Genomic DNA, 55,844 nt, shown 5'->3' with positions numbered 1-55,844 from the left:
CATGAACGTCATTCCGCTTCGCAAGTTGGAAGAACCACAGGACTTCAGCAGGACGGTTCGCGCGCACCAAGACATCGTCGATGCTCTACAGAACAATGACCTGAAGAAGTATCAAGAGTCTGTACTCAGGCATTACGAGCCTCTGCTGACTTCGCTGTGACAATCCGCGTCAGCTATTGAAGCTCCGCGTAATCCAGGCAGGATCTGTGATGGCAGTGCCAATGATGATTGCATCGGCGCCAGCGCGCTTTCCTGCAGCCACATCATCGCGCGAGGCAAACCTGCCTTCGCCTATCAAAAAAGCATCTTCACCACAGAGCCGTCGCCCCTCTGCCAAGCATTCAAGATCCGGACCTTCAGTCTTGCTCCGGAATTCTGTATAGCCGGCCAGCGTCGTTGAAATGATATCCGCCCCCGTGTGGTGCGCCTGCTGCATTTCTTCCGGGGTTGAACAATCGGCCATTGACAAGACATTAAGCCGGTGACACTCTGCGACAAGATCAGAAAAGCTTGAGCCATCAGGCCTAGGGCGATCCGTGGCATCTGCACAGATAACAGCTGCCCCTGCCTCAGCCAATCGACGGACGGACTCTACAGTTGGCGTGATATAAACCCCCTCACTCCCCTCCTTTGTAAGGCCGAACACTGGTACATCTACTGCAGCTGCGATTGCCTCGACATCCTCGATGCCGCCATACCCGCCACACCGGATTGCACGGCTTCCTCCCTCAACGCACGCACGAGCGACATGCGTCAAGGTATGGGTATCGCGCATTGGGTGACCATCTGGCGCTTGCACCGAGACAATCACCGAGTTTCGAATTAACCCTTGGACTTCTTCTCGGCGTTCCGCCAGTTCACTACTCTTAAACCTAAACATATACCTGAGCCTTCTTCTGGATATATCGCAGATAAACGGTGCTAAAAAGCGTTATCTCGAGCAAAAGCCGCTGCACCCACTAACGGTGCTGTCGCCGGAGATTCAGTAACCCGAATTGCAACGGAGCGATTCGGCTTCAATGCGAAATCCTCTATGGCCTGACGGAATGGTTCTTCCACAGCGGCACCAATCTGACACACACCGCCGCCCAAGACAACGGCATCAAGATCAAGAGCCGAAACAAGACCAGCCACCGCACGGCCAAGGCCATAAGAATTCCCTCGAATAATCCGGGAAGCGAGTTCATCTCCCTGGTTCATTCTTTCCACGACCTTTTCGAGGGGAAGCACTAACTGGGCCCGTTCCTTCCACTGCACCCGCTCGCTCGCCGGGTTCGTAGAAAACTCTTCATAATACGCAGCCAAGCTATTGCCGCTCATAATGTTTTCGGCGCGGTCCGCAAAGCCCCGGAAATCAGCGCACAAGAGCTCCGAAAACTCTCCGGCCGATCCGGTAGGTCCGCTGAGCAGACTCCCGTTATCGCTTACCGCACCACCGACACCAGTTCCCAACGAAAGGTACAGGACTCTGCCGGACTGGAACTCCCTCGCGGCTCCGAGCATCAGCTCTCCGTACGCCCAGACTCTCACATCATTGTGAACAGCACACGGAAGGTCAACAACCTCTTTCGCGACCTCACGAAGATTGGTACCAGACCAGTTCTTAATGGTGTCCCCGTTGTAGGTGACGAGTCCCTCAGGTGCCTGAATCACTCCTGGCGAACCAATGCCGATTCGCGCCGGGGCAATGCCCGATCCTTCCAACGCCAGCTGAACGGCTTTCTTAATCTGCTCCTGTGGCGAAGCACCGGCCGGCTGGGTAGGAATCTTTCCCAACGCAACTGCCTGCGTTGGGTCTTCATCAGACACGAAGCCCCAACCAATCTTTGTTGCACCGACATCAAGCGCAAGGGTACTAGTCACTCTTCACTCGTTTCGTCGTAGTTCAGCGAAATTAGGGCTCGATCACCTGAGCGGCATCGACGATCTCATGAATCTTAGCCAGCTCCTCATCATTCAGAGCGACGTGCGGACGGGACATCAGCCCCGACGGAAAGACGCCCAGGTGGTGAAGCGCTGCCTTGAAGCTGCCGAGACCTTGCGAGCTTCCGCCCATGCGGGTCCCATCGCCCACACCAACGATGGTGAAAAGGTCACAAATCTTAGACTGCAATTCCGCGGCCTCGGCATACGCCCCGTCCACCAGTAGCTCATGCAACTTCACGTAGGAAACCGGGTCCACGTTGCCCAGACCAGGTACCACGCCATCGGCACCTGCCAGGTAAGCAAAGTCGACCGTAGTTTCCGAGCCAGTTAAAACCACAAAGTTTTTCACCCCAGCCTTGTCGCGGGCGCTAATCAGAGCACGCGTGTATCCATCATTGCCGCCAGAATCTTTAACGCCAGCGAGCACACCTTCCTTGGCGAGAGAAATAAGGGTAGAAATATCCAGTACCGAGTGAACACTGACCGGAATGTTGTACGCGTAGATGGGAGTCTCTGGCGCGGCTTCGTGAAGAAGTCGGAAGTGCTCAGCAATTTCTACATCGTGAGTACGAACATAAAAAGGGGCAGTGGCAACTAGACCCTGGACCCCGAGCGCGACGGCATCTTCAATATGCTCAATGACTCGCGGAGTCGTCATGTCAATCACGCCTGCAACTACCGGAACTCGCCCGCGAGCCTGTTCCGCCACCGTTGCAATGACTTCCTTACGCTGCTCTCGTGTAAGGAAAGCCACCTCACCTGAAGAACCGAGAACGAACAGACCATGAACACCAGCCTTAATCAGCCGTTCGGCCTGACGCTTGAGGGTATCGATGTCGACGGAGTAGTCCTCGTTAAACGGAGTCAGAAGCGGCGGTACAACGCCGTGCAGGAGCTGTGTGCTTGCAGTCATGTCTTGAACCCTTCCTATTCACCTTTTCACTTGAGTCATAAGACATCATACGTCTCCTGCGATTGTGATGCAGCTCCTTCCAGCGAAAGGAAGCAAAGGAAGAGAACTGACTAACCTAACCTGGCAACAGCTCGGAGGCCTCCCCACCACGCTCACTACGAGCACATCGCGGGCGCGCGAGGCTGCTACGTAGAGCAACGCCCGCTCGCGCTGCAGCGCCTCGCGGCTTACATCAAGCAAGATGACGTGCGTGAATTCTAAGCCCTTGGCGTTGTGCATCGTCATCACCGCCATCGGGCGCTCCCGGGACGTGCGCCGCCCAGTGCTCACGGCCACGCCCAGCTCGCCCAACTGCGTGGCGATCTCATCCTTGCGCGCATTAGTCCGGGTCAGCACACCGATGGAGACATCGTCATCCCCGAAGGTCCAGTCCCGGATACGCGCGGCCAAGGCCTCAGCTTCCTCCGCCTTGCTCGCAGAATTCAAGACAACCGGCGCAGGACCCTGGCGCAACGAACGATAACCATGCAGATCGTCGATATTCTCTTCCGAATCCACCCACTCGGCACCGTCCAGAATCGCCGTGGCATAGCCCAGGTTCTGCCGGGTCGTGCGGTAATTCACGCGCAGCTTCGTCGTGGCACGCCCTCGCGTTTCAATCCCGTAATCACGCAGCACCAACCGCTGCCCATAGATGCGCTGGTGCGCGCGACGTTGCTGACCAGCCAGTGCTCATCACAGCAGGAGATGGGTACATCGAGGGCGAGCTGGGAGTAGTCGGAAAGGCTCATGGAGTCCAAGGCATCAGCGGGGCTGGACCTTTTGGGAGGATTGCGGCTCAGGAGTTCGAGAACATTTCACCTGGCTAAGCCCAACACCAAACGCAGCCTTTTGCTGAAATAAATCTCCAGAGTTCTCCTCCCCTTTGCCCCTTTTAAGGCATGCTGGAGAAGACTATTCGCTACAGAGGAGGCTCCGGTGGGTTTCAACACCAACATGCACCAACTATCGGCGCTGATGCGCAATACCGAGAACGGAGAGATTCAGCTCCCCGATTTTCAGCGAAAGTACAAGTGGGAGGACGAGCGCGTCCGCCAGCTCCTCATAACCATCTTCCGTGGGCATCCGTTGGGCATCATCATGTTGCTGGAAACCGGCAATTCTTCTGTCAGGTTCAAGCCACGGCCCATCGAAAGCACCGAGGCGACTGCTACCTCCGAGCCCAAGTTCTTGCTTCTCGACGGCCAGCAACGACTGACATCGCTTACCCAAGCCCTCAAGGGTGATGGTGTTGTTCACACCAAAGACTCACGCGGCAAGCGCCTCGACCGCAGGTACTTCATCAATATCCAGAAGTCTATTGAGGATCCCTTCGAGCTGGATGAAGCAGTGATCTCGGTACCGGCTGATGGAGTTATTCGAACCAACTTTAACCGCGACATCGTTCTCGATCTCAGCAGCCTGGAGAAGCAACACGAAGCGGGTTATATCCCCGTTTCGCTACTGCTTGATCAGATGGGGCTTTTCGAATGGTTCGGCAAGCTAGGTGACACCGAGCTCATGACCGCATTCAGCGATGGGATCATCCGTCAGGTCAACGAATACAAGATTCCCGCAATTGAGCTCGACAAGCAGACGGACAAGGCAGCGGTGGCCACTGTCTTCGAAAAGGTCAATGTCGGTGGGCTCCCACTAAACGTTTTTGAGCTCCTCACAGCAGTGTTTGCAGGCGATGCCGAGTACTACGACAGGTACCAGCACGATTTCCGCCTCAACGACGACTGGGTGGAGACTAAGGAACTGTGGAAAGAACATGATGTCCTCCACAAGGTGGAGAACACTGACTTCCTCCAAGCAATCACGATGCTGACGACTCTTGAGCGAAGCAAGCATTCTTCGGGAGGCCGCAAAGTCGGTCTGTCTGCCAAGAGGGAAGACGTTTTAAGGCTTGAGTTGAACGACTACCTCACCTGGCGCGACGCCCTACGTCAAGGATTCATCTGGGTAGCAGGCTTCCTAGCGGATCTGCATATTTACCGATTCAGGGATGTCCCCTACCCGAAGCAATTAGTTCCGCTAGCTGCCATCGCCGTTGTTCTTGGCAAGGAAGCAGACAAGCACCACGTCAAAGAGAAGATTACGCAGTGGTTCTGGAGTGGAGTCTTGGGCGAGCTTTATGGCTCTGCCATTGAGACGCGCTTCGTGCGTGACCTTGAAGGGGTGCCTGCTTGGGCGATGGGTGAAGAGACTACCGCCCCACGCACCGTGCAGGACGCTACCTTTGCGGAATCCCGCCTTCATTCCTTGCGCACCCGCAATGCCGCGGCATACAAGGGCATTGCTGCACTGATCATGGCACAGGGCTCTACGGACTGGGTCGAAGGGAAGCAATTCGGCGCTTTCCAGTACAGGGACATGGCCGTAGACATCCACCATATTTTCCCTAAGGACTGGTGCAAAAAGAACGGAATTGATGATGAACGCCGCGAGTCTATCGTCAACAAAACGACGCTGAGCGCACGTACGAACCGTGTCATCGGTGGCGTCGCACCGTCGGCATACTTGACCAAAGTTGAGAGCGAATCAGGCTTTGATGCCAACGGCGTAGACGACGTTCTCCGCGGACACCTCATTTCGCCCGAAGCACTGCGCAGCGATAACTTTGATGCTTTCTTCGAGCGTCGAAGGGAATCACTCTGCGCACTCATTGAGGGCGCTCTGAAGAAGACGGTTCAGCGCGATGTCAGCGAAGGAAACGCTGTGGAAGACTCGTCATTCTTCGAGGAAGAAGCGCTTGAGGAGCCTGTCCAAACGGGAGTCGACCCCCTATCGGAGGCCTAAGGCAAAGTTGTTTCCTCTCTGACCGGCGCAGCCGGGCAACTTTCGACCAAGAGTGACGGCACTACGTGTGTGCAGATTAGGCAACCTGGCCGAACGCCGCTCTCAACCTCAGGACTCACAATGAATGATATTCATACTCTTCGCACTTCCCGACTCAATCTTTCGGCACCGACAGATGCCGACGTTGACGCCATCTTTGCCATCCACTCGGACGCCCGCACTTACGAGCACCGCCCTGAACTGGTCATGAAGACCAGGGAGGAAGCCACGGACCTGGCACGCGCGTGGCAGGCCAACTGGCACGAGAATCATCTGGGATACTACGTGGTATCCACGCTCGATGGCACTACCATAGGATTTACTGGCGTGCGCCATAGCGAAGAAGCCGGTGAAGAAGTGCTCAACCTCTACTACCGCTTCGCGCCTGAATCGCAGGGCAAAGGCTACGCCAAGGAGGCCGCAGCCGCTGCAATTGCCAGCGCGCGTGAGCGTTTCCCGCAGCTCCCAGTCGTTGCGATAATCGACCCCACTAATGAAGCGTCGATTGCCCTAGCCTTGAAGCTCGGACTTCAGCACGTCCCCGGCGCAGGAGTGCAGGATGACTATGAGGTCTACCGACTGGGCTGATAAAAATATCTCGACACTCGCAGCTCAGCCACTCTTTTGAAACGTGGGAATGACTCCGTAGAACTGAAATGCCCTGGTTATTGATGCAGTCCCTGCAAGGGGAAGCGATCCGAAGGAAGATTTAGTTGCCACGAGCCCGGCAAGAAGGTCTTCAGGTAGCGAACAATCCCCTCCAGTACGGGCTTGGGAGTAAACGCGACGAAAGCACCCGCCAGTGCGGCAATCACCCCGATAGCAACGGCTGCTCCTCGCGAAGATCCAATCGATGATTCTTCTGCCTTCCCACCGTTTGCTGGACCGTTTGACTTATCGGGAGTCTTCAAAGGTAAGAGCTCACCATGCCGCTTGATGAACTCGGAGAAGACATCGACGTCGATTGCCGTGCCTGTAGAAGTAACACGCGCATCGCTGAATGAATCGATCTTGTCGCCACCATTTACCACGTAGTTGCTAACGGCTAGTGAATAGGTGGCATTCATGCCCATTGACGTGCCATCATCGAGCTTTATCGCCGTGACACGCTCGCCAAATGGCGCAGATGCGTCGAAATCAAACGTGAATCCGGCAGTTCGTGGGAAGCCGTTTCCACCGTCCGGGTTGGATTCAATACCCTTTTCCAGCGCATCTTTAATCTGTGCGCCTGTCGCTTGAATCGCGATTGGTGAGTTTCCAAAAGGAAGCACCGATTGCGCATCGCGACGGGTCAAGGTCCCTTCTTTCATGTCGGCACGCTGACCGCCACCGTTCTGCCATCCGAGCTGGGTATCGAAATGTTCGCGGTATGCATCCGCTACCAACGGACCTAGTTCTGCTTTTGATAAAGTCTGCGTCGCAGTACCAAGTTGCTCTCCCAGTTGGCGGTCTAGTTCACCATAGAGTTTTTCGCTGCGTGCCTTCCACTCTTCGTTAGCGTTAAGCGATGGATTGACCGGATGGTTCACTACTTTCACCGTGGTCTTCTGCGTGGACCGGTCAACGGTGATGTCGAGGTGAACCAACGTTCCATAATCAGCGCGCGGTGCGACAATCGGCCGACCATCTGCGGTGTAGGTTACTTCTTCCGGTGATTGCGCCTCGTTTTCTTCACGCAGCGCTGCTGCAAGCTCGGGAATCTCTTCCATTACCCGAGTGGTGTCTTCTTTTGAAATCTGGCTCAGCAAAACGATTGCATCGACGCCTTCTTCTTGGAGCTTGTTAACCCCGGCGCGTGCGGATTCAGCGAAGTCCCCCATCACGACGTCCTTGGCAGCTACCGTTCGATCAAGGTCGGCAGTAAGAGAAACAAACCCGACGGTGAGTTCACCGGATTTAGCAGTGAAGGTGGTCCCGTCATCACTGATCGGCTCGCCATTCTGGGTAGTCAGGTTGCTGGAAATCCACGGAAACTCGGCCTTTTCGATAAGGCTACGAGTATGGTCCACGCCGTAATCAAAGTCGTGGTTGCCAAAGTTGCCGACGTCCACACCGAGTTCGTTAAAAGCCTCTACGAATGGCTCACCGCGAAAGACTGAGCCGAATAGGCTGCCGGCAGCGAGTTCTCCACCAAAGGCGACAATAGGGTCGCCTTCTTCTTGGCGGGTTTTCTCGAGGGCAGTTGCTAAGTAGGCGATGCCACCTTGGTGGCTACCGTCATCCCAGGCTCGGGGCTCAAATTCCTTCATGTCCTGGAAGTAGACAACGTCTCCGGTCGCTACTGCCGCCTGACCTGGGTCCGATTCAGCAGCGACAGCGTTAGATGCGTTGAGAGAAAGAAGAGCAGTCCAAGCAAGAATAGTGTGACGATTGCGCATAGAGGAATCTTGCCTAACGCTGTTGGAGGGGTCCCAACCTTGAAGCAAAATTTAGATGAACATTCATCGTCCACATGTTTACCGCTGGGCCCAAGCTACGAATACGCCTAGCTCGCGGGCATGCCCCTTCAGGAATCCCACGGCTCCAATGCCTTAACCGGGTACCGTCCTTCAACAGCAAAGCGCTGGCACACCACCTGGGTATCGTCGTCGATTTCTAGCTCTCCGATGTACTCAACGAATTCGGGTGAGCGCCAGAATTCTTCATGTCCGGCGCGCCATTCGCTGGCATCGGCGTAGCCTTCGCCCTCGGCGATGGCGTGCTCGTCGCTGACGTCGGCGAGTCTGCAGACCTGGACCTCGATGGTGCGGATGGCGCACACCACGTTGTCATGTGAGTCGAGGACGGCCTCAAGAGTGCCCACGTCCTCGCGCGGGTCGTGGTCGCGCGGGTGCTCGGCCAACAAGGACGTCGTAGTGGTTTTGGTTCCGTCCAGGATGGCGGTGACGAGGGCGTCGCGAAGCGGGCCAGGGAAGGCGAACTCACCGCGGGGCAGTTCCGCTATAGGTTTCAAAGCGTCCTGAGTCATACGTTCACAGTACGTGGCCAGTTAAATGTTGCTGAGTGAGTACGTGCTCGCTTTCTGTTCCGACCGGCCGGATGCTCGCTCCCCCAAACTCGCTTCATCCACGACGATGTCCGGGCGCATCCCTTGCGCCAAAGATGCTCCTTAAAGGGCTGGTAAATCAGCTTTCCCAATCACGCCGTGACCGTGCCGCCACTTCCTATTGATAGCGGCGCGGCCCCTCTTTCAAATTTCAAAGCTCTTCATAAACTTCAAAAAATTCACAAAATTCATAAACTTCACAAGACTTCAAAAGCGCCGTGGGTTAACGTGAGTTCCATGAAGCCGAAGAACACCAATCCTTTTAGGGCTACCTTCGGCGCCGCTCCCCCACTGTTGGTTGGCCGCAGCGATGCCATTCGTGATTTCGGTTTTGCACTCGATGAAGGCCCTGGTGCCCATGAGAGGATCTCACTCATCATCGGACCACGCGGCATCGGCAAGACAGTCCTTCTTAATGCCTTCGAAGACGAAGCGCTCGAGCGCGGTTGGCTCACGCTCAGTGACACTGCAACGACCGGTTTTGTTGAGCGACTGCGTAGCAGCATTATTCAGCTTCTGGCTAAGGAGAGGAAACAGCTCAAAGGCCTCAACGTCTCTATCCTCGGCATTGGAGGCGGGCTCAATTGGGATACCCGAGCTATCGCAGAGTCCACGTACTCGCTCCGCAATGCGCTCAAGGATTTACTGGCCTATAAACGTGAGCTCGACCGGAAATCCCGCCAGGAGCCCGGTGGGGTTCTTGTAACACTGGATGAAATGCACCATCAACGCAGCCAGGAGCTCATAGAGTTCGGCGCCACGATTCAACATTTAGTTCGCGAGGGTGAGGACATTTCCGTTGTCATGGCAGGCATCCCGTCCTCAATTAGACCTTTGCTTTCCGGGAAGCTGAACAGTCGTGGCGACACCAATCCAGTTACCTTTCTTCGACGCGCTAACCGCATTGAGCTGGGCAGGGTCTCCGATTCGGATGTACGTGAAGCACTGGAGGAACCCCTTCACAGCGCCGCCACCTCATGGTCACAGGACGCTTTGGAAACCGCGGTTGAGGCGTGCCATGGATATCCATTCATGATCCAGCTCGTCGGCCAGTGCTCATTCAGGGAAAAGGAACGTACCGCTGACGGAGGTACCGAGATTTCTATCGACGCTGCCCGGCGCGGAGTCGCAACAGCACAGCGCAAGCTCGGCCAACTTGTTCATGAGCCAGCGCTGTCGGACCTCTCCCCCGTCGACCGAAGCTTTTTGGTCTACATGGCTCAAAGCGATGGCCCTTCCAAGATGGCGGACATCAAGGCACGCTTCAATAAGACTGATTCTTATGTAGGCAACTATCGCCGCCGGCTTCTCGACGCCGAAATGATCACCACCACGGGCCACGGCGAAGTCGATTTCGCCTTGCCGTACTTACGCGACTACCTCCGCGAGCACGCGGCAAGTCTCATAGCCGAGGACTTCGACGCCCAGTAGCGAGGCCTCCCTCGCCCTCGGACTGCACGCCACACCTACCCCCGCGCGTTTACATCTCTACTATTCGCGCAGAGTTTCCATTCCTCTCAAAGTTATTCATCCGGCTCGCCGGGAAATGCAGCACCTGCCAGCGTAGGTGTTGTCGCAGTGGCGGAGGAAGAGGCGTCGACAAGCGCGGCGTGGAACCTCACTATGTGCGCGCCGGAGCCGTGTGAATAAACGCGGATAATAGTATGCGTCCAGTCGCAAAACCTGCACCTACATGGGGTTTCTTCGGCTTCCGGTAGCTTGAAAAAGCTCGAACTTTTCTTAGAATTGTCGTCTAGTTCACATATCACCACCCCGGGTGCCGCTGCTCACCACGCAACTGGATGGCACAGCACACCCGCGCCGAGAAAGGTTCACGCACATGACAACTCCCCCGCTGGGCGTTTGGTCCGAGGTTGGCAAGCTCCACCAGGTCATGGTGTGCGCGCCGGGGCTCGCGCACGAGCGGCTGACCCCCAGCAATTGTGGGGAGCTGCTTTTCGACGACGTCCTCTGGGTCGACGAAGCCAAGAAGCATCACGCGGAGTTCGTCGCCAAGCTGCGCAGCTACGGCGTCGAGGTGCTGGAGATGCACACACTCCTGGAGGAAACCCTGGCCACCCCGGGCGGGCGTGATTTCATCCTGGATTTTAAGCTGCTGGATAAGAACGTTGGTGTCGGCATCGGCGGCGAGCTGCGCCACTGGTTCGAGGACATGTCTAATAAACGCCTGGCGGAGCTCCTCATCGGCGGGCTACCCTTCGCCGAAATTCCGAAGGGCTTAGGCCACGGAACTATCGACGCCATGCGAGAGGTCTACGGGCCTTCCGCGTTTGCGCTGCGCCCGCTGCCCAACACCCAGTACTCGCGGGATAACTCGGCGTGGATTTATGGCGGGGTCTCGCTCAACCCCATGCGCATGCCGGCGCGCCACCAGGAAACGCTGCTGACCAGAGCGATTTATAACTACCACCCACGGTTTGCGCAGGCGGATTTTCAGTTCTGGTACGGAAATACCGATGAGGAGCCAGGCCTGGCTTCCTTGGAGGGCGGGGACATCATGCCGATCGGAAAGGGCATCGTCCTCGTCGGCATGGGTGAGCGCACCACCTGGCAGGGAGTAAGCCAGCTGGCCATGCGCCTATTCCAGGAAGGCGCGGCCGAGAAGATCATCATCGCCGCCATGGCCGCCGACCGCGCCTCGATGCACCTCGACACCGTGCTCACCTTCCTGGATGCAGATAAGGTCACCGCCTACCCCAAGGTCGTGAACACCATCCGACCCATCGTCTTGCATCCCTCCACGAGCACGGCGCCTTTCGACGTCGAACTGCCCACCCAGTCTTTCCTCGAGGTCGTCGCCAAGGCGCTTGGCGTCGGGAGTCTGCAGGTGGTGGAAACCGGTGGGGACACCTATGCCGCTGCCCGCGAGCAGTGGGATGACGCCAATAACGTCGTGGCCATTGAACCGGGCGTGGTGGTGGCTTATGACCGCAACAAGCACACCAATAAGAAGCTGCGCGCCGCCGGGATTGAGGTTGTAGAGATTGGCTCGGCGGAGTTGGGCCGCGGGCGCGGGGGCGGGCACTGCATGACCTGCCCTATTGTGCGTGATGCGGTGGACTACTAGAAGGTTTTCCGGCTTCCAACCACCAGTGCGCGTATCCCATAAAGTCAAGAGACCGGGTCTGCACTAACCCACCCACACGGGGTTATACAGAAGTTTGTGTACGAAAGATCAATGGGCTGGCCAGCAAATACTTAACGCCACTAACTTTCTTCAAGCGTCGTAAGCCGTTTTCTATATCCATTGTCTACCCCCTGCATGCCTCCTAAAATAATTGCGGATTCTACAGATCTCTCACTTTTCACTTAATAAAATATAAGGACGGTACACAGGTGCTCCCTAAGGGACTGCGCGCGCTTGCACCACTGGTGGCAACCGCGGCATTAATTACCCCCTCGGCACAGGCGGCCAACATTCCGCCCATGCCACAGGCCTACCCCATCACCAACCTCTACAAGAGCTGCAGCGCAGCAGGTGAAGACAACGCCACGCCCGAGTGGCACTTCGCAGAGACCGGCCGCCGCTACTTGAGCGACGGCACCCTGCAGTTTAAGAACACCACGAACCAGGAGGTGCCATACACCGCCTCCGTGGAAACGGGCACCAACCACAAGATTGAGGCCAACTCCAAGGCCGCTATGCCTTCCGGGTGGGACACCACCGCCAAGTCCGACATCGGACTGAAGCTGAGCAACGGCTGGCAGGAGAAGGAAACCTTCGGCCCCGTCACCCTGAAGCCGGGCGAATCCTTCCGCGTGGAATACGGCGTAGTGGAAAAGGACTTCATCTCCATGTTCGTCGGCTGCAACGATGACCGCCTGGAAAACATGCCCGGCGCCAACGTCATCCGCGGCAAGGGCCCGGCTGAGCGCTATGCCTTTGCCTACATCATCAAGGCGGATGGTTCGATTTCGGACCTCGCCATGGAAATTCCTTCCCGCTCCCCGGGCGCGAACTCCAAGCCCATCGAGGGCAACTACACCTCCGTGTCCGGCCCCAGCCTGGAGAAGATCGCGGACCCAAAGAAGGATGAAATCATGCAGCCTTCCGAGGACCTGCAGCGCGACCCATCCTGGCCCAAGGAAGGCGAGACCTGCGAAGGCCGCGATAGCTCCTGGTACCCGCTGGACATCACTGCGGTGAAGCCGACCTTCCGCAAGCCGGGCTACTCCACAGACTTCCTCAACTGGTCCAAGGGTGACTATGAGTACGCGCCGGTCACCGATTTCGTCGTCGGCGCCGAGCACGCGCCGTACACCAACTGGCAGGGCAACCGCGGCGATATCCCGAAGGGCTGGCTGGAATCCGTTGGCGCGGTCAAGCGCGCCTACATGCCGGTGGGAACCGAGCTGCAGCACATCGACCTGGCCCCTGGTGAGCGCGTCCGCGTGGAGTACGGCACCACCATGACCCGCATCAACTACCGCGAAATCCACTGCGGTAAGGACGGAAAGTACAGCCTGACCTCCAACTACAAGCAGACCACCGCTCCCAGCGGTTTCTGGGCGGAGGCCACCATCACGGGCAAGGACGGTTCCACCCGCACCGAGGACGTCACCCCGGACGAGTACCGCGAACTCCCAGTCCCAACCCAGACCATCTACTAATCCCCCTTTACTTCCCAAGGAGAATCCACCATGTTCAAGACCAAGATTGCTTCCACCACCGCCGCCGTGGCCATTGCCTGCGGCCTGATCGCTACCCCGGCTGCGAACGCCCTCCCGGCACGTGACCTGGGCCCGGCCAACCCGACCACCATCGGTGAGCACTGCACCAACCCGGGTGACACCGGCCAGACCGTTAAGATCAAGCGCACCTACTTCGACGGCTCCGCTGGCTCCTGGACCGTGTCCAACTACAACGACGAGCCGCTGCCGGTCACCCGCTCCATCAAGGAAACCAAGACCAAGACCTGGAACGTTTCCGCCGGCGTTGACTTCAAGCTGCTGGATCTGATCAACTTCACCTTCTCCTCCAGCTACACCGACTCCCAGTCCTACGAGGTGGGCGAGCAGGTCGGCCCGTACAACATTGCTCCGGGCAAGACCGCCGTCATGCGCGCCGGCTGGGTTGTCTCCGACTTCGAGGGTCAGAAGACCATCTGCGGTTCCGATAACACCTGGCAGGCCAACGGCGGCACCTTCACCGCTACCCTGCCGAAGGAGCGCCACGTGGAGGTCTCCACTCGCGACAACAACGATTGGGGCTAAGACGTGCTGAAGAAGTCCATCGCGAGCGCCTTCGCCGCGCTCAGCCTATTGGCGGCCGCTCCTGTGGCCCACGCCGCTGACTTCGGCGGGGACTTCGAGCTGCCGCAGCGCTGGAATGATGATTTCAAGCCGGGCACGCACTGCTCGACGCCCGGTGAGAACGGCACTTACGTCACCGCCACCCGCCGGTGGTTCAAGCAGACTGATGCCGCTAGTGTGGCCAACCGCAATGATGAGCCCGTGCCGGTCAGCCACACCGTGACCCAGGCCCGCACGCAGACCATCGAGGTCTCCGGTTCCATCAAGGGCGAGGGCGAGCTGGCCAAGGTTCTGACCCAGACCTACGGATTCAACTACGTGCACGAGCAGCACTGGAAGCTGAACCAGAAGGTTGGCCCGTACACACTGCCAGCGAACTCCCAGGGCAAGCTGGTGTGGGGCTTTACCATGCTCGACACCGACGGCCAGGACGTGCGTTGCAACACCAACCAGGAATGGGAGGCCGTGGGCAAGCCCTACTCCGCCACCGTTCCGGAGGCGCGCTATTCCGAGCTGCAGCTTGGCGACGCCCCCGTCTGGGACTAGCTCACCTCCCCAGGCCGCACAGAAGAGGGCACCCCAAGCCGTTTCACGACGGCTGCGGGTGCCCTCTTTTTGGCGTTCCACAGCGTGATCAAACGGCAGCGCGAGCATTGCAGAACGGCAATGAGAACCTTGCAGAACCGCAACGAGAGCATTGCAGAACCGCAATGAACATCTTGCAGAACCGCAACACCGCAGGTAGATTGACGGCCATGACTCATTCTTTTCTGCATAGAAACGCACTAGAACTGGCGGAAGAAGTTCTGTCAGATACACCTGTGCTGACTATTTCCGGCGCACGCCAAGTAGGAAAGAGCACCCTTGTCCATCAATTACTCGAAGGTAGGGAACATAGATTCATTAACCTTGATGAGAGCGCTTCGCTGGTATCTGCGAAAGCAGATCCAGACGGCTTTGTCAGACAGCTCCCCGAAGGGACACTAGCCATAGATGAAATTCAGCGCGCACCAGAGCTGTTTCGCGCGATTAAAGGCGCACTCGAAGAAGATCGACGGCCGGGTCGTTTTATCCTTACCGGATCATCCAACCTCCTCAGTCTCACAGGAGCTGAAGAATCTCTCGCTGGCCGCGCAGAAACTATTCGCCTTCACGGCCTCAGCGTGGGCGAACGTTTAGGTATCCACGAAGACTTTGCAGGCCGAATGTGGTCATTAAAAGATGCAAGCGTACAACCCGCATCCGCCCTTTCCCGGGCTGACTACTTCCAGCTCTTCTGCACGCCGAGTTTTCCAGGACTTAGGGATTCTAGTCGGCGACGGCAACACCGGTGGTTCGATGCTTATATTGAGCGAGTCTTGTCAAAAGACGCTGCCGAGCTCTACGGCATTCAATTCCCTGACCGCTTACACAATCTTCTCGCCAAGTTTGCTGCACAAGGCACCGCGGAACTTGTAGCGGCGCACATTGGGCGTGCACTCGACATTCCCGAACGCTCAGTCCCTACCTATGTAGCTGCTCTGAATGATGTCTTCTTGATTAACCAATTACCATCATGGGGAACAAATCTTGAGAAGCGAGCTATCTCTAAGCCTAAGGTCTTCCTCTCGGATACCGCACTGGCCACAAGTCTGGCAGGCCTCGAGCCAGAGGCATTGGAGATGAACATTTCCAGCACGCTTAGCGGCGGCATCTGCGAAGCCTTTGTTGCCAACGAGCTTCTGAAGCAGAAAGCATGGTCATCAGTTGATTATCGCCTCTTCCACTTTCGGACTTCTACTGGCAAAGAGGTTGACCTTGTGCTGGAATCACGATCCCGGGACGTTGTTGGCGTGGAGGTCAAAGCCGCAATGTCGATCCAGCCGAAGGACTTTGCTGGCCTGCGCTATCTTCAGCAGGTAGCTGGTGATTCTTTCCGCGCAGGAATTGTCTTGTACACAGGCAAGGACGTCTTGCCGATGGGTGAAAACCTCTGGGCAATGCCAATCTCGACGCTCTGGCACGGCTAAACCGCGACAACGAACGGCCGCCGCGCGCCATGAGGCCCACCGATATACTGCGCCCATGTCTCACCGCATCTTTTCCGTTCCCTTCGCCGATATTTATCCGCACTACGTTAAGAAGGTAGAGCGCAAAGGCAGGACTGTCAGCGAGCTTCACGAAGTCATCACTTGGCTTACCGGCTACTCGGTTGAGGAGCTGGAACGGGTCCGGAAGCAAAAGGTCACCCTCGAGGACTTCTTCGAGCAGGCCCCGCACCTGAACCCATCCCGCTCCCTCATCACCGGCAGCATCTGCGGGCACCGTGTCCAGGACATCGAGGACCCGCTGATGCAAAATATTCGGTACATGGACAAGCTCGTTGACGAGCTAGCCAAAGGAAAAGCCATGGAGAAAATCCTTCGCGGCTAGCCTTCGCTAACTACGCTATTCAAAGCTTCAAGCTTTAAGCCACAAAGGGATACGGCGGCGCGGTCTTCTCACGGAAGAAGTAGCGCGCGTGCGTGTGTCGAACGGACTCTAGGCTTTCAGCGCCAATGGCAACGAGCTCAACGTCTGGGTCATCGTTGATTTGATCGAGGTCGTGACGGGCAAGAGTTGCCGCAGTTAGGGATTCAAACTCCGTGACATTCAGTGCACCCGTCGGACGGTGATACTTAATAAGAAAAGCCGGCATACTATTTACTCCCTTCCGACTCGTTTTCTGTCCGTCTCCGGTCGAGCTCACTAATTAGCCTATCCAACATCCTAGAAGTCCTTTGCCGCAATGGCCGGGCTTCACGCAACTCCACCGTTTCCACTGGGCGCTCGGCAAACGGAGAAGAGAGCACATCGAAGTATTTTTCTACTCTATGCACCACTTCTGAAAGCTCATGCAACGAGCGAACCTGGGTCTCAAATTGCAACGGTACGTGCTCTCCGAGCTCAAGGTATCGGATGCCGCGACCGTACAAGTCACCAGCAAGTTCATAAAGGTTGGCCCATCGTGACTGGAGCGCCGTCCGAAGCTGAAACTCAGCCCGGCCTGCCGGAGAGTAAATATGTAAATGGATCGCCCTATACCCAGAGTGCGGCTTTTCTCTCATGTCCTGAATTTTGACGCGGTCGGCTCCCCTTTCTTCGAAGTCCTGGGCGAGTAGCTCCGCCAGCCTTGATTGTTCAGAGAGCGCCACATCAAAGTCCATTCGCACTCCTGAAAGATCTTGGATGCTCTCTAGCGGGAAGCTCGGCATTCTCCGCAGTTTCTCAACGAGCACCTGCCGAGTCTTGACCCGCGAACCTATAAGGAATCGTTTCGAGTCCGGTTCCACAACGGAATCTGTCGAGCGCTCCAGCGGCACGCTCAGTTCATTCAGTGTCGACGCTGCCAAGGACTCAAGATGGTCACAAAGAGCAGACTGATGTATGAGTATGCGCCGATATAGCTCTTCATCGATCTCTTGCCCAGTGCGCAACGCACTACCTATTCGATGTACTTGTCTCTTACTAAACGTCGTCGGCCTGTTTTCCAAGAACTGCACAGTTCCCCCTTCTTCGATAGTGGCAACCCCCAAAGACGAAGAGCATTGCCAGCATTTTCAGACACCCACACATCCCCCACCCCTTGGATGCCTGCCCTAAAGACTACGAGGGCGACCGGACACCAACACCACATTTTCGGATATATGTTCGACGTTTGCGCTGAAACGCACATCCCACCTTCAGCTTTGCCATACTTGACGCATGACCACGCTAGAAACTTGTGCCAGCGCCTGGGCGAAAGCAATTATGGCCGCACCCGAGCGCGAATTCCCCGCCGCGATGCACCACACGAGCGCTTCCACAGAAGACTGCGACGTGCGCCCGCGCGAGCTGCACCCCAGTTTTTACGGTTGTTTCGACTGGCACTCCAGCGTCCACATGCAGTACTCAGGCGCGCTACTAAACAAGATTCTCGGGCCCGAGTCTCCCAAAGAACTTGCCGCGCTTCTCGACGATCGCCTCAGCGCAGAAGCCCTCACCACGGAATACAACTACCTCCTCGCCCGCCCCGGATATGAAATGCCCTATGGGCGCGCCTGGCTGCTGCAGCTCGCCTCCGTTCGGCCTGGCGAAGCGATGGACAAGCTCGTAGAGCTAACCGCACAGCACTGCCGCGACTGGCTTGAATCACTCAACCAACCGGTGCGCCACGGCATGCATTCCAATACAGCCTTCAACCTTTTCCTCATCCACGAGGCCGCGGAGAAACTCGGGCTGGATTCACTGGCGAGCTCGGTGCGCGAGGCTGCTGTCCGCCTTTTCGGCGAAGACCGCGACTACCCGCTCAAATGGGAGCTGTCCGGACATGATTTCCTATCCAACGGGCTATCGGAGGCTCTACTCATGTCGCGCGTGCTACCGGACTTCCCACACTGGTTCGACGGCTTTCTTCCCCACCACAACGAAGCGCTGGACTTTTTCACACAAATCCCAGAGGTGCTTGACCCAACCGATGGCCGCCTGGCCCACCTCTACGGCCTGGCGCTGACCAGAGCATGGATGCTCGTTGAACTCGCTGAGCATTTCGACGCCTCCGTCCTGCCCCGCACCCATGCACTCGCCGCCAGTGCGCAAACGCAGCTTGTCGACGGCCACTTCATGTCCACCCACTGGCTCATCACCTACGCGCTGCGCTTTCAGCTCGCTGCCGACGGAAGGCATTAGCCAACGGCTTCCCTCATCGCCAGCCATCCAGGCCGAGAGTTCAGGCCGGCATTTTATGCCCGCTCCTGCCGCCATAGTGAGCGCATACGGAATAGTTACTTAGCGAGTAGTACTGTAACTTTCTAATTATCGTTCTCTTCAGGAGCTCACTATGGATTCTCGCTACTCGGCGCAGCGCGATAACTACCGCCTGCCAGAAGAAGGAATCCGTATTGATCTGCGCGCCGAGCGTGCCCGCCAGAGAGGCTCTACTCACGACCGCGAGAGCACTGCCCCTGAGCGCCCTTCCTACCGCCCGCGACGCCGCCCCAGCCACGATCGCCCAGCTTCGTCCCCGTCGACAACTTCCCCTTCCCGTCGATCCGCTTCAACGTCGGCGCCTGCCCAACAAACGCCATCCCAACAAGCGCCGACCCGAACCGCGCCGAAGAAGACGACAGCCCCTGCGCCACGGCGGAAATCACCGCGCCCTCGCACGCCCATCAGCCGTCGCGGGTTGGGAGTCCTCCTTATTTTGGCACTGGTTCTCGTCGGCATCGTCGCCGCACTCCAGTTCAATAAGGAGCCAGACGCGCCCGCGCCGCAACCAACCGATGTGGTTACGGAACCCGCCGCCGTCATCGAGCCCTCCCCAGCGGTGGAGATGTACATCCCGACAATTGATGTGCGTGCAGAGTTTGAAGAAGGCTCCTGTCGGATCAAAGACAACAAGATCAACCCCGACTCGATGAATAGGGCCTGCACCTACACCGCAGACGATAAACCCTATTCGCTCCCCGGTACGGATGCGCAGGACGTCGTGGTGGTCGCCGGGCATACCGGTGCAGGAGTACCAGCGGTGTTCAATAACCTCTACGACGGTAGCGCCGACGAGCACAAAGCCTCTGTGGGCGACAAGTTGTACCTGCGCACGCAGAACTCCGGCGAGCAATGGCTGGTATACACCGCAACAGATCTGCACGATCCGTCGAAGGATGGCCTTGAGCAGGATGAGAGCATCTGGGGCACCGATGCCCAGCCCGGTCGCCTTCTCACTATCAGCTGCATCCAGCCGGCCAACCCTTTGGCTGCTGCGGTGCGCAATGCCGTGGTGGGATGGCAGTTTGAGGGCGTAACCGAAGCTCCTGACCCCGCCGCAGAACAGAGCTAAGCCCCATGCAGCATCCCCCGTTCAGGGGGATTTCCGCCACTACGCGCAGTTATCGAACATTTTCGCAGCTCAACAGACAACACCGTTCTTATCCTTGCAGGTTAACACGCCTTGTAGCGCCGCCCGTGAGGACCTCAACCCACCGAACATGCCACCCGTTTGGCACGAAAAGCATCCGCCATGTTACGGAGCGAAATTTCGAAACCCTTGTGATTAATGTGAAAGTTGTGGCTATTGTGGTTCACGTCGGGTTGAATCCCTCTCACATACCTCACAAACCCCGCAAGGAGAAGCTTATGAAGCGCATCAACCGCACCCTGACCGCAGCCGTTCTGGCTGGCTCCCTCGCACTGGGTGGCACCGCCGTTGCCTCTGCCCAGATCCCGGCTCCGGAATCGATCGAGGTCGATGGCCTGACCTACGTGAAGCAGGCAGACGGCAGCTACATCCACAAGAACGAGCTTGGCGACACCAAGCTCACCAAGGAGGAAGCGCAGTTCGTTTGGGAGCAGCAGCAGGCTCAGGCGGCTGACGCCGAAGCACCCGAGGAAGACGCGCCGACCACCACCAGCGTGATGGCCCCGGACATGGACATGGCAGCCACCGGCGAGGCTACCGCACCGTCTTCCGTTGACTACCCGATCAACGGCGAGTCCGAGGCTGAGCCGACCAGCACCGAGTTCGACAAGAAGCAGCTGGCCTGGCTGGCCCTGCCGGCCGCCCTCATCATCGGTGGCGTGACCTGGTACCTGGCCAAGGACGGCAAGACCTACGTGAAGTCCGAAGAGGCAGCTCAGAAGGACGCTCCTTCCGCTGAGGAGAAGGCCGCTTCCGAGAAGATGCTGCAGGAGAACAAGGACGAGGTCATCGCCCAGGGCGGCAAGGTTGCTGAAGGCACCGCCGCACAGACCCCAGCACAGTCCCGCGGTATCTCCGCTGAGACTGGTTCCAACACCGTTGCCCGCGGCCTCGCCGCACTGGCAATCGCAGCGATGATCGCCGCTGGCGCTGTCGTTGCTCGCCGCAAGCTCTTCATCTAAGAGGTTTAAGGCCTAGAGCCAACAGGCAACTCATCCGCGTCTCTTCCTTTCCCTACCGGGGTGGAGAGACGCGGCTTTTGCAGTTTTATACGCCCGTTGGGCCACCACTTTTCCGGCCGCACCCCTTGGAGGGAGTTAAAAGATTCAATGGATGAACTAGCACGCAAGCAAGCCTCAAAACCCGAACCACGCAGGAAGTTTCATCCCACCACCACAAGGGCCGGCACCACCCGACGAGCCAGCGCACCCTGACACAACCATGAAAATTTGCGTGGAGTAGCTTAAAAATTGGAAATAGTTTGACCTACCTCACTAATTTTCGGTTAGTATGTGGGAAGTCGACATCAGTTAACGGTGACAACATCGTCTGATACGGCGTTGACCAAACTTTCCCGATCTAACCCCAGGAGTAAGAAACATGAAGCGCATTTCCCGCAACCTCACCGCCGCAGCCCTGGCCGGCGCCCTCGCACTCGCAGGCGTCACCGCCGCCAACGCTGAAGACACCACCGGCCAGAGCACCAACGCCACCTCCAGCACCGGCACCGAAGGCGATAACGGCAGCAGCAACCAGGGCGGCGACGCCGGCAGCAGCGACGAAGGCAAGGGCGACCAGAGCAGCGAGGATCAGAGCTCTTCTGACGACATCAAGGGCAAGCTCTCCTCCGAGGACGGCAAGCCTTCCGGGCTGGGCATCGCCATCATCGTCCTCGGCGTCGTAGGCGCACTGGCCGCAGCTGCACCGGCCGCAGCACAGGCACTGGGAGTCAACCTCCCGTTCTAATCTGAATCCTGCACCATCGAGCTTCAAACGCGAAGCTCTTAGCAGCGCCGGCCCACCAGCGCGAGGCAGCCGCACCCCCATCGCCGTCGTGATGGGGGTGTTTTCACGTCCCACCTATCCACAGATACGGGACACACTTCACAAACCTACGTGATGCGGGCTACACTAGGCACCCATAGATTGTTCAACAATTTGGGAACTACAGAAGAGGTGTCCTCCTAATATGAGCGCGCTGCACATAGACCTCAACGCTGACCTCGGCGAAACCACCGCCGGCAACCCCGTTGCCGATGACGCCGCGATGCTCCAGCTCGTCTCCTCCGCCAACGTCGCCACCGGCTTCCACGCCGGCGACCCGCACTCCATCGCGGGCACCCTCAAGGCGGCCGCAGAAGCAGGCGTCACCGTCGGCGCACACGTGGGCTATAACGACCCGGCAGCCTTCGGGCGCCGCTTCATCGATTACGCACCTGCCGAGCTTGCCGACGAAGTCACTTACCAAATCGGTGCCCTCCAAGCCCTGGCCCAGGCCAACGGAACCCGCGTGGCCTATGTCAAGCCGCACGGCGCGATGTACAACACCATCGTCCACCACGAGGCCCAGGCCCACGCCGTCATCGACGGCATCAAAGCCTTCGGCGATCTACCCGTCATGCTGCTGCCAGGCGGCGTTGCTGTCGACATCGCGGAGAAGAAGGGGCTCACCGTCATCCGCGAGGCCTTCGCCGACCGCAACTACAACCCCGATGGCACGCTCGTCTCGCGGCGAGAGGCGAATGCGGTGATGGGTGATGAGGGGGACGTCGTCAAGCGCGTGCTCGAGGTCGCCGAAACCGGATCCATCACGGCCATCGATGGCTCCGTGCTCAACGTGGATGCCCAGTCGGTGTGCACGCACGGTGATTCGCCCGGCGCGGTGCAACTGCTGCGCGGTGTGGTCGCCGAGCTGCAGGAGCGCGGAATCGAGATTCGGAGCGCCATCTGATGCAGATTCACCCCGTAGGAACGCGCGCGCTGCTCGTGGAACTGGAGGACTTATCCCAGGTCATGGCGTGGCACGCGGCCCTCGACGCCAATCCGCTCAAGGACCAAGTCGACGCCATTGCTGCAGCCACCACCTTGTTGCTGACCTTCGCCACCCCGAACTCCGCGGCCGCAGCCGCCGAGAAGCTGCAGGACTTCCACCCCACCGCGCAGGCGGGCGAGGATCCGCGCTTTGTGGAGATCGACGTTCTCTATGACGGCGAGGACCTCGACGAGGCCGCCGAGTTGATGGGTATGTCGCGCGAAGGCCTCATTGACTGGCACACGTCCACCGAGTGGCTCGCTGCCTTTGGCGGCTTCGCGCCCGGCTTTACCTATTGCACCCCGGCTGACCCGGCGCAGAACTTCAACATCGAGCGCCGCGCCACCCCGCGCACCGCAGTGCCGGCGGGTGCCGTCGGAATCGCCGGCGGTTTCTCCGCTATCTACCCGCGCGTCTCCCCCGGCGGCTGGCAGCTGCTGGGCACCACCTCGACCCCGATGTGGGAATCCGATGCCCACCCACCAGCGCTGGTGCAGCCCGGTGACCGCGTGCGCTACCGCGCGGTGAGCTCGCTGCCGGATGTTGTGTCGACCACGCCTTTTGGCCGCCGCACCCCGGCGCGCCTGCCGCGCATGGAGGTCCTCGATGCCGGGCTGCTCACACTCTTCCAAGACCAGGGGCGCCCTGGCCGCGGCAACTTGGGTGTCACGCCCTCGGGTGCGGCGGACCTGGCGGCGGCTGCCACGGCCAACGTCGCGGTGGGCAACCCCCGCGGGGCCACCGTGCTGGAGAACATCGGCGGCATCCGCCTGCGCGCGCTGACCGACGCCGTCATGTGCGTCACCGGCGCCCAATCCCGCGTCCTGCTCGACGATATGCCGGTACACCTCGCACGCCCGGTGCTCGTCACCGCTGGTTCGACGGTGACCGTGGATCCCGCGACGGTGGGCCTGCGCAACTACATCGCCATCCGCGGCGGCATCGTGGCGGATGCAGAGCTGGGCTCTGCCTCGACGGACGTGCTCTCTGGGCTAGGGCCGCAGCCGGTGCGGCTTGGCGACGTCATCGGCGTCCTCCCCCGCTCCACCGCAATGACCGATGCCCAGCTGAGCAACCCGATGCGCGTTCGCGAAGGCGCGCACGGACAGACCGAGGGCGTGCTGCGCTGCGTGCTCGGCCCGCGCGATGACTGGTTCACGCCAGAGAGCCTGGAGGCCTTCCTGGCCACCGAGTGGACTGTGACCGCGCAGTCCAACCGCGTGGGCGTGCGCCTGCTGGGCCCGGAGGGCTCCGTGGAACTGAGCCGTGCCCGCGAGGGCGAGCTGCCCTCGGAGGGCATGGTCGCCGGCTCCGTCCAGGTTCCGCCGAGTGGTGAGCCGGTGATTTTCCTCCGCGATCACGCCGTGACCGGTGGTTACCCGGTCATCGCCACGGTCCTCGAAGAAGATATTGATATTGCCGCGCAGCTCCCGCCGGGGGCAACAGTCCGCTTTGAACTCGCTTAAACACTGATTAAGGAACAACCACACATGATTTCTGCAGTCCTTATTGCTAACCGCGGCGAGATCGCCGTCCGTATCGCCCGCACCGCGCGCGACATGGGCATCCGCTCCATCGCCATTTACTCCGAGGCCGATGCCGGCGCCCTGCACACCCAGGTGGCTGATGAAGCCTACGCCCTGCCCGGCAACTCCGCGGCGGATACCTATATGAACGTCCCCGCGCTCCTCGATATCGCCGTGCGCGCCGGCGCGGATGCGATCCACCCCGGCTACGGCTTCCTCTCGGAGAACGCCGACTTTGCCCGTGCCGTGGCCGAGGCCGGCCTGACATGGATTGGCCCGTCGCCGGAGTCCATCGAGCTGCTCGGTGACAAGATTGCCGCACGCCGTGTGGCCGAGGAGGTTGGCGCCCCGCTGGCACCGGGTACCTCCGATCCCATCGATGACTGGCAGGAAGCCCGCGCCTTCGCCGAGGAGCACGGCCTGCCCATCGCCATCAAGGCCGCTTATGGCGGCGGCGGACGCGGCCTGAAGGTGGTGGAAAACCTCGAAGACATCGAGGCTGCCTTCAACTCCGCCGGCCGCGAAGCCAAGGAGGCCTTCGGCCGCGCGGAGTGCTACGTGGAGAAGTTCCTGACCCACCCGCGCCACGTAGAGGCGCAGATTCTGGCTGATACGCACGGCAACGTCGCCGTGCTGGGCACCCGCGATTGCTCTACGCAGCGCCGCTTCCAGAAGCTCATCGAGGAGGCCCCAGCGCCTGCGCTTTCCGACGAGCAGCGCACCGGCATCCACGAGGGTGCCCGCGCCATCTGCGCGAAGGTGGGCTACACCGGTGCCGGCACGGTGGAGTACATCGTCTCCGAGGATGGCACGATTTCCTTCCTCGAGGTCAACACCCGCGTGCAGGTGGAGCACCCCGTGACTGAAATGGTCACGGGCGTGGACATCATTGCGGAGCAATTCCGCATCGCCTCCGGGGAACCCCTCTCCTTCGCGTCCGATTCCGCTTCCCCGTCTGATTCCTCTTCCTCGTCTGAAGCGCAAGCTTCAGACCCCGTGTCCGACGGCCACGCCTTCGAGTTCCGCATCAATGCCGAGGATATCCTCAACGGCTTCGCGCCGTGCCCGGGCACCATCGTGCGCTTCGAGCCGCCGACAGGCCCTGGCATCCGCGTGGACTCCGGCGTGCGCTCCGGTTCCATCGTGCCGCCTTATTACGACTCGCTCGTGGCCAAGCTCTTGGTCTGGGGTCCGACCCGCGAGATCGCACTGAAGCGTGCACAGCAGGCCCTCCAGGAATTCGACATCGAAGGTGTTCGCACCGTGCTGCCCTTCCACCGCGATATGGTCTCCTCCCAGGTCCTCGTGGATCACGGCGACGCCGATGCCGCAGCCGGTATCTACACCGACTGGCTCGACCACAACTACCGCCCCTCCGCGGAAGCCACGAGCGCTACCGTCCCTGTCGAGGCCATCTACGCGCAGCGCACCCGCGTTGCGCTGGAGATCGACGGCAAGCTTGTCAGCGTGGGCTTCCCCACCGATATGCTGTCGCAGGGGCAGGTGAAGGGGGCGTCGGCAAGCGCGGCCTCCGGTGCCAGCGCCAGCGGCAACGAGGTGACCTGTCCTTATGAGGCCAACCTCGTGGCGTGGAACGTGGCGGACGGCGAAACGGTCGAGGAAGGCCAGGCCATCGCCACGATTGAGGCCATGAAGATGGAATCCGCGGTCAAGGCTCCGTCCGCGGGCACGCTGAGCCGTGTTGCGAAGGAAGGCTCGAGGTTGGAACCGGGCGCGGTAATCGCCACGATTTCCTAAGCGGCGGGCTACTGTAAGTCGCATGCTTGCTGATTCCGTCGCGTCCGCGCTCCGCGCCGCCATCTCCGAGGGCGAGTACATGCCCGGACACCAGCTCAGCGAGGTCCGCGCGGCCGAGCGCTTCGAATGCTCCCGCAACACGCTGCGGGAGTCCTTCGCCATGCTCGCCTCCGAGCGCATCGTGGAGCGCATCCCGCACAGGGGTGTGTTCATCGCCACCCCTGACGGCGATTTCGTGCGCGATCTCTACTTGGCGCGCGCAGCCATCGAGCCGGCCGCGGCGCGCTATGCCACCTTCGAGGACCCAGGCGAGCTGGTGCGGCTGACCGAATCCGCAGTGCTTAACGACGCTCCCCGCCCCCTCATCAACCAGCGCTTCCACAAGCAGCTGGTCGCCGGTTTGGGCTCGCCGACGCTGGACCGCTCCATGTCGCACCTGCTGGCGCGCATGCGCTTGACCTTCTTGTTGACGCTGGAGCGCTACCCGCAGATTCACGATAACCACGTGCAAGCCAACATCGACTTGGCTCACCTCATTGCGCAAGGCGAGCGCGAGGCGGCCGCCGATGCCTGCCGCGCGGACTTGATGCGCGCGATGGAATCGATTCTCCGGGTCCTTTAGCTTCCTTTAGTTTCCGAGTCCCCCACTATGGCCTTCGCTCCTGTTAGCCGGTTCCACCCGCGCAAAACTAACCGGCACCACATGGTTCGAGTGAGATGGTTCGGGTCAAAAGGTTCGTTTACCCCCAAGTGAACCATCTATGCACTCAAAGAAGGTTTGTTTGCCCCCAAACAAACCTTCTGACCAGAACCATCTGAGTAGAACCATGTATCGGCGCACTGAGGGCTTGGGGTGGTAGCACCACCGCACAGAAATTAAGGGATGAGGAAGTCGCGATCCGGGATGTCGGTGACGAGCATCTTGCCCGGGGCATGCGTAATGGCCAGGCTGGGACGCGAGTTCATCACGATGGCCTGCGGGGTCACGCCGCACGCCCAGAAGACCGGGATGGTGCCCTCAGGGATGTCGACGGCTTCGCCGAAATCGGGCTGCGACAAGTCCTCGATGCCGATGGCAGCAGGGTCGCCCACGTGAACCGGGGCACCATGGACGCCCGGGTAGCGGGAGGTGATGCGGACGGCATCGGCAACCTGGCTCGCGGGGATGGGGCGCATGGAGACAACCATCGGCCCAGAGAAGACTCCAGCCGGCGCGCAGGGAATCGAGGTGCGATACATCGGCACGTTGCGGCCCTGATCAATGTGGGCGATGGAAATGCCGTTCTCCACGAGCGCATTCTCAAAGGTGAAGGAACAACCGATGAGGAAGGAGACGATGTCGGCGGAGTAGAAGGGGGAAGCGTCGTCAAGCGTCTGCGTAAGCTGGCCGTCCTCATAGATGTTGTAGGCCGGGATGTCCGTGCGGATGTCTCCGCCCGGGATGAGCTCGGAGGTGAACTGCCCGGCCTCCAGCACACCGACGATGGGGCACGGCTTGGGGTTGCGCTGTGCAAAGAGGAGGAAGTCGAAGGCGTACTCGCGCGGCAGCGCGATGAGGTTAGCCTGCATGAAGCCGCGGGCGTGGCCGGCGGTGGTGGTCATGTCGTGCGCGCGGGCGAAGGCGCGCACCTCCGCAGGAGTCTGCATTATGCCCATAGTTCAACGATTCCGGAAAGGGACTTGATGCCGATGAAGATTTCCAGCACGAGCGCTAGGACGCCGGCGATGAGCAGCCACATCGGCTGCTTAACACCGTGGGTGAGGTCATGACGCTTGAAGGCCACCCACATGATCATGGCGAAAGCGATGGGCAGGATGATGCCATTGAAGGCGCCGGCGAAGATGAGCAGCTTCTGCGGTGCGGAGTTGAGGATAGCGAAGAGGATGGCACAGACAACGATGAAACCGACGGTGAGGAAGTTACGGGTCCGCGGGCTGACCTTCTGGGTGGTCACGAAGGTGATGGAGGTGTAGGACGCGCCGATAACGGAGGACAGGCCGGCCGCGAAAAGGACGACGCCGAAGGCGCGAAGGCCGAACTCACCGGCGGCTTGGCGGAAGGCATCGGCGGCCGTGTTGTCCTCGGAGAGCGCAACGCCCGTGGCGACGACGCCCAGGACCGCGAGGAAGAGCAGCACGCGCATGATGCCGGTGACGATGATGCCGAGCACGGAGGTCTTCGTAATCGCGCCGACGTTCTCCGGGCCGGACAGGCCCGAGTCGATGAGGCGATGTGCGCCGGCAAACGTAATGTAGCCGCCCACCGTGCCACCGATGAGGGTGGTGATGACGAAGAAGTCAATGCTTTCCGGCATGACGGTATTCTTCAGGGCCTCACCCACCGGCGGCTGGGAGACAATCGCCACGTAAAGCATGAGCAGAATCATGATGGCGCCCAGCGCGGCGACGATGCGGTCAAGCGCGACGCCCGCCCGCTTGGACAGGAAGATGAAGATGGCGATGGCCGAGGCGATGAGGCCACCGATGCGTGCATCGATGCCGATCATGGCGTTTAGGCCCAGGCCCGAGCCGGCGATGTTGCCGATGTTGAAAACAACGCCGCCGATGAAAACTAGGACAGCGAGGAACCAACCCAGGCCCGGCAGCACAGTGTTACCCAGCTCGTTGGCGCGCATGCCGGAGACAGCGAGGATGCGCCAGACGTTGAGCTGGATGGCGATGTCCACAATGATCGACAGCGCAATAGCGAAGGCGAAAGCCGCGCCCATCTGCACGGTGAAGACGGAGGTTTGGGTCAAGAAGCCCGGGCCGATGGCAGAGGTGGCCATGAGGAACATGGCACCGGCCATGGCGCCGATGCCCTTGGGGGCTTGCGCTTCTTTCGGCGCGTCCTGTGTAGTTCCCTGGGCTGCTTCCTGGGAAGCTGCGGAGGAATTGGTTGATTCCAAGCTCATTGTTGGGCACCTTTCGTGACGAAGGTCGCATTTAACGATGGTGAAAGCATAAGGGTTGTTGAACAATCTGTAAACAACGCGGGGGTGGCGCACGTTACACCCACGCCATAACTACAGCCCCTCACACACCCTCCAGTGAAGCTCCGTTGCGCGCGGCGAAAAAGTGACCTAGGATACCGAGTTAACTAATGGTGATTCGTTAAATCTACGGAGGAACTCATGCCCCAAGACATTTACATCGCAGGCGCCGCACGCCTGCCCATCGGAAAATTCGGCGGTAGCCTGGCCCGTCTTTCCCTTACCGAACTCGGTTCGCTTGCCGCCGAAGCGGCTATTGAGCGTTCGGGCCTTACCGGAGCAGACCTCGATACCGCCGTGGCCTCCAACGTCATGCCCGTCGTGCCGAAGGACCTCTACCTCTCACGCGCCATTGCCAAGAACGTCGGCATGCCAGACTCCTCCACTGCGATGGGCGTCAACCGCCTGTGCGGCTCCGGAGTCCAGGCCGTCATCAGCGCGGCCCAGCTCCTGCAAACTGGCGACGGCTCCCTGGCACTCGCCGTCGGCGCGGAATCCATGAGCAACGCGCCCTACTCCGTCGAAGGCGCACGCTTTGGCAAGCGCATGGGCGACGGCAAGCTTTATGACTGGCTTACCGGCGCGCTCTCCTGCCCCTTCGGCACCGGCCACATGGGCGTGACCGCAGAAAACGTCGCCGCCGATAACAACATCTCCCGCGAGCGCCAGGACGAGTTCGCCGCCGAGTCCCAGGAGCGGGCCGCCCAGGCCCGCGCGGAGGGCGTCCACGCGGAAGAAATCGTCCCCGTCGGCGAGCTGGACTTTGATGAGGCGGTGCGAGAGACGGACGTCGAGAAGCTGGCGAAGCTCAAGCCGGTCTTTGTTAAGGACGGAACCGTCACTGCCGGCAACGCCTCCGGCATCAACGATGGCGCGGCGGCCGCTGTGCTCGCCACCGCGGAGGAAGTGACCAAGCGTGGCCTGAACCCGCTGGCGAAGATTGTGTCCTGGTCCATCGCGGGCGTGGACCCGACGCGTATGGGCATCGGCCCTATCGCTGCCGTCCCGAAGGCGCTGGAGAAGGCCGGGCTGAAACTGGAGGACATCGACCTCATCGAATCCAACGAGGCCTTCGCTGCCCAGGCCATCGCCGTGCAGGACCAGCTGGGCTTCGACCCGGCGAAGACGAACGTCTACGGCGGCGCCGTTGCACACGGCCACCCGGTTGGCGCCACGGGCGTCATCCTGCTCACCAAGCTGGCTTATGCGCTGCGCCGCCAGGGCAAGCGCTATGGCCTGGTCACCATGTGCATCGGCGGCGGTCAGGGAATCGCCATGATTATTGAGAATGGAGCGAAGTAAATGAGCATCACCAAGGTAGCCGTCATCGGCGCAGGTTCTATGGGTTCGGGCATCGCCGCGCTGTGTGCGTCGGCGGGCATGGACGTCGTGCTGCTGGACCAGAATGCGGAGGGCGCCCAAAAGGGCGTCGAGATCCAGCTCAAGCGCAAGGGCTTCCACCTGCCGGAGTTCGCCGAGCGCGTGCGCGCCAGCGATGACTACGCCCTGCTGGAGGACCGCGAGTGGGTCATCGAGGCCATCTTCGAGGACTTGGGCGCCAAGCACTCTCTCTACCAAGCCATCGAGCCTCATTTGCCCGCGGACGCTCTGTTGAGCTCGAATACCTCAACCCTGCCGCTAGCCTCTCTTCTTGAGGGCGTTCCGGAGGCCCGCCGCGATAAGTTCGCCATCACGCACTTCTTCAACCCGCCGAAGATCATGCGCCTTGTGGAGCTCATCGCCTCCGGCCCCACGGAGGCGGCACTGCGCACAACCATCGAGCAAACCCTGGGCAAGATTGCGCTCGAATGCCGCGACACCCCGGGCTTTATTGCCAACCGCGTGGGCTGCTACTGGATGGCCGCCGGCGTGGCCCGCGCCCGCGAGTTCGATGTGAGCTACGAGCTTGCGGACGCCGCCTTTGGCCGCGCCTTCGGCATTCCCCGTACCGGCATTTTCGGGCTGCTCGATTACATCGGCCTCCAGCTTGTCAAGCCGATCTGGAAGTCCCTGGAGACAGCCCTGCCGGCGGGCGATCCGCTTCTTGATGTTCCCCTCGGCGATGATCCCTTCATCGAAGGCCTCGTGTCTCGAGGGCTGACCGGCCGCACCGGTGACGGCGGCTTCTACCGCGGCCGAAACGAGGTCATTTCTGAGTCCTACGAGTACGTACCCCGCTCGACGTTGTCGGATCCCGTCGTGGGGCTCAAGGACCCCCGCGAGGTCATGGACACCGACTCCCCCGGCGGCCGCTTCGCCCACGCGGTCTTCCTCGACACGCTGGCCTATTGCTGCGAGGTCGCCCCTGACATCGCTGACCATGTGGGGCTCATCGACGAGGGCTTGACCTTGGGCTTCGGCTGGAAGAAGGGCATCTTCGCGCTTGCCGACGCCATCGGAATCGACCACGTCGCCTCCGTTTACGGCCCAGACGTTCCGGCATTGGTCTCCGCTGCTGCTCAAGCGGGCGGCTTTTATGGCGAGGGCTCGGTGCTCTCCTCTACCGGTTCGCGCCAGGAGCTCGCACCACGCGAGGGCGTCGTGACCTTGGCTTCTCTTGAGAAGGAGACCATCGTGTCTCTGGACGCGGGCGCGGTCCACGCGGTGTCCACGTCTGCTGGGCGCATTGGCATCATCGACCTGCACACGCCGATGAACTCGCTGCCGACCCCGGCTCTCGAAGTTATTCGTGCTGCTCTCGACGCTGTATCCTCCTCCAACCTTGTCGCGCTGGTTATCAGCAACGACAAGCCGGTCTTCTGCGCGGGTGCGGACCTGGCTTCTATTGCGGCTGCGGGCGAATCGGGTTCTGCTTCGCGCGTCGAATCTTTGATTGCGGATGGCTCGAAGACCCTGCGTGCACTCAAGTTCGCTCCGGTCCCCGTGGTGGCAGCTGTGCGTGGCGTGGCCTTGGGCGGTGGCTTTGAAACTGCGCTGGCCTGCGACCGCATTGTTGCTCATGCCGATACGCGCCTCGGCTTCCCGGAGCGCACCGTGGGCTTGTACCCCGGCTGGACGGGAACCATCTCTTCGCTGGAGCGCCTCAAGGCGGCCGGTGTCGAAGACTATCACCAGAAGGCCTTCGACTTCATCGCCTCGGCCCGCAACTTCTCCTCGGCTTTCGAAGCGCAAAAGGCTGGCTTTCTCTCCTCCGATGACGTCGTACTCATGTCCTTCGACCACGTCCTCGCCCGCGCTTTGTGCGAAGCTGCCGATCTGGCTGCCTCCTACACCCCGCCCGCCGATGAGCAGATTGAGATGTACTCCGGCTCCCCCGCCTTGGACCGTGACTGGCCCATCGACGGCACCACCGAGAACGACCACGTTATCGTGGCCAAGCTCGCCGAGATGTACACCGCTCCTAGCTCCACCTCCGCTGCTCCCGACTCCAATACAGCCCCGGTTTCGCTGAGCTTCACCGAGTTCTGCGAGCGCGAAGTGGAGTTCGACGTGCCGCTGGTCTTACTCCCGGCCAACGTGGAGCGCGCCAAGCACATGGCAGCCACCCGCAAGCCCCTCAACAACTAGCCTCGGCCGCTTCCATTTCCCAACCCCGCTCCTATCTTCGGAGCGGGGCTTCTCCTTGTTCGTTGCGACCTAGACCGGCAATTGACAGGCAGGTTTGAGCTGGTCACTTGCAAGTTTGAGCTGGGCATTCTCTTTACAGCTTCTAGCCTTGCGCATGGTTCCACTCAAAAGGCATTAGTCACATGGTTTACTTGCCCCCAAGTAAACCATCTAGGCGTTTACAAACGGTTCGTTTGCCCAAACAAACCTTCTCACTAATGCCTTCTGAATGAAACCATCTGGCGGCGCCTTCGCGCTGGCAAGGAGGCTCGCTAGGCTGAACGAGGTTGCACGGTGTTTAACGCACCGCGCACCTCGTTAAGAACCCGTTCTCGGTTCTGGAGAAGATCCCGTGGTGAGTAACGCAACACGATGTATCCGAGATTCTGAAGGTATTTCTCTCTTTGCCGCTCAGCCCGTATCACCGCTTCGGTAGATTTTCCGTAGGTCGCTCCGTCGTACTTCACAGCGCCGTCTATTTCCATGATGATTTTGCCGTTGATAAGCAAGTCCGGCCGATACCCACCCTGAAGCTCTGGCTGAACCACGAGTTTCTTTCCCAGGCCTTCCACAATCAACATGCCGCGAGCAAAGGACTCATAGGGAGATTCGGCGAGGGTGGTGGCATGCGAAACTACTCTCCTAGCTTGAGCTGCACCTTTTACACGGCCCATTGCCGTGATCATTGACCGTAGTTCGTCAACGCTAACGAGTCGTTTGCGCAAAGCGGAGTCGACAGCCATCAACCCTTCCTCAAACGTCGCAAGCCGTGCGACGTCGATGCAGGTGCGCGCAACCGACGTGCACCGAAGCCCGAAGCGCTCCATAATGTCTGAGGTTGGCAGCCACATTTTTCGGTACATCACCTTACTATCCCATTGCCGTCGCGGCGGAACTGTTTTGGATTGCCGTGCTAGAACAACCTGTGCGTCCCGAGACGACAGCGTCCACAAGCCCAACAGTTTGGCCGCAGATCTTTCCACGAGAACTGACCGATGCGCGCTACGTCCGAAGGCAACGATGTCAAAGAGATGGCGTTGATAGTAAGGAAGAGTTGAATAGTACTCGCTGTTTATAGCGTAACGCGAGGTGAGGCGAATAAGTTCACCTGAAGCAATCTGTTTCCACACGGGGTGGTTGTTCGAAAGGGGTCGTAGGTAAATGAGGTGTGAATCGTCAATCATGCTTCCATCATCGTGGCTTCCAGCCCTCAAAAGCTACGGCCGATTCCCCGCCTGTGGATAACTTCAACTCATCCATCGAATTGGCTGATCCTTCAACAAAGTAATCCACAAGGTTCCACTCACAAGGCTTCACTCAGAAGTCTCTAGTCAAAAGGCTCGTTTGCACCCAAGTAAACCTTCTAACAGCACAAAGAAGGTTCGTTTGCCCCCAAACAAACCTTCTCGCTAATGCCTTATGAGCAGAACCATCTGCGACCGCTCACGGCGGTTCCAGCAGTAGCCTCCCCATTAGGACTCGAACCTAGAGGGGCCGCGATAGTGGGGAAAAGATGGGCACGGTGAAATAGGGGCCACTTCGAATCGCTACTTGTAGGCCGAGAAGCCCGTAATCTTCTTGCCCATAATGAGGGACTGCACTGTATCCGTGCCCTCGTAGGTGTGCATGGCCTCGATGTCCGCGAAGTGGCGCGCGATGTCGTTCTCCAGCAAAATGCCAACCCCGCCAAGCATGTCACGAGCATCGGAGGCGATACGGCGAGCAGCACGCGTGTTGTGGAGCTTCGCCGCCGAGGCCTGCTCCGGCAGCAACGTACCTGCGGTTTCTCGTAATGAGACCTCACGGCAGGTCAGCATCATCTGGCTCAAATCGAGGACCATGTTGGCCAAGCGCTGCTGAATGATCTGCGCCTTCGCCAGCTCGCGGCCAAACTGGACGCGCTCGAGCACATACGAGCGGGCAATCTCATAACAGGCCACCGCCGAACCCAGCGCCATCCAGGACACACCAATGCGTGTAGCAGTCAGCACGCGGGAAACATCCTTGAAGCTGCGACAACCCGGCAATTGGTTGGCGGCGGGGATACGACAGTCGGTCAACGTAATGTGCGCCTGGTGGATGGCCCGCAGAGAGAGCTTGCCCTCAATCACGGATGCCGAATAACCGGGGGCCTCCTGCGGAACGATGAAACCGCCAACGTTGCCATCCTCCATGCGCGCATAGATGATCGTGATGCCACCGGAAGCACCATTACCAATCCACTTCTTCTCGCCGTTCAGGACCCACTCATCGCCATCGCGCACCGCGGTGGTCTCCAGGGCAATCGAATCCGAACCGTGGGCCGGCTCCGTCAACCCAAAAGCCCCAAGCAGCGAGCACGAAGCCATCCGCGGCAAGTACTCAGCCCGCTGCTCCGGAGAACCCAGCATAGAAATAGAGCGCATAGCCAGCCCCGCCTGCACCGCAATCACCGTGCCCATCGAGGCATCCGCGCGTGTGACCTCCATGAGCGCCAAGCCAGCACCGAGCGTGGACATCTCTTCATAGCCTTCAACCGCTAGGCCATCAGTCATCACGTCCAGCTCCCCCAAACGCTGAACCAAGTCCAGCGGGTATTCGGCAGCCTGCCAATGCTGGTTAATCACCGGAGCAGAGTACTCGCGGAAACGAGCAGCTCGCTTCCACCCCGCAGCATCGGCCTCAGAGAGGTTGTCAAAAACGCCCAGGAAGTCAGTGGTGGGCTCGAAGAGGTTGTGGGACATGGTCAATCCTCCAACAAACAGGCAATACGAATGACGATTAGCGTCAATTGTGACCTGACTCTCTCCCTCTGTCAAGTCTGCCAAGAGCAACCACACTGTCCGAAAGCACACGTTCTCCCCCCACCCCACAGCACCAGGTATACTAACCGCCATTAGCTCAATGAGGAGGACGCCCACCATGGCCAACCAGAGACGCCGCGACCAAATCGCCGCCGCCGCACTCGACCTCTTTGACCAGCGCGGCTACCACGCCACCGGCATGGAGGACATCGCCAAAGCCGTCGGCATGCGCGCCTCCAGCCTGTACAACCACTTCTCCTCCAAACAGGAGCTCCTCGCCGAAGTCACCATCACCGCCATGGAGGACCTCCTTCGCGCCAACGCCGCTTGCCTCGCCGGGCTGAAAGACCCCCGCGACAAGCTCGTCGCCACCATGAAAGCCCACGTCATTTACCACGCCACCCACGCCCGGCGCGTCCGCGTGGTCAACAACGAGCTCACCAACCTCGAAGAGCCCCACAAATCCGTCGTCCTGCAACTGCGCCGCGATTATGTCGCCCGCTGGATGGCCGTGGTCAACGAGGGCAACTTCCACGCCGAAAACCTCAAAATCGCCTGCTGGGCGCTCATCGACATGGGCATCGGCGTCGCCCAATGGTTTAGCCCCGACGGTGACTACACCGCCGAGGCTTTGGGTGATATGTACGGCCAGTTCGCCCTGCGCCAACTTACCTAAGAACTTACCTAGGGCGCGCAGCCAATCTGCTGCTCTTCCTCACGCCCATCCGGGTACTGCACTCGCACGCGGGAGTAAACCTCGGCGTGGTAACCGCACGCCACGCGCTTGTCGACGACCACCTTCACCCGATCCTCATTGAACGTGCCTTCCGCGCAATTGGGGTCACAGTCATTCTCGACGGCCACGCCGTCTGCCTCCGCGGAATCGTCTCCCCAGCGCTGCCAGTCCAACTCGTTGACCAGGTAGTTATTATCCGCACAGGCCAGCGAGATACGGTCCGGGCCCTCCAGCCCCGTCACGGACACGCAGTCCAAGATGGCGGTGGCGTCGATGGTGGTTTCCACGTCCGGCCCTACCAGGCCGACTACGCGCACGAGCTGGCCGGTGGCGGGCAGGACGGAGAAGGAGACGCGGTCAGAATCGCGAATCACGGTCACCAGCTGGTCCTCGCCTTCGCCCTCGACGGTGCCGACCTCGTTGCCGTCGGCTTCCGCCAGCATGTCATAGGCAATCTTCTGCTGCTCACTGCTCAAGCCCGGCTGGAGCAGCAGCTCCAGCGCGCCCAGCGCGCGGTTCGGGAAGGAATCCGCCAGCTTCTCCAGCCCGGCGCGGTCGGACGCGATGACGAGGTCCTCCGGGTTGATGGAAGGTTGCGGGTCAAAGCCCGGAACCTCTCCTTGCGAGGAGACCTCCACGGCTCCCCCAGCATCCACCGCATATTCGGTGATTGCCGTGGCATCGCCGAGGGTATCGACGCGCTTCATGTATTCTTTCGCGGTCACGCCCTTATCCACGGCATCGGGCTGGGTTGCGGCTGCCTCGCCGGCCTGGGTCAGAATCTCCGCGGCCGAGGCCACGGGTTCCGAGTTATTGAGCAGCGGGAAGGCACCACCGATGAGCGCAAGCACCGCGACGGAAGCCGCCGCTATTGTCCACGTGGGCCGGCCCTTCGTTATCTTTGCGAGGGTCTCTTCGGAGCGGGCGAGGGAGGCGTCGTCAAGCGCTGTGTCAGGAACGGGGTTGGCGGCGCGGAGCATATCGAGAGAGCTAGGCATCGGTTTCTCCTGTGAGTTCGGAAAGGTGGGTACGCGCGCGGTGCAGGCGAACGCGCACGTTATTGCGGGAAATGCCGAGGACCTCGGCGATATCGGGGTGGTCGAGTCCCTCCCAGGCGTGGAGCGTGAGAATCTCGCGCTCCGCGTGCGGAAGCTGCATCAGCGCGCGAGTGATGTCGAGGTTGGCATCGACGGCGTCATAGCCGGCATAGGATTCCAGCTCATGATCATCGAGGTTCTCCGTCTCCCGCCGGGTGCGGTAAAACTCGCGCATCACGTTGCGGGCGATGCCATAGAGCCACGGCAGCGGCATGCCGCGCAAGGAGTCGAAGCCGGACCAGGCCCGCTCGAAGACGTCGGCAGCCAGCTCTTCGGCGTGGCTCGGTGGGACGCGGCGGCGCAGATACGCCAGCACCGCCGGGTAATGCTCGCGAAACAGGCGGGAAAACTCCCGCTTGCGCGAACCAGGCAAGGTAAGGACAGACACTAATAAAACTCCAGAATGCTAATGGGCTCACTGAGTATGTTGCACTAGACGCCCGAGCGTTACAGGGAAGCGGTGAAATGGTTTACTAAAGGGGATGGAACCACTCGAGCTCTCCGCCCTGACGGGCACGCAATCGCGCACCTACGGCACGCGCAAGATCACCAAAGACATGATCTCAGCACCCGTGCATGTGGCTATTGCGCTGTGGGATGAGCGCTGGGATTCCGCCGAAAACGGTACTGTCGACGGCTGGGTCATCGCCGTCAACACCAAGAAGACGCGCTTCGTGCGCAAGGGCCAGATTAAAAAGGGCGACATCGTTGAGGTGGCCGTCCGCGAATTCGAAAAGGCCACCAAGGGGCTCCGAGGACGCAGGTGGATCGTCACCGGGCGCCGGCAGGCGGGGTTGCGGGCCGCGCTGGAAAAGCGTGGCTATGCCGTAACAGGGAGTTTTGCGGAGGAGAATAGGGCGTCGAAAAGCGCCAGCTCCGTGCGGCGCAAGCAGGCCGGAATCACCGCGCGCCGCGCCAAGAAGGAAGGCGAGGCCCCGCGCAAGAAGCAAGTAGTAAAGGTGGACACACCGAAGGCGCACTGGTGGCCGAACTTCTCGACGGCCTCCTCCTGGCCCGAGGGGGCCACCGTGCGCATCGCCACGGACGCCTCCTCGGACACGGTGTTCAAGGGCTCCATGTGCTTCGTGGCCAGCAACGGCGACTACCGGTTGCGCACGCGCGAGACGACGGCCAGCACCGATGAGCTCGAGCTCGAATCCCTCACCTTGGCGCTGAAATACCTGCTCAAGGTCGGTGCAACCAAGGCGATCATCGAGTCGGACTCAGTAGCTGCTCTGGAAGCGGTGGAGCAGATTCGGAAGAAGGGCTCGAAGGCGATGCGCTCGCGCGGGGTGTGGCGCGGGCTGTCCTCGGGCTCGCGCTCGCGCTTCCAGCAGGCGTGGCATGACGTGGAAGGAGTCTGCGAGGTGACCATCCGCCGCGTGTTGGGGCATGCGGGCGACCCGCTGAACCGGGCTGCGGATCAGATTGCGTACATGGGCCTGCGGGCGATTGCGCATCCAATGAAGCAATCGCAGGCAACGCTCAAGGAAGGAATCACGAAGGCGTTGGCCAAGCTCTAATTCGGGCTTTGGTTCACTGGTGACATAGGCTAAGCCACATGAGCAATCCCTTTGACTCCAACCCTTTTGAGGAGCCGGACAAGCCTCTCCCCGGCCGTGGGTCTAATCCTTTCGCGGAACCCGCGCGCGAGTCAGACGCGAAGTCTTCGGCGAACCCTTTCGTTGACTCGTATGAGGCGCCGAGTGTGGAGCCCTTTGCCGAACCTATCGCAGAGCCCTTTGCCGAGCCGGAGCGCGCCTACACCCCAGCTCCGCTGCCTGACCATGCCCCTGCCCAGCAGCCAATGGAAGGCACGATCCACAGCTTCTCCTTTTTCAAGGGGCTTTTGAGTCTGTTCTCGCTCCTCGTAGGCTTCACCGGAATTACTGACGGCGATGTGGCAATGGGCATCGGCTTCGCGCTGCCCGGAGCGTGGTACTTCCTCAAGACGCTGCAGCAGAAGGCCAACCCGACCACGCCGCAAAAGCGCCACTGGTTTGTCATTTGGTTCATCGCCATCGTGCTCATGTTCTTCGGCGCCTAGTCCATAGGCCACTGCGCGACGACCCGCCGCCACACAATGCGCAGCAGCGAATGCGGAGTCGCCACCACCTCGCGCAGGTAATTCCATGGGCGGTCTTTCCGCGGGGTGCCAACACCATGCATGCGAACCCGAATCCCCAGGTGCCAGGCCCACAGGCGGGTGCGCAGCACGTGAAAGTCATTGGTTACGACGCGGAAATAGTCATAGTCCGGGCACAGCGCGTGGGCGCGCTCAAGGTTTTCGTTAGTGCTGGTAGCCAGCGGCTCCACACGGATCCGCTCCGAGTCCACGCCCCGCTCGATGAGGTAGCGCGCCATCGGCTCCGCCTCCCCGTAACCGGACACGATGATCGGCTCCTCCGGCAGCACGCGCGCCAGCACCACCGCGCGGTCCAAGCGGCTGCGCAGCAGCGAGCCGGGCTCGCCGCCCTCCACGCGCGCGCCCAACACCAGAAGCGGAAACTGCATGCCCGCTAGCTTAGCGTGCATACTAGTCAGCATGAGCATGTGCGTAGTCGGTTCCATCAACGCTGACCTCGTGGTCCACACCGCGCGGCACCCGCAGCCGGGCGAGACTCTGCTGGGCAGCGGCGGCACCATCACCGCGGGCGGCAAGGGAGCGAACCAGGCGGTCGCTGCCGCCCGTCTGGGTGCTCAGGTCAGCTTCGTCGGCGCGGTGGGCAGCGATGCCTACGCCACGCCCGCGATGCACTACTTGCAGGCCAGCGGCGTGGACCTCACGCACGTCGAAGCCAGCGAGGAGGTGACGGGCTTGGCGGTCATCACCGTGGATAAGCAGGGAGAAAACACCATCATCGTGGTGCCGGGGGCCAATGCGCTTGTCGACGCTCCCTTCGTCACCACCCACTCCTCCCCCATCACCGAATCGGAACTCATTCTGCTCCAAGGCGAGGTTCCGGCGGAGGGTTGTGCCAAGGCCATAGAGCTGGCGAAGGGGCGCGTCGTGGTCAACCTCGCACCGGTCATCGAGATTGAAAAGGAAGCGCTCCTGCGCGCCGATCCATTGCTAGCCAACGAGCACGAAGCCGGGCTCATCCTGGAGCAGTTGGGATTGAGCAGCGAGGGCGCGCCGGAGGAGCTGGCGCGGCGCCTGACGGAGGCCGGCTTTGCCTCGGTCGTCCTCACGCTGGGCGCGCGGGGAGCGCTCGTGGCCGAAGGGGCTGAGCTTGTCGACGTCCCCTCCCCGCAGGTCACCGCCGTCGACACGACGGGCGCGGGCGATGCCTTCGCCGGCGCGCTGTGCGCCCGGTTGCTCCACGGCGACGGCCTCGTGGAGGCCGCCACCTTTGCCGCTCGAGTTGGGGCTTACGCCGTCACCGGAGAAGGTGCGCAGGCCTCCTACCCCGATCTCAAGAGCAAGCTTCCCAGCTAATTACTCCCCGAGGAGCTGGGAGCGCAGGTTCTCGTCCTTCTTCTCCACCTCGGCGGCCATGTTTTCTTGGTAGGCCACCATCTTGTCCACCAGTGTCGGGTCACCCGCGGAGAGGATGCGCACGGCAAGCAGGCCGGCATTCTTCGCTCCGCCGATGGAGACGGTGGCTACCGGCACGCCGCCCGGCATCTGCACGATGGAGAGCAGCGAATCGAGTCCATCAAGATCCTTCAACGCGCGCGGGATGCCAATCACCGGAAGCGGCGTGGCCGCGGCGACCATGCCCGGCAGGTGAGCCGCACCACCGGCGCAGGCAATGATGGCCTTGAGGCCGCGCTCGTGCGCGGACTTGGCATAAGCCAGCATCTTTTCCGGGGTGCGGTGCGCGCTGACAACGCCTACCTCGAAGGGCACACCGAACTCGGCGAGCACCTCTGCGGCGGGCTTGACGGTGGGCCAATCGGAATCAGAGCCCATAATCAGGCCGACGAGTGGTTCCATAAGACTCTCCTTATTAAATAGGTTTCAAGCTCGCTGCGGGATTAAGCCCACTGCGCGTGGACGAGGAAGTGGGCGGCATCGTGGGCGATGCGGCGGGTTTCCGCCACATCCTCACCGACAACGTTGACGTGGCCAATCTTGCGGCCCGGCTTGTGGTCCTTTCCATAGAGGTGGATCTTCGCCTCTGGGTAGCGCTCCATCACTTCGCGAACGCGCTGCGGCATGGGCATCTGCGGATCTTCTTCGGCGCCCAGCACATTAGCCATCACCGTGACCGGAGCCAGGGCTGCGGTAGAGCCCAGCGGCAGGTCCAGCACGGCGCGCAGGTGCTGCTCGAACTGCGAGGTCACGCAGCCATCCTGAGTCCAGTGGCCGGTATTGTGCGGGCGCATGGCCAGCTCGTTGACGGCGATGTCCTCCTCAACAACCGCGCCCGGCGCGCCGGAGGCGGAAGCAATGATGGAGCCGGCGTCTTGCTGCGTGGCGAAGGCAAAGAGCTCCACCGCCAGCACGCCGGTAACGCCAAGTTCGGTGGCCACCTTGATGCCCACCTGCATGGCGCGCTCGGTCAACTCCGGCGAAAGGTTCGGGGCGGGAGCAAAAGCCTCGGCACAGATGCCGTCCCGCTGCACGGACTCGGTGACCGGCCAGACCTTCACCTCGCCGGAGGGGCGGCGGGCGACGAGCACGGACAGCTCGCGGGTGAGGTTGACCTTTTCTTCGGCCATGAGCGGGGTATTGGCCGCAAGCAGCTTGGCGACGAGCGGCTCCAGCTCCTCCGTGGACGGGAACCACACGCCATGGCCGTCGTAGCCGCCGCGGCGGGCTTTGAGGCACACGGAACCGTCGACAAGCGCGGCGAAATTCCGTGCATCCTCCACCGACTCGATGGCGGCAAAGCGCGGCACTGGGGCGCCCAGCTCGGCCAGTTTCTGGCGCATGAGCAGCTTGTCCTGCGCGTAGAGGAGGGCGGAAGGCTGGGGCTGGACGTTGAGGCCGTCGGCGATGAGCGCCTGCACGTGCTCGGTGGGAACGTGCTCGTGCTCAAAGGTGATTGCATCCGCGCCGTCTGCGGCGACGGTGAGCACGTCGAGATCGTGATAGTCACCGAGAACGACGTCCGGAATCACCTGGGCGGCGGACTTATCCGGCGCGGAGGCTAGCACGCGCAGGTGGATGTCGAGCTCGGCGGCGGCTGGCTGCATCATGCGTGCAAGCTGGCCGTCTCCATAAACAGTAACGAGGGGTTTGTGTTGTTCACTCACTCTTCCAATACTAGCCTTGGGGCCATGATCGTCCGGCATACCATCTTTCAGAACTCCCTCATGACCGCCCTGTTGGATGGCATTTACGACAGCGAAATGACCATCGGTGAGCTCTTGGGCAAGGGCAATTTCGGTATTGGAACCTTCGATGCGCTGGACGGAGAGATGATCATCCTCGACGGGGTGTGCTACCAGCTGCGCGGCGATGGCACCGCGACGGTGGCTGACTTGGACCAGGGCACGCCGTTTGCGGTGGCGACGAACTTCGTCCCCCGTATTAAGGTGGCCGCACCCAAGGGTCTGAGGCGCGAGGAGCTTTCGGCATTCATCGATGAGGTGGAGCCTTCCGCTAACTTCATGTACGCGGTGCGCATCTCTGGGCGGTTCAGCAACGTGGTGACCCGCACGGTGGTCAAGCAGAGCAAGCCCTACCCGCCGATGGCGCAGGCGGTGGGCGGTGACAAGGAGCTGCGCTTTGACGACGTCGAGGGCGTCATCGGCGGTTTCCGCACGCCGGTCTTTGAGAAGGGAATCTCCGTTCCCGGATGCCACGTGCACTTCATCGACGCTGCGCGCACCTCCGGCGGGCATGTGCTGGACTACACGGTGGATGAGGCCACGATTGAGCTCTGCCCCGGCACGGACCTCGATCTGCGCTTGCCGCTGACCCACGAGTTCCGCTCCGCCAACTTGGCGCCGGAGGACCTAGACCAGCAGCTGCATACGACGGAGATTAAGGACTAACCCCAGACCGGTTGCTCGTTGAGGATGTCCTCGACTCGTTTGGCCTTGGGGATGGAGGGGAAATACATCGGCTTGTCATAGCCATGAAGTGCCAGCGAGATCCCACCGCGGCGGCGGCGCGCACCGCGGATATCGGTGAGTGGGATCGAATCAACGCGTTTGCCTTCGCGGGCGATGACGCGCAGGTTGGTCACGATGAAGCGCTTGCGGCGGGCTTTGATGAGGGGAAGGACAAAGCGCCAGACGGCAAGCAAGGCCCATATAGCTACTAAGCCATTGCGAAGCGCTAGGTCAATGCCGTTGTAGTCACACCAGCCGATGGCGATCCAGCACACCCCAGTAATCACGACGAGCTCTAGAAAAGGAAAGAGCAGCGTGCGAAACGGGGCGGTCATGTCCGCGCGAACAACCTCGCCGCGGCCCATCTGCATGAGGTTCATGGGGCACATGGTACCTCCCGTCCACGTACACTCCATTCCTCCCCTGTTCACGGCTGGCTCTGGGTTATTTTGGCAAAGAACACCGCAAATGGCATCTCACAGAAGGCATTAGTCAAAAGGCGTCTTTGGGGCCAAAGACACCTTTTGCGGGTCTGTAGATGGCGTTTTCAGGGGCAAAGACGCCTTTTGACTAATGCCATTTGATAGATGCCTTTTGACAGACGCCATGTGGAAAGCACCGTAACTGAGTGCCCTGGATGAGTGCCCTAGTTGTGCCCTGGTTGAGTACCTCGCCACTTGGCTCCGCTAGGAGGAGCCGTGGAAAAGACGCGCGCCGACTTATTTATCAGCCGGGCGCAGGTGGATGACATCACCGGCGGAGTAGTACTCGCCGCCGACGTTGATGCGTCCGTCGTCAGCCACGCCCTCGACGGTGCCGATGACGTCGCCGGTCGGGGCTTCGAGGCGAACCTCTTGGCCAATGGAAGAACAAACCTTGCGGTAATCAGCCATAAGCTGTGGGTCCTGCTGTTCCCACTGGGTGATGCGCCGGCGCAGGTTCTTCAGAACGGTGATGGCCAGCTCAGTGCGGTCGGTATCAAGCCCCTCGAGCGCTAGCGAAGTCGCGGCCTCGATGGGCAGTTCCTCGCGGGTCAGGGTGACATTGATGCCCATGCCCACGACCACGCGTGCTGAAGGCGGGTTAGCGGCTTGAGTCTTGGGCGCGACCTCGGCCTTGTTGATTTCCGCTTTGTTGATCTCGGCCTTATTAACTTCAGCCTTGTTAATCTCGGCTTTGTTAACTTCAGTCTTGTTGACCTCTGCCTTCGAGACTTCAGTCTTCGGAGCAGATTTGAAGGCCTCCCCCACCGGGCCGGCTTCAGCGAGGATGCCACACAGCTTCTTGCCATCGATGTGCACGTCATTGGGCCACTTGAGCACCGCTCCCTCGACCGAGTCGGTCACGGCCAAACCGGCAGCCAGGGGCAAGGTGCCAAGGTGCTCTAGCGACTCCGGGAGGATCAGTGCGGAAAAGATAAGCTGCGCCCCCGCCGGGCTCACCCACTGGCGGCCCAAGCGGCCTTTGCCGGCCACCTGTTCGTCGGCAAGCAGTACGGTGCTATCAGCCACCTTCTCCGCCTGCATGAGATCAGTATTGGTGGAGCCAGTGGACTCGGTGAAATCGATGACAGCGAAGTCTTCACGTAGCGCCTCGCGGATGCGGTCCATATCAAGTGCAGTCATGCACCCTAGGTTACCCGCCGGGCAGTGGCCTTCTAGACGTAACTAAAAGTAATCCGGATTGGCCAGAATTGTGTGTGCGGTGGCCTCGTCGAGACAGGTGGTCAAGACCGCTTGCGGCAAAGCATGGGGTACCTGTTCAGGCGTAACGGAGATCTGCCGAGAATCCGCTAGGAAGGACACGGTGTCCTCAACCAGCTTGTCGTAGTCCGCGCGTTCTTTCGTGCCGAGGCTATCTGGTTTGCCTTCAGTCACCAGCACGTAGCGGATCTCCGGGGCGACCCACTTACATACCCACTCGCCGTATTCTTGCGCTTCCGAATCCGAGAGGTCCAGCCCCATCCGCTTCATGCTGGCGCGCATGGTGTCACGATCAACCTTGCCGTTGTCCACCAGTTGTGAGCGGACCTTAGATGAGTCCACGGTGTCGGCGAAAATAGCGCGGAACACGGTATCGCGCTGAGCCGCGGAAGGCGAAGTGGACTGCGTCGAAGACGCGTCAGCGGTACCAGTGGAAACAGTTGTTAGCGGCGTGAAAGTCTCTGCAGATTCCGTACTAGAGCAACCAACCAAGAGCACTGTGAGGAGCGGGGCGAACTTCTTCATAGCGAATTCCAGCCTAATCCACGTGCCGCTGGGTGCTAGTGTGTGTCCATGGCAAAGGTCACTTTTGAGATCGTCGGCATCACCTATCCCCGCGCCGAGAACCCCACGGTCAAAGACCTCAATCTCGAGATTGCGGATGGCGAATTCCTGGTCCTCGTCGGACCATCCGGCTGCGGTAAGTCCACCACCCTGCGCGCCCTCGCGGGACTCGAGCCGGTCTCCAGCGGCCGCATCCTCATCGACGGCAAAGACGTCACGGGGCTGGAGCCCGGCGAGCGCGATATCGCCATGGTCTTCCAGAATTATGCGCTTTACCCGCACCTCACCGTGGCCCAGAACATGGGATTTTCCCTCAAGCTGGCCAAGATGCCTAAGGCCGAAATCAAAGCCAAGGTCGAGGAAGCCGCCAAGACCCTCGGGCTCACGGAGTACCTGCAGCGCAAGCCCAAGGACCTGTCCGGTGGTCAGCGCCAGCGCGTGGCCATGGGCCGCGCCATCGTGCGCGAGCCGAAGGCCTTCCTCATGGATGAACCCCTGTCCAACCTCGATGCCAAGCTGCGCGTACAAACCCGCGCGGAGCTGGCCAGCCTCCAGCAGCGCCTCGGCACCACCACCGTCTACGTCACCCACGACCAGGTGGAGGCCATGACCATGGGAGACCGCGTCGCCGTGCTCAAAGACGGGGAACTGCAGCAGGTCGCCCCACCGCGCGAGCTTTACGACGCCCCCGCTAACGAGTTCGTCGCCGGCTTCATCGGCTCCCCCGCGATGAATATCTTTGACTACAACGGCGGCCGCGTCGGCGTTCGCCCAGAAAAACTATTCATTAATAAGGGGCCGGTGGGCTTCCAGGGAACGGTGGAGTTCGTGGAAGAGCTGGGCTCGGAATCCTTCGTCTACGTCATGGTGGGTGAGCAACGCTTCGTTGCCCGCGCGAGCGACAACGTTCCGCAGCGCGGCGACACCGTCGTCCTCACCTTCAACCCCCGCGAGGCCCACCACTTCGATCCGGAAACCGGCCAGCGCATCGAGGCTTAGGCAGTAGCACTAACAGGGGTAGCTTCACCCCCGTTTGAAGTGAATTAAAAGCCAAAACCACGTGCCTTGTGGGGATGATCCCCTATTTTGAAGTCATCAGAAGTTTTCCGAAAGGTGAATACTCCATGAAGAAGCCGTTTCTCCCTAGCTCGCTGCGTTCTGTCCGCCGCGGCGTAGTCGTCACCACCGCTGCCCTCGCGTTGACCTTGGCAGGTTGCTCGTCGGGCGACGAGGGGTCGTCGTCAAGCGCTGGCTCCGATGCCTCCTCCACCGATGGTGGCGGCCGCGGGCCCATCACCTTTGCCATGGGCAAGAACGACACCGACAAGATCACCCCCATCATCGAGGCATGGAACGCCGAGCACCCGGACGAGAAGGTCGAGCTCAAGGAGCTCGCCGGCGAGGCCGACGCTCAGCGCGAAACCCTCGTGCAGTCCCTGCAAGCGGGCAACTCCGACTACGACGTCATGGCGCTCGACGTAGTCTGGACCGCGGACTTTGCTGCAAACCAGTGGCTGGCACCGCTGACCGGTGACCTGGAGGTTGACACCTCTGGCCTGCTGGAGCCCACCGTGGAATCCGCGACCTACAACGACACCCTCTACGCGCTGCCGCAGAACACCAACGGCCAGCTGCTCTTCCGCAACACCGAGTTGGCGGACAAGGCTCCGGAGAAGTTCGAGGACATCGCGTCTGCCTGCGAGGCCATCAAGGACGATAGCTCCTGCCTGACCACCCAGCTCAAGCAGTACGAGGGCCTCACCGTCAACACCGCCGGCTTCATCGAGGGCTGGGGCGGCTCCATCTTGGATGACGAGGGCAACGTGACAGTTGACTCGGACAAGTCCAAGGAAGGCCTGCAGGCGCTTGTCGACGCCTACGAAGACGGCACCATCTCCAAGGACTCCACCGCCACAACGGAGGAGGAGACCAACTTGGCCTTCACCGAGGGCAAGACCGCATTCGCCATCAACTGGCCGTACATGTACACCAACGCTGAGGAAAAGGGCGTCAAGTTCGAGGTCCAGCCGCTGGTGGGCAAGGACGGCGTCGGTGTTTCCACTCTGGGTGGCTACAACAACGGCATCAACATCAATTCCGAGCACAAGGCTACGGCCCTGGACTTCATGAAGTTCATCATCAACGAGGAGAACCAGAAGTCCTTCGCTGAGGCTTCCTTCCCGCCGGTACTGGCTTCCATCTACGACGATGAGTCCCTGGTGGAGGAGTTCCCGTACCTTCCGGCTCTGAAGGAATCCCTGGAGAACGCCGCACCGCGTCCGGTTTCCCCGTTCTACACCGCCATCTCCAAGGCCGTGCAGGATAACGCTTACGCGGCATTGACCGCGGGCAAGTCCGTCGATGACGCAACGAAGGACATGAAGGCAGCCATCGAGGCAGCCGCGCAGGGTTAATGCTCCCAGCGTGAATGGGGCGCGAGTAAGTCCACGAGACTTGCCCGCGCCTCTTTCTTTGATCTGGGTCTCGTGCACAGAGGATGTCTCGGCCACCCGCTATGATTTTCCCCAACCCCCGATAAACCCCTCCCCCTATTAATCAGAAAGGCAGGCACCGCATGGCTGGAGCACCGGCTACCGCGCAGCCCCGCAGACAGTATCTGCGCGTCGCTGCGCTCATCGCACCGGCGCTGATAGCGCTGGCCGTGGTCATCGGCTATCCCATCGTGCGCGCTGTGATGTTGTCCTTCCAGGGCAACAAGCGGCTTAACCCGACTACGGGTGTATTCGAGGAAGGCTCATTCGCAGGCCTCGAAAACTACCTGTACTGGCTCACCAATAAATGCATGTCTGCCACCGGCCAGGCCACCACATGCCCGGACGGCGTCATCGCCACCGATTTCTGGCCGGCGCTCAAAATCACGCTCTTCTTCACCGTGGTCACGGTGGCACTGGAGACGATCTTGGGCATGTTCATGGCGCTGGTGATGAACGGCGAGTACCGCGGGCGCGGCCTCGTGCGCGCGGCTGTGCTGGTTCCCTGGGCCATTCCCACCGCGGTTACTGCGAAGCTGTGGCAGTTCATGTTCGCGCCGGACGGCATCATCAACGCGCTCATCGGCTCGAACATCGCGTGGACCACGGACCCGTTTTATGCCCGCCTCGCGGTCATCATCGCCGATGTGTGGAAGACCGCCCCGTTCATGGCGCTGCTCATCCTGGCCGGTCTGCAGATGATTCCGCGCGATGTCTATGACGCCGCCCGCGTCGATGGCGCATCGCGCATCCAAACCTTCTTCACCATTACCCTGCCGCTGGTGCGCCCGGCGCTCATGGTGGCCATCCTCTTCCGCACGCTGGACGCGCTGCGCATGTACGACCTGCCGGTCATCATGATCTCCGCCTCCTCCAACTCCCCGACGGCCACCATTTCCCAGTTGGTGGTGGAGGACATGCGCCAGGGCCACTTCAACTCTGCCTCCGCGCTATCCACCCTCATCTTCCTGCTCATCTTCACCGTCGCGTTCATTCTCGTTCGCTTCCTCGGCGCTGATGTGTCCGGTACTGCTCGCCAGAAGAAGGAGAAGAAGTCATGAAAAAGCTCGGACACTACCTTGGCATCCTCTTCATCATGTTCTGGGGGCTCGCGCCCTTCTACTGGATGGTCGTCACCGCCCTGCGGCACAAGTCCCATACTTTCGACACCACCCCGTGGCCCACGCACGTAACCCTGGATAACTTCCGGGACGCCCTAGCCACGGACAAGGGCAATGACTTCCTCAATGCGCTGGGGAACTCTTTGATCATTTCCTTGGTCACGACCGCGGTGGCGGTCCTTATCGGCGTGTTTACCGCCTACGCCTTGGCACGCTACGACTTCCCAGGCAAAGGTATTGTCACCGGCATCATTCTGGCTGCCTCGATGTTCCCGGCCATCGCGTTGGTGACCCCGCTGTTCCAGCTCTTTGGAAACCTCGAATGGATCGGCACCTACCGCGCGATGATCATCCCGAACATCTCCTTCGCGCTACCGCTGACGGTCTATACGCTGCTGAGCTTCTTCCGCCAGCTTCCCTGGGAGCTGGAGGAGGCTGCCCGCGTGGACGGCGCTTCCCGCGGTCAGGCCTTCCGCCTCGTGCTCCTGCCCTTGGCCGCGCCCGCGCTGTTTACCACCGCCATCATCGCTTTCATCACAACGTGGAACGAGTTCATGCTGGCCAAGCAGCTATCCACCACCGCCACTGAGCCGGTGACCGTGGCTATCGCGCGTTTCTCGGGCCCCTCGGCCTTCGAGTACCCCTACGCCGCCACCATGGCCGCGGGCGCACTGGTGACGATTCCGCTGATCATCATGGTGCTCATCTTCCAGCACCGCATCGTTGCCGGCCTCACCGCCGGCGGTGTTAAGGCCTAATGCGCCGCGCTCTGCTGTGGGACACCGCGCTGGGTTTCGTTGGTTTCTTTGCGTTCCTGGCGCTGGTGCAGGCAGTCCTCAACCTTTTTCACCCCTCCCCCGCTATCTGGCCGGGGCTCCTCGCGGGCGCGCTGTGCCTGGCGGAGTTTCTGCTGTGGCGGGCTAAACGGAAGGATCTCCGATGACCTGGCACGACAACGCCATTTTCTACCAGGCCCTCGTGGGCTCGTACAAGGACACCCGCGGCGAAGGCGTCGGCACGCTGCGCGGCGTTATTGAGAAGTTGGATTACCTCAAGTGGCTCGGCGTGGACTGCCTGTGGCTCTCCCCGTTCTATGCCTCCCCGCTGCGCGATGATGGCTATGACATTGCCGATTACTACTCCATCCACCCTGATTACGGCACGATGGAGGACTTCGAGGAGCTCGTCACCGAGCTCCACGCGCGTGGCATGCGGCTGATGACGGACCTGGCGTTCAACCACACCTCCACCGATCACCCGTGGTTCCAGGCCTCGCGCACCGATCCGGAAGGGCCGTACGGTGACTACTACGTGTGGGGCGATGATCCCCTGCGCTACCCAGAGATCCGCATCATCTTCACCGATACGGAAACCTCGAATTGGGCGTGGGATCCGGAGCGCAAGCAGTACTACTTCCACCGCTTCTACTCGCACCAGCCGGACTTGAACTATGACAACCCGAAGGTCCGCGAGGAAGTGTTCAAGATCCTCTCCTTCTGGCTGGACAAGGGCGTGGACGGCTTCCGCCTCGATGCCATTGCATACCTCTACGAGCGCGATGGTCTGGGTGGCGAGTCCCTGCCGGAAACAGTCGAGTTTGTGGAAAGAATCCGCGCTTTCATCGACGAGAACTATCCCGAGGCCATCATGATCGCGGAGGCCAACCAGCCGCCGCAAGACACCATGGAGTTCTACGGCACGGGCAATCGCTTCCACATGGTGTTCAACTTCCCCGTCATGCCGCGGCTCTACCAGGCCCTTGCACTGGGTGACGCCACACCGGTCTACGAGATCATGGCGGAGCTTCCGGAGCTGCCCCAGGGATGCCAGTGGGGCACCTTCCTGCGCAATCACGACGAGCTAACGCTGGAGATGGTCAACGAGGACCAGCGCGCCATCATGTACGAGCACTTTCTGCCGGATGATCAGATGCGCGCTCACGTGGGTATCGCGCGGCGGCTCGCCCCGCTGTTGGGCAACGACTACCGCAAGATTGAGCTCTTCTATTCCCTCCTCATGACGCTACCGGGCGCGCCTTTCTTGTATTACGGCGATGAGATTGGCATGAACGACGCCCCCGAGCTGCCCGACCGCGATGCTGTCCGCACCCCTATGCAGTGGGAGCCGGGCGAGGGCGCAGGTTTCAGTACATCCGCTCAGACGCGCCGCCCCATCGTTGGCGGGATTGGTATTTCGGTGGAGGAGCAGCTTGCCGACGACTCCTCGATCCTCCACCGCATTCGCAGCCTCATCCAGCAACGCAAGGCGCATCCGGAACTCGGCACCGCGCCTTTCGAGGCGGTGGAGACCGGCCACGCGGGCGTGCTGGGATTCCAGCGCGGTGAATTATTGTGCTTGCACAACTTCACCGAAGAAGCCGTAGACTTAGGACCAGTCGAACTGGGACCCTTCGGTTATGCCTGGCTTCCGGTGGAGGCTTAACGGTCTTTTAACGAAAACGGTAAACAGAACATGAACAGTCGATGTATTGTGCTGTAACTTTTGAGGTTTTTTAGCGTTTTATGACCAATTAAAGATACATAATGCCTGTTTGCCGAGGTCACCGGCCTTTAGCGCACAATTGGCACCATTACCTTTCGGGACTATCGTCAACCGCGGTTAGCTCGCAGTCGTCGCGCCACCCCTTTGGCCCCGACACGCTGACCCCTCTTTGCAGATTATTGCCCTAGTCCTGAAAGGGATCACGCTCGTGTCAGCGACTCTTATCATCTTGGCCATCGTGGTCATCACGGCACTGGCCTTCGACTTCACCAACGGTTTCCACGACACAGCCAACGCTATGGCGACGTCGATTGCCACCGGCGCACTGAAGCCGTTCACCGCCGTTGCCATTTCCGCCGTCCTCAACCTCATCGGCGCATTCCTCTCCGTCAATGTGGCCGCCACCGTGGCCAAGGGAATCGTCAACCTTGACCAGTACGATGTCTCCGTCCCCGCCGACGGCGACGCCCTGCTCATGGTCGTCTTCACCGGCCTCATCGGCGGCATCACCTGGAACCTATTTACCTGGCTCCTTGGTATGCCGTCTTCATCCTCCCACGCCCTCTTTGGTGGCCTCATCGGCGCTGCCTTCGCAGCCCTGGGCACCGGCGGCGTGGCGTGGTCCTCCATTGCCGGCAAGATCATCATCCCGGCTATTGCCTCCCCACTCATCGCCGCTCTGGTTTCCGCCTGCGGTACCGCCCTGGTGTACTGGGTGACCAACACCATCCCGAGCAAGGTCAAAAACGAGCACTTCCGCCACGGCCAGATCGTGACCGCCTGCCTCGTATCCCTGGCCCACGGCACCGGTGACGCACAGAAGACGATGGGCGTTATCTTCCTTGCCCTCGTTGCCGCTGGCGAGGCCAACTCCGATTCCCGCATCCCGACCTGGGTCATCGTGGCCTGTGCCGTCGCGATTGCCGCCGGCACCATGTCGGGCGGCTGGCGCGTCATCCGCACCCTGGGCAAGGGGCTGGTTGAGATTGAGTCCCCGCAGGGCATGGCCGCTGAGGCCACCTCCGCCGCCATCATCCTAACCTCCGCCACCGGCGGTATGGCGCTGTCCACCACCCACGTGTCCACCGGTTCCATCCTGGGTACCGGCCTGGGCCGCAAGGGGGCGAAGGTTCGCTGGGGCGTCGCCATGCGCATGGTGGCCGCGTGGCTCATCACCCTTCCGTGCGCCGCCTTCGTCGGCTTCGTTACATGGTGGATTGCCAACGGCGTTGGCGCAGCCACCAACACCATGGTGGGTGCCATCGTTGACCTGATCATCCTGCTGGGAATGGTCGCCCTCATCCTCCTGCGCGCTCGCCGCAACCCGGTTGACGCTAATAACGTCAACGACGACTGGGACGAGGACTCCGAGTCCGTCGACTCCTCGATGTCTCACCGCGAAAAGGTCGCCGCAGGCGTTTCGACCGGCAACGCCCCCGGCGCCGCAGACGCCGTCAATGATGTGGTCAAGTCCCACACCGCCAACAAGGACAACTAAGGATTCCAATCATGACCGCAATGGAAATCGTCACCGCCCTCATCCGTGTGGCTGCACTAGCTCTCGCCTTCGGCGCGGGCATCCCGCTCCTCTTCGCTTTGGGCATGCGCTGTATGACCGGCGACCCCATCCGCAACGCCGAAGGCGTCGTCGTTGATGACACCGCAGCCTCACCCCAAATGAAGATGCTTGGCTGGACGGTATACGCCGTTCTTGGCTTCGTCATCCTTATCGCTATCACATGGATTGCAAAGGACTCCATCGCCCACTACTTCGGCTGGGAGCCTTTTGCCGGAATCGCTGGCGGACACTAAGCCCCTAACACCCCTCCCACCGACAGCACCGACAGCCCCGTCGCCCTACACGGCGGGGCTGTCTTTTTGTCTTTATTAATTCTCCCCCGCGGTGGGAAGCTCATGAGTGTCCCTGGTCACACATCAGCCAAGGTAAACAAAAAGTTAACTTAACTTGAAATCTATGTAGCGTTTTGGGCGTTTACGCGATATAGTTGGTGAATCCCAACGGTACGGTACCCCGTACCTTTACTACGAGAGGCAAAAAAGGGGCGAGCAAGAATGAATACTATTTCCGGCTTTATTTCCACCATTGCTAACACATTCAAGACCGCCACCGGCACCGGTCTTGACACCATTACCGCTGCACCCATTGCAGCACAGGTGGCAGAAGATCTACTCAAGCACGATCTCATTCCGGCAACCCATACCGACATCGAGGAAAGCTTCGCCGCCCTCACGGGCGACTTCCCCCGGGAAGGCGACCTTGCCGAGGTAGAACTTTTCCTCGACAGCTTCGGATGGCTTGCATAAAATCCTTCACCAAACCCCGTCCCCATGGGCGGGGTTTTCTCATGCGACCACCCTTCAAACGGCGCATTTCGCGCCCACTACACTGTCAGCCATGCACCCAACACGCCGTTTGCGAGGATTCCCTCATCTTTTCCACCGCCCCTCACCTGCCCGAACGTAAAATGTGAGCGAAATCACCCGTGCGCCGCTATACATTCCCATACAAAACTTCTCTACACTGCCAAACATGACTATTTCCTCACATTTGTCGGAGCTTGACTCCCTGAGCGCCGACACCACCGCAGGCAAGATCGCTGAACTGAAGAGGCGTCGCGAAGCAGCGGCGCAGCCCATGGGCGAGAAAGCCCACGAAAAGGTCCACGCCCAAGGCCGCCTCACCGCACGTGAGCGCTTGGACTATCTCCTCGACGAGGGCTCCTTCGTCGAGACCGATATGCTCGCCGTGCACCGCACCACGGACTTCGGCATGGGCAAGAAGCGCCCACTGACCGATGGCATCGTCACCGGCTGGGGCACCATCGACGGCCGCGAGGTCTGCATTTTCTCCCAGGACGGAACCGTCTTTGGTGGCGCACTCGGTGAGGTCTACGGCGAGAAGATGATCAAGATCATGGAGCTTTCCATCACCACCGGCCGCCCGCTCATCGGCCTATACGAGGGTGCCGGCGCCCGCATCCAGGACGGCGCCGTGTCCCTGGACTGGATTGCCAAGACCTTCTACCAGAACGTCAAGGCTTCCGGCATCGTCCCGCAGATCTCCGTCATCATGGGCGCGTGCGCCGGCGGCAACGCCTACTCCCCTGCCCTGACTGATTTCGTGGTGATGGTGGACAAGAAGTCCAAGATGTTCGTCACCGGACCAGACGTCATCAAGACCGTCACCGGCGAAGAAGTCAGTCAAGAAGAACTCGGCGGCGCGGGCGTCCACATGCACAAAGCAGGAACCTCGCACTACACCGCCGCCAGCGACGAGGAAGCCCTGGATTGGGTCCACGACTTGCTGACCTACCTTCCCTCCAATAACCGCCAGCTGACCCCGGTTGAGCCCTACGAAGACCTGGGCGAAGAAACCGCCGACGACCTCATGCTGGATGAGATCATCCCGGATTCCCCAAACCAGCCCTATGACGTCAAGGAGGTCATCGAGGCCCTCACCGATGACGGTGACTTCCTGGAGATCCAGGCCGACCGCGCCGATAACGTGGTCACCGCCTTCGGACGCATCGAAGGCCGCACTGTTGGTTTCGTTGCTAACCAGCCCCAGGTCTTCGCCGGCTGCCTCGACATCGATTCTTCCGAGAAGGCCGCCCGCTTCGTGCGCACCTGCGATGCCTTCAACATCCCTATCATCATGCTTGTCGACGTCCCCGGCTTCCTCCCCGGCGCCGACCAAGAACACGACGGCATCCTGCGCCGCGGCGCCAAGCTGCTCTACGCCTACGCCGAAGCCACCGTTCCCAAGATCACCGTCACCCTGCGCAAGGCATACGGCGGCGCCTACTGCGTGATGGGCTCCAAGGGGCTGGGCGCGGACATCAACCTGGCATGGCCCACCGCCCAGATCGCGGTCATGGGTGCAGCAGGTGCCGTCGGTTTTATCTATCGCAAAGAGATCAAGGCAGCCCATGAGAAAGGCCTCGACGTGACGGAACTGACCAAATCCTTCGAGCGCGAATACGAAGATCACATGCTCAACCCGTATAAGGCAGCAGAGCGCGGGCTTATCGACGCCGTCATTCTCCCCTCCGAAACCCGCAGTGCAATCGCTAAAAACCTGCGCTTCTTCACGGACAAGAATGTCGCGCGCCCATCGCGCAAGCACGGAAACATCCCGCTCTAGGCCGCGCTCGTTTCAGCACAAATCAGTGCAGCAGAAGCACTGTATTACACTAGTGTTCCATGA

The 55,844-nt window shown here is 60.5% G+C and carries 57 protein-coding genes (2 of these 57 only partly in view); 36 read left to right on the top strand and 21 right to left on the bottom strand.

Features of this window, described 5'->3' with window-relative positions; translation table 11 throughout:
* On the top strand, positions 1-160 hold the 3' end of the coding sequence (locus tag HMPREF2760_RS10135; RefSeq protein ID WP_070523448.1) for a FadR/GntR family transcriptional regulator. Its footprint begins 557 nt before the window's first position; only the last 160 of its 717 coding nucleotides appear in the window; its start codon lies beyond the left edge, outside the window; its stop codon occupies positions 158-160.
* Positions 161-169: 9 nt separating this feature from the next.
* On the opposite strand, the gene HMPREF2760_RS10130 is transcribed toward HMPREF2760_RS10135, so the two are convergent.
* From HMPREF2760_RS10130 to HMPREF2760_RS13110, 5 genes are read right to left on the bottom strand one after another with little or no spacing between them, the layout of a single operon-like run.
* Positions 170-880 (bottom strand): N-acetylmannosamine-6-phosphate 2-epimerase, encoded by a 711-nt coding sequence (locus HMPREF2760_RS10130; RefSeq protein WP_070523451.1) that lies wholly within the window; start codon positions 878-880, stop codon positions 170-172.
* 41 nt (positions 881-921) lie between these two features.
* Complete coding sequence (locus tag HMPREF2760_RS10125) at positions 922-1,863, bottom strand: ROK family protein (RefSeq protein WP_070597211.1); 942 nt, start codon at positions 1,861-1,863, stop codon at positions 922-924.
* A 31-nt stretch (positions 1,864-1,894) separates the two neighbouring features.
* Positions 1,895-2,839 carry a dihydrodipicolinate synthase family protein gene (locus HMPREF2760_RS10120; protein WP_070523457.1) on the bottom strand — a complete coding sequence of 315 codons (945 nt, stop codon included), beginning with the start codon at positions 2,837-2,839 and terminating at the stop codon, positions 1,895-1,897.
* Positions 2,840-2,884: 45 nt separating this feature from the next.
* On the bottom strand, positions 2,885-3,463 hold the full coding sequence (locus HMPREF2760_RS10115; RefSeq protein WP_232770573.1) for a 3'-5' exonuclease: 579 nt from the start codon (positions 3,461-3,463) through the stop codon (positions 2,885-2,887).
* Positions 3,460-3,630, bottom strand: coding sequence for a hypothetical protein (locus HMPREF2760_RS13110; RefSeq protein WP_232770572.1), 171 nt, complete (start codon positions 3,628-3,630; stop codon positions 3,460-3,462). The genes HMPREF2760_RS10115 and HMPREF2760_RS13110 overlap by 4 nt, the downstream gene beginning before the upstream one ends.
* Before the next feature lie 187 nt (positions 3,631-3,817).
* On the opposite strand from HMPREF2760_RS13110, the gene HMPREF2760_RS10110 reads away from it, so the two are divergent.
* Both HMPREF2760_RS10110 and HMPREF2760_RS10105 read left to right on the top strand, forming a co-directional pair.
* A complete protein-coding gene (locus HMPREF2760_RS10110; protein WP_070597206.1) occupies positions 3,818-5,680 on the top strand; it encodes a DUF262 domain-containing protein in 1,863 nt (620 codons plus the stop codon).
* Between the two features lie 120 nt (positions 5,681-5,800).
* Entirely contained in the window at positions 5,801-6,307 is a 507-nt protein-coding gene (locus tag HMPREF2760_RS10105; RefSeq protein ID WP_070597203.1) for a GNAT family N-acetyltransferase, read from the top strand.
* Positions 6,308-6,384: 77 nt separating this feature from the next.
* Here the strand turns inward: HMPREF2760_RS10105 and HMPREF2760_RS10100 are convergent, their stop codons facing one another.
* Positions 6,385-8,097 (bottom strand): bifunctional metallophosphatase/5'-nucleotidase, encoded by a 1,713-nt coding sequence (locus HMPREF2760_RS10100; protein WP_070597202.1) that lies wholly within the window; start codon positions 8,095-8,097, stop codon positions 6,385-6,387.
* 128 nt (positions 8,098-8,225) lie between these two features.
* Complete coding sequence (locus HMPREF2760_RS10095) at positions 8,226-8,687, bottom strand: ASCH domain-containing protein (RefSeq protein ID WP_070597199.1); 462 nt, start codon at positions 8,685-8,687, stop codon at positions 8,226-8,228.
* A 315-nt stretch (positions 8,688-9,002) separates the two neighbouring features.
* On the opposite strand from HMPREF2760_RS10095, the gene HMPREF2760_RS10090 reads away from it, so the two are divergent.
* The 7 genes from HMPREF2760_RS10090 (at position 9,003) to HMPREF2760_RS10060 (ending at position 16,451) form a co-directional block, all read left to right on the top strand.
* Positions 9,003-10,196, top strand: a complete 1,194-nt coding sequence (locus tag HMPREF2760_RS10090; protein WP_083304513.1) for an ATP-binding protein — start codon at positions 9,003-9,005, stop codon at positions 10,194-10,196.
* A gap of 409 nt (positions 10,197-10,605) precedes the next feature.
* On the top strand, positions 10,606-11,853 hold the full coding sequence (locus HMPREF2760_RS10085; RefSeq protein ID WP_070597197.1) for an arginine deiminase: 1,248 nt from the start codon (positions 10,606-10,608) through the stop codon (positions 11,851-11,853).
* A 269-nt stretch (positions 11,854-12,122) separates the two neighbouring features.
* Positions 12,123-13,397, top strand: a complete 1,275-nt coding sequence (locus tag HMPREF2760_RS10080) for a hypothetical protein (protein WP_070597195.1) — start codon at positions 12,123-12,125, stop codon at positions 13,395-13,397.
* A 30-nt stretch (positions 13,398-13,427) separates the two neighbouring features.
* Positions 13,428-14,000, top strand: coding sequence for a hypothetical protein (locus tag HMPREF2760_RS10075; protein WP_070523482.1), 573 nt, complete (start codon positions 13,428-13,430; stop codon positions 13,998-14,000).
* 3 nt (positions 14,001-14,003) lie between these two features.
* Positions 14,004-14,585 (top strand): hypothetical protein, encoded by a 582-nt coding sequence (locus HMPREF2760_RS10070; RefSeq protein WP_070597193.1) that lies wholly within the window; start codon positions 14,004-14,006, stop codon positions 14,583-14,585.
* Positions 14,586-14,794: 209 nt separating this feature from the next.
* Entirely contained in the window at positions 14,795-16,048 is a 1,254-nt protein-coding gene (locus HMPREF2760_RS10065; protein WP_070523578.1) for an ATP-binding protein, read from the top strand.
* A gap of 55 nt (positions 16,049-16,103) precedes the next feature.
* The gene (locus HMPREF2760_RS10060) at positions 16,104-16,451 is read left to right on the top strand and encodes a DUF2200 domain-containing protein (RefSeq protein WP_070597192.1); all 348 of its coding nucleotides are present in this window, start codon (positions 16,104-16,106) and stop codon (positions 16,449-16,451) included.
* A 34-nt stretch (positions 16,452-16,485) separates the two neighbouring features.
* Here the strand turns inward: HMPREF2760_RS10060 and HMPREF2760_RS10055 are convergent, their stop codons facing one another.
* A complete protein-coding gene (locus HMPREF2760_RS10055; RefSeq protein WP_070597191.1) occupies positions 16,486-16,716 on the bottom strand; it encodes a hypothetical protein in 231 nt (76 codons plus the stop codon).
* 1 nt (position 16,717) lies between these two features.
* On the bottom strand, positions 16,718-17,350 hold the full coding sequence (locus tag HMPREF2760_RS10050; RefSeq protein ID WP_256375377.1) for a RelA/SpoT domain-containing protein: 633 nt from the start codon (positions 17,348-17,350) through the stop codon (positions 16,718-16,720).
* A 412-nt stretch (positions 17,351-17,762) separates the two neighbouring features.
* Here HMPREF2760_RS10050 and HMPREF2760_RS12620 point away from each other — a divergent pair, with 412 nt between their 5' ends.
* The 8 genes from HMPREF2760_RS12620 to HMPREF2760_RS10000 all read left to right on the top strand — a co-directional run bounded on the left by HMPREF2760_RS12620 (position 17,763) and on the right by HMPREF2760_RS10000 (position 26,671).
* Positions 17,763-18,725, top strand: coding sequence for a DUF2891 family protein (locus tag HMPREF2760_RS12620; protein ID WP_141752588.1), 963 nt, complete (start codon positions 17,763-17,765; stop codon positions 18,723-18,725).
* A gap of 151 nt (positions 18,726-18,876) precedes the next feature.
* A complete protein-coding gene (locus HMPREF2760_RS13105) occupies positions 18,877-19,875 on the top strand; it encodes a sortase family protein (RefSeq protein WP_246818532.1) in 999 nt (332 codons plus the stop codon).
* Positions 19,876-20,171: 296 nt separating this feature from the next.
* Entirely contained in the window at positions 20,172-20,915 is a 744-nt protein-coding gene (locus HMPREF2760_RS10025; protein ID WP_070597186.1) for a hypothetical protein, read from the top strand.
* 418 nt (positions 20,916-21,333) lie between these two features.
* On the top strand, positions 21,334-21,699 hold the full coding sequence (locus HMPREF2760_RS10020) for a hypothetical protein (RefSeq protein WP_070597183.1): 366 nt from the start codon (positions 21,334-21,336) through the stop codon (positions 21,697-21,699).
* Between the two features lie 223 nt (positions 21,700-21,922).
* A complete protein-coding gene (locus HMPREF2760_RS10015) occupies positions 21,923-22,684 on the top strand; it encodes a LamB/YcsF family protein (RefSeq protein WP_070565109.1) in 762 nt (253 codons plus the stop codon).
* Positions 22,684-24,231, top strand: a complete 1,548-nt coding sequence (locus HMPREF2760_RS10010; RefSeq protein WP_070597182.1) for a 5-oxoprolinase subunit B/C family protein — start codon at positions 22,684-22,686, stop codon at positions 24,229-24,231. The genes HMPREF2760_RS10015 and HMPREF2760_RS10010 overlap by 1 nt, the downstream gene beginning before the upstream one ends.
* Positions 24,232-24,255: 24 nt before the next feature.
* Positions 24,256-26,049, top strand: a complete 1,794-nt coding sequence (locus tag HMPREF2760_RS10005) for an acetyl/propionyl/methylcrotonyl-CoA carboxylase subunit alpha (RefSeq protein WP_070597180.1) — start codon at positions 24,256-24,258, stop codon at positions 26,047-26,049.
* A gap of 22 nt (positions 26,050-26,071) precedes the next feature.
* Entirely contained in the window at positions 26,072-26,671 is a 600-nt protein-coding gene (locus tag HMPREF2760_RS10000; protein ID WP_070523521.1) for a GntR family transcriptional regulator, read from the top strand.
* A 254-nt stretch (positions 26,672-26,925) separates the two neighbouring features.
* Here HMPREF2760_RS10000 and HMPREF2760_RS09995 read toward each other — a convergent pair whose 3' ends face one another.
* Both HMPREF2760_RS09995 and HMPREF2760_RS09990 read right to left on the bottom strand, forming a co-directional pair.
* Positions 26,926-27,705 carry a putative hydro-lyase gene (locus HMPREF2760_RS09995; protein ID WP_210386356.1) on the bottom strand — a complete coding sequence of 260 codons (780 nt, stop codon included), beginning with the start codon at positions 27,703-27,705 and terminating at the stop codon, positions 26,926-26,928.
* Positions 27,696-28,859 (bottom strand): NRAMP family divalent metal transporter, encoded by a 1,164-nt coding sequence (locus HMPREF2760_RS09990; RefSeq protein WP_180952061.1) that lies wholly within the window; start codon positions 28,857-28,859, stop codon positions 27,696-27,698. Before HMPREF2760_RS09990 ends, HMPREF2760_RS09995 begins: the two co-directional genes overlap by 10 nt.
* Positions 28,860-29,183: 324 nt before the next feature.
* Between HMPREF2760_RS09990 and HMPREF2760_RS09985 the strand changes: the two genes are divergently transcribed.
* Positions 29,184-30,344, top strand: a complete 1,161-nt coding sequence (locus HMPREF2760_RS09985; protein WP_070597175.1) for an acetyl-CoA C-acyltransferase — start codon at positions 29,184-29,186, stop codon at positions 30,342-30,344.
* On the top strand, positions 30,345-32,570 hold the full coding sequence (locus HMPREF2760_RS13170) for a 3-hydroxyacyl-CoA dehydrogenase/enoyl-CoA hydratase family protein (RefSeq protein WP_070597173.1): 2,226 nt from the start codon (positions 30,345-30,347) through the stop codon (positions 32,568-32,570).
* Positions 32,571-32,881: 311 nt separating this feature from the next.
* On the opposite strand, the gene HMPREF2760_RS12615 is transcribed toward HMPREF2760_RS13170, so the two are convergent.
* Together HMPREF2760_RS12615 and HMPREF2760_RS09970 are read right to left on the bottom strand one after the other, a co-directional pair.
* Positions 32,882-33,793, bottom strand: a complete 912-nt coding sequence (locus HMPREF2760_RS12615) for a DUF559 domain-containing protein (RefSeq protein WP_083304511.1) — start codon at positions 33,791-33,793, stop codon at positions 32,882-32,884.
* A 363-nt stretch (positions 33,794-34,156) separates the two neighbouring features.
* Positions 34,157-35,332: an acyl-CoA dehydrogenase family protein gene (locus HMPREF2760_RS09970; RefSeq protein ID WP_070597171.1), complete on the bottom strand. Its 1,176-nt coding sequence runs from the start codon at positions 35,330-35,332 to the stop codon at positions 34,157-34,159.
* A gap of 178 nt (positions 35,333-35,510) precedes the next feature.
* Between HMPREF2760_RS09970 and HMPREF2760_RS09965 the strand changes: the two genes are divergently transcribed.
* Positions 35,511-36,068, top strand: coding sequence for a TetR/AcrR family transcriptional regulator (locus tag HMPREF2760_RS09965; protein ID WP_070597170.1), 558 nt, complete (start codon positions 35,511-35,513; stop codon positions 36,066-36,068).
* A gap of 8 nt (positions 36,069-36,076) precedes the next feature.
* Here the strand turns inward: HMPREF2760_RS09965 and HMPREF2760_RS09960 are convergent, their stop codons facing one another.
* Positions 36,077-37,126 (bottom strand): hypothetical protein, encoded by a 1,050-nt coding sequence (locus HMPREF2760_RS09960; protein WP_070521311.1) that lies wholly within the window; start codon positions 37,124-37,126, stop codon positions 36,077-36,079.
* Entirely contained in the window at positions 37,119-37,613 is a 495-nt protein-coding gene (locus HMPREF2760_RS09955) for an RNA polymerase sigma factor (protein ID WP_070531030.1), read from the bottom strand. The genes HMPREF2760_RS09960 and HMPREF2760_RS09955 overlap by 8 nt, the downstream gene beginning before the upstream one ends.
* Before the next feature lie 94 nt (positions 37,614-37,707).
* Here HMPREF2760_RS09955 and HMPREF2760_RS09950 point away from each other — a divergent pair, with 94 nt between their 5' ends.
* Together HMPREF2760_RS09950 and HMPREF2760_RS09945 are read left to right on the top strand one after the other, a co-directional pair.
* A complete protein-coding gene (locus tag HMPREF2760_RS09950; protein WP_070531032.1) occupies positions 37,708-38,748 on the top strand; it encodes a ribonuclease HI in 1,041 nt (346 codons plus the stop codon).
* Positions 38,749-38,786: 38 nt separating this feature from the next.
* On the top strand, positions 38,787-39,272 hold the full coding sequence (locus tag HMPREF2760_RS09945) for a hypothetical protein (RefSeq protein WP_070597169.1): 486 nt from the start codon (positions 38,787-38,789) through the stop codon (positions 39,270-39,272).
* Here the strand turns inward: HMPREF2760_RS09945 and HMPREF2760_RS09940 are convergent.
* Complete coding sequence (locus HMPREF2760_RS09940) at positions 39,269-39,739, bottom strand: YdcF family protein (RefSeq protein ID WP_070531112.1); 471 nt, start codon at positions 39,737-39,739, stop codon at positions 39,269-39,271. The genes HMPREF2760_RS09945 and HMPREF2760_RS09940 overlap by 4 nt on opposite strands.
* Positions 39,740-39,770: 31 nt before the next feature.
* On the opposite strand from HMPREF2760_RS09940, the gene HMPREF2760_RS09935 reads away from it, so the two are divergent.
* A complete protein-coding gene (locus HMPREF2760_RS09935) occupies positions 39,771-40,664 on the top strand; it encodes a ribokinase (protein ID WP_070597168.1) in 894 nt (297 codons plus the stop codon).
* On the opposite strand, the gene purE is transcribed toward HMPREF2760_RS09935, so the two are convergent.
* Both purE and HMPREF2760_RS09925 read right to left on the bottom strand, forming a co-directional pair.
* Complete coding sequence (purE, locus tag HMPREF2760_RS09930; protein ID WP_070597167.1) at positions 40,665-41,165, bottom strand: 5-(carboxyamino)imidazole ribonucleotide mutase; 501 nt, start codon at positions 41,163-41,165, stop codon at positions 40,665-40,667.
* A gap of 41 nt (positions 41,166-41,206) precedes the next feature.
* Complete coding sequence (locus HMPREF2760_RS09925) at positions 41,207-42,469, bottom strand: 5-(carboxyamino)imidazole ribonucleotide synthase (RefSeq protein WP_070597166.1); 1,263 nt, start codon at positions 42,467-42,469, stop codon at positions 41,207-41,209.
* On the opposite strand from HMPREF2760_RS09925, the gene budA reads away from it, so the two are divergent.
* Positions 42,455-43,174 carry an acetolactate decarboxylase gene (gene budA, locus HMPREF2760_RS09920; RefSeq protein WP_070564871.1) on the top strand — a complete coding sequence of 240 codons (720 nt, stop codon included), beginning with the start codon at positions 42,455-42,457 and terminating at the stop codon, positions 43,172-43,174. The genes HMPREF2760_RS09925 and budA overlap by 15 nt on opposite strands.
* Here budA and HMPREF2760_RS09915 read toward each other — a convergent pair.
* The 3 genes from HMPREF2760_RS09915 to HMPREF2760_RS09905 form a co-directional block, all read right to left on the bottom strand.
* Positions 43,171-43,614 (bottom strand): hypothetical protein, encoded by a 444-nt coding sequence (locus HMPREF2760_RS09915; protein WP_070521601.1) that lies wholly within the window; start codon positions 43,612-43,614, stop codon positions 43,171-43,173. The genes budA and HMPREF2760_RS09915 overlap by 4 nt on opposite strands.
* 339 nt (positions 43,615-43,953) lie before the next feature.
* Positions 43,954-44,859: a biotin--[acetyl-CoA-carboxylase] ligase gene (locus HMPREF2760_RS09910; RefSeq protein ID WP_070597165.1), complete on the bottom strand. Its 906-nt coding sequence runs from the start codon at positions 44,857-44,859 to the stop codon at positions 43,954-43,956.
* Positions 44,860-44,901: 42 nt separating this feature from the next.
* On the bottom strand, positions 44,902-45,462 hold the full coding sequence (locus HMPREF2760_RS09905; protein WP_070564876.1) for a hypothetical protein: 561 nt from the start codon (positions 45,460-45,462) through the stop codon (positions 44,902-44,904).
* A 48-nt stretch (positions 45,463-45,510) separates the two neighbouring features.
* On the opposite strand from HMPREF2760_RS09905, the gene HMPREF2760_RS09900 reads away from it, so the two are divergent.
* The 11 genes from HMPREF2760_RS09900 to HMPREF2760_RS09850 all read left to right on the top strand — a co-directional run.
* Complete coding sequence (locus HMPREF2760_RS09900) at positions 45,511-46,500, top strand: ABC transporter ATP-binding protein (RefSeq protein WP_070597164.1); 990 nt, start codon at positions 45,511-45,513, stop codon at positions 46,498-46,500.
* A 125-nt stretch (positions 46,501-46,625) separates the two neighbouring features.
* Positions 46,626-47,915, top strand: a complete 1,290-nt coding sequence (locus HMPREF2760_RS09895; protein WP_070597163.1) for an ABC transporter substrate-binding protein — start codon at positions 46,626-46,628, stop codon at positions 47,913-47,915.
* Between the two features lie 161 nt (positions 47,916-48,076).
* Positions 48,077-49,054 carry a carbohydrate ABC transporter permease gene (locus HMPREF2760_RS09890; protein WP_070531051.1) on the top strand — a complete coding sequence of 326 codons (978 nt, stop codon included), beginning with the start codon at positions 48,077-48,079 and terminating at the stop codon, positions 49,052-49,054.
* Positions 49,051-49,872 (top strand): carbohydrate ABC transporter permease, encoded by an 822-nt coding sequence (locus HMPREF2760_RS09885; RefSeq protein ID WP_070564882.1) that lies wholly within the window; start codon positions 49,051-49,053, stop codon positions 49,870-49,872. The genes HMPREF2760_RS09890 and HMPREF2760_RS09885 overlap by 4 nt, the downstream gene beginning before the upstream one ends.
* Positions 49,872-50,057, top strand: coding sequence for a hypothetical protein (locus HMPREF2760_RS09880; RefSeq protein WP_070564885.1), 186 nt, complete (start codon positions 49,872-49,874; stop codon positions 50,055-50,057). Before HMPREF2760_RS09885 ends, HMPREF2760_RS09880 begins: the two co-directional genes overlap by 1 nt.
* Positions 50,054-51,556: a maltose alpha-D-glucosyltransferase gene (treS, locus tag HMPREF2760_RS09875; RefSeq protein ID WP_070564887.1), complete on the top strand. Its 1,503-nt coding sequence runs from the start codon at positions 50,054-50,056 to the stop codon at positions 51,554-51,556. Before HMPREF2760_RS09880 ends, treS begins: the two co-directional genes overlap by 4 nt.
* Before the next feature lie 268 nt (positions 51,557-51,824).
* Positions 51,825-53,114: an inorganic phosphate transporter gene (locus HMPREF2760_RS09870; RefSeq protein WP_070597162.1), complete on the top strand. Its 1,290-nt coding sequence runs from the start codon at positions 51,825-51,827 to the stop codon at positions 53,112-53,114.
* Between the two features lie 11 nt (positions 53,115-53,125).
* Positions 53,126-53,428, top strand: a complete 303-nt coding sequence (locus HMPREF2760_RS09865; protein WP_070564892.1) for a hypothetical protein — start codon at positions 53,126-53,128, stop codon at positions 53,426-53,428.
* A gap of 261 nt (positions 53,429-53,689) precedes the next feature.
* Positions 53,690-53,941, top strand: a complete 252-nt coding sequence (locus tag HMPREF2760_RS09860; protein WP_070564895.1) for a hypothetical protein — start codon at positions 53,690-53,692, stop codon at positions 53,939-53,941.
* A gap of 226 nt (positions 53,942-54,167) precedes the next feature.
* Positions 54,168-55,781, top strand: a complete 1,614-nt coding sequence (locus HMPREF2760_RS09855) for an acyl-CoA carboxylase subunit beta (protein WP_070531065.1) — start codon at positions 54,168-54,170, stop codon at positions 55,779-55,781.
* 59 nt (positions 55,782-55,840) lie between these two features.
* Positions 55,841-55,844: the beginning of a carboxyl transferase domain-containing protein gene (locus HMPREF2760_RS09850; RefSeq protein ID WP_070564898.1), read on the top strand. Its footprint extends 1,328 nt past the window's final position; 4 of the gene's 1,332 nt are visible here — the first part of the coding sequence; its start codon is at positions 55,841-55,843; its stop codon lies off the right edge, out of view.

This window comes from Corynebacterium sp. HMSC065D07, from assembly GCF_001810695.1.
Classification (GTDB): domain Bacteria; phylum Actinomycetota; class Actinomycetes; order Mycobacteriales; family Mycobacteriaceae; genus Corynebacterium; species Corynebacterium hesseae.
Note: the sequence above shows the minus strand (reverse complement) of the source record. Positions and strands in the feature narration are given on the sequence as shown.

Coding starts and splice junctions, on each gene's coding strand:
- HMPREF2760_RS10130 (WP_070523451.1), bottom strand. CDS start 880: ATGTTTAGGTTTAAGAGTAGTGAACTGGCGGAACGCCGAGAAGAAGTC.
- HMPREF2760_RS10120 (WP_070523457.1), bottom strand. CDS start 2,839: ATGACTGCAAGCACACAGCTCCTGCACGGCGTTGTACCGCCGCTTCTG.
- HMPREF2760_RS13110 (WP_232770572.1), bottom strand. CDS start 3,630: ATGAGCCTTTCCGACTACTCCCAGCTCGCCCTCGATGTACCCATCTCC.
- HMPREF2760_RS10105 (WP_070597203.1), top strand. CDS start 5,801: ATGAATGATATTCATACTCTTCGCACTTCCCGACTCAATCTTTCGGCA.
- HMPREF2760_RS10100 (WP_070597202.1), bottom strand. CDS start 8,097: ATGCGCAATCGTCACACTATTCTTGCTTGGACTGCTCTTCTTTCTCTC.
- HMPREF2760_RS10095 (WP_070597199.1), bottom strand. CDS start 8,687: ATGACTCAGGACGCTTTGAAACCTATAGCGGAACTGCCCCGCGGTGAG.
- HMPREF2760_RS10090 (WP_083304513.1), top strand. CDS start 9,003: ATGAAGCCGAAGAACACCAATCCTTTTAGGGCTACCTTCGGCGCCGCT.
- HMPREF2760_RS10085 (WP_070597197.1), top strand. CDS start 10,606: ATGACAACTCCCCCGCTGGGCGTTTGGTCCGAGGTTGGCAAGCTCCAC.
- HMPREF2760_RS10075 (WP_070523482.1), top strand. CDS start 13,428: ATGTTCAAGACCAAGATTGCTTCCACCACCGCCGCCGTGGCCATTGCC.
- HMPREF2760_RS10065 (WP_070523578.1), top strand. CDS start 14,795: ATGACTCATTCTTTTCTGCATAGAAACGCACTAGAACTGGCGGAAGAA.
- HMPREF2760_RS10060 (WP_070597192.1), top strand. CDS start 16,104: ATGTCTCACCGCATCTTTTCCGTTCCCTTCGCCGATATTTATCCGCAC.
- HMPREF2760_RS10055 (WP_070597191.1), bottom strand. CDS start 16,716: ATGCCGGCTTTTCTTATTAAGTATCACCGTCCGACGGGTGCACTGAAT.
- HMPREF2760_RS12620 (WP_141752588.1), top strand. CDS start 17,763: ATGACCACGCTAGAAACTTGTGCCAGCGCCTGGGCGAAAGCAATTATG.
- HMPREF2760_RS13105 (WP_246818532.1), top strand. CDS start 18,877: ATGGATTCTCGCTACTCGGCGCAGCGCGATAACTACCGCCTGCCAGAA.
- HMPREF2760_RS10025 (WP_070597186.1), top strand. CDS start 20,172: ATGAAGCGCATCAACCGCACCCTGACCGCAGCCGTTCTGGCTGGCTCC.
- HMPREF2760_RS10020 (WP_070597183.1), top strand. CDS start 21,334: ATGAAGCGCATTTCCCGCAACCTCACCGCCGCAGCCCTGGCCGGCGCC.
- HMPREF2760_RS10015 (WP_070565109.1), top strand. CDS start 21,923: ATGAGCGCGCTGCACATAGACCTCAACGCTGACCTCGGCGAAACCACC.
- HMPREF2760_RS10010 (WP_070597182.1), top strand. CDS start 22,684: ATGCAGATTCACCCCGTAGGAACGCGCGCGCTGCTCGTGGAACTGGAG.
- HMPREF2760_RS10005 (WP_070597180.1), top strand. CDS start 24,256: ATGATTTCTGCAGTCCTTATTGCTAACCGCGGCGAGATCGCCGTCCGT.
- HMPREF2760_RS10000 (WP_070523521.1), top strand. CDS start 26,072: ATGCTTGCTGATTCCGTCGCGTCCGCGCTCCGCGCCGCCATCTCCGAG.
- HMPREF2760_RS09995 (WP_210386356.1), bottom strand. CDS start 27,705: ATGGGCATAATGCAGACTCCTGCGGAGGTGCGCGCCTTCGCCCGCGCG.
- HMPREF2760_RS09990 (WP_180952061.1), bottom strand. CDS start 28,859: ATGGCCGGTGCCATGTTCCTCATGGCCACCTCTGCCATCGGCCCGGGC.
- HMPREF2760_RS09985 (WP_070597175.1), top strand. CDS start 29,184: ATGCCCCAAGACATTTACATCGCAGGCGCCGCACGCCTGCCCATCGGA.
- HMPREF2760_RS13170 (WP_070597173.1), top strand. CDS start 30,345: ATGAGCATCACCAAGGTAGCCGTCATCGGCGCAGGTTCTATGGGTTCG.
- HMPREF2760_RS12615 (WP_083304511.1), bottom strand. CDS start 33,793: ATGATTGACGATTCACACCTCATTTACCTACGACCCCTTTCGAACAAC.
- HMPREF2760_RS09970 (WP_070597171.1), bottom strand. CDS start 35,332: ATGTCCCACAACCTCTTCGAGCCCACCACTGACTTCCTGGGCGTTTTT.
- HMPREF2760_RS09965 (WP_070597170.1), top strand. CDS start 35,511: ATGGCCAACCAGAGACGCCGCGACCAAATCGCCGCCGCCGCACTCGAC.
- HMPREF2760_RS09960 (WP_070521311.1), bottom strand. CDS start 37,126: ATGCCTAGCTCTCTCGATATGCTCCGCGCCGCCAACCCCGTTCCTGAC.
- HMPREF2760_RS09950 (WP_070531032.1), top strand. CDS start 37,708: ATGGAACCACTCGAGCTCTCCGCCCTGACGGGCACGCAATCGCGCACC.
- HMPREF2760_RS09945 (WP_070597169.1), top strand. CDS start 38,787: ATGAGCAATCCCTTTGACTCCAACCCTTTTGAGGAGCCGGACAAGCCT.
- HMPREF2760_RS09940 (WP_070531112.1), bottom strand. CDS start 39,739: ATGCAGTTTCCGCTTCTGGTGTTGGGCGCGCGCGTGGAGGGCGGCGAG.
- HMPREF2760_RS09935 (WP_070597168.1), top strand. CDS start 39,771: ATGAGCATGTGCGTAGTCGGTTCCATCAACGCTGACCTCGTGGTCCAC.
- purE (WP_070597167.1), bottom strand. CDS start 41,165: ATGGAACCACTCGTCGGCCTGATTATGGGCTCTGATTCCGATTGGCCC.
- budA (WP_070564871.1), top strand. CDS start 42,455: ATGATCGTCCGGCATACCATCTTTCAGAACTCCCTCATGACCGCCCTG.
- HMPREF2760_RS09925 (WP_070597166.1), bottom strand. CDS start 42,469: ATGCCGGACGATCATGGCCCCAAGGCTAGTATTGGAAGAGTGAGTGAA.
- HMPREF2760_RS09915 (WP_070521601.1), bottom strand. CDS start 43,614: ATGAACCTCATGCAGATGGGCCGCGGCGAGGTTGTTCGCGCGGACATG.
- HMPREF2760_RS09910 (WP_070597165.1), bottom strand. CDS start 44,859: ATGACTGCACTTGATATGGACCGCATCCGCGAGGCGCTACGTGAAGAC.
- HMPREF2760_RS09905 (WP_070564876.1), bottom strand. CDS start 45,462: ATGAAGAAGTTCGCCCCGCTCCTCACAGTGCTCTTGGTTGGTTGCTCT.
- HMPREF2760_RS09900 (WP_070597164.1), top strand. CDS start 45,511: ATGGCAAAGGTCACTTTTGAGATCGTCGGCATCACCTATCCCCGCGCC.
- HMPREF2760_RS09895 (WP_070597163.1), top strand. CDS start 46,626: ATGAAGAAGCCGTTTCTCCCTAGCTCGCTGCGTTCTGTCCGCCGCGGC.
- HMPREF2760_RS09890 (WP_070531051.1), top strand. CDS start 48,077: ATGGCTGGAGCACCGGCTACCGCGCAGCCCCGCAGACAGTATCTGCGC.
- HMPREF2760_RS09885 (WP_070564882.1), top strand. CDS start 49,051: ATGAAAAAGCTCGGACACTACCTTGGCATCCTCTTCATCATGTTCTGG.
- HMPREF2760_RS09880 (WP_070564885.1), top strand. CDS start 49,872: ATGCGCCGCGCTCTGCTGTGGGACACCGCGCTGGGTTTCGTTGGTTTC.
- treS (WP_070564887.1), top strand. CDS start 50,054: ATGACCTGGCACGACAACGCCATTTTCTACCAGGCCCTCGTGGGCTCG.
- HMPREF2760_RS09865 (WP_070564892.1), top strand. CDS start 53,126: ATGACCGCAATGGAAATCGTCACCGCCCTCATCCGTGTGGCTGCACTA.
- HMPREF2760_RS09860 (WP_070564895.1), top strand. CDS start 53,690: ATGAATACTATTTCCGGCTTTATTTCCACCATTGCTAACACATTCAAG.
- HMPREF2760_RS09855 (WP_070531065.1), top strand. CDS start 54,168: ATGACTATTTCCTCACATTTGTCGGAGCTTGACTCCCTGAGCGCCGAC.